Annotated in this window: 50 protein-coding genes (2 of these 50 running past the window's edge); 14 read left to right on the forward strand and 36 right to left on the reverse strand. The window is 72.8% G+C overall.

Going from position 1 to position 57,671, the window contains the following annotated elements:
• From glmM to H9624_RS04510, 5 genes are all read right to left on the reverse strand, one after another.
• Positions 1-732: the 5' portion of a phosphoglucosamine mutase gene (glmM, locus tag H9624_RS04490; protein ID WP_251838676.1), read on the reverse strand. The gene continues 621 nt to the left of window position 1, outside the view; the window shows 732 of its 1,353 coding nt (coding positions 1-732); it begins with the start codon at positions 730-732; its stop codon lies beyond the left edge, outside the window.
• 161 nt (positions 733-893) lie between these two features.
• A complete protein-coding gene (gene rpsI / locus H9624_RS04495) occupies positions 894-1,385 on the reverse strand; it encodes a 30S ribosomal protein S9 (RefSeq protein WP_251838677.1) in 492 nt (163 codons plus the stop codon).
• A gap of 44 nt (positions 1,386-1,429) precedes the next feature.
• The gene (rplM, locus tag H9624_RS04500; RefSeq protein WP_251304001.1) at positions 1,430-1,873 is read right to left on the reverse strand and encodes a 50S ribosomal protein L13; all 444 of its coding nucleotides are present in this window, start codon (positions 1,871-1,873) and stop codon (positions 1,430-1,432) included.
• Positions 1,874-2,097: 224 nt separating this feature from the next.
• Positions 2,098-2,562: a DUF5709 domain-containing protein gene (locus tag H9624_RS04505; protein WP_251838678.1), complete on the reverse strand. Its 465-nt coding sequence runs from the start codon at positions 2,560-2,562 to the stop codon at positions 2,098-2,100.
• A 50-nt stretch (positions 2,563-2,612) separates the two neighbouring features.
• Positions 2,613-3,512 carry a tRNA pseudouridine synthase A gene (locus tag H9624_RS04510; RefSeq protein ID WP_504740241.1) on the reverse strand — a complete coding sequence of 300 codons (900 nt, stop codon included), beginning with the start codon at positions 3,510-3,512 and terminating at the stop codon, positions 2,613-2,615.
• Between the two features lie 18 nt (positions 3,513-3,530).
• Between H9624_RS04510 and H9624_RS04515 the strand changes: the two genes are divergently transcribed.
• Positions 3,531-4,328, forward strand: coding sequence for an ROK family protein (locus tag H9624_RS04515; protein ID WP_251838680.1), 798 nt, complete (start codon positions 3,531-3,533; stop codon positions 4,326-4,328).
• Here H9624_RS04515 and H9624_RS04520 read toward each other — a convergent pair.
• On the reverse strand, positions 4,306-5,043 hold the full coding sequence (locus tag H9624_RS04520; protein ID WP_251838681.1) for an alpha/beta fold hydrolase: 738 nt from the start codon (positions 5,041-5,043) through the stop codon (positions 4,306-4,308). The genes H9624_RS04515 and H9624_RS04520 overlap by 23 nt on opposite strands.
• A 175-nt stretch (positions 5,044-5,218) precedes the next feature.
• Here H9624_RS04520 and H9624_RS04525 point away from each other — a divergent pair, with 175 nt between their 5' ends.
• The gene (locus tag H9624_RS04525) at positions 5,219-5,383 is read left to right on the forward strand and encodes a hypothetical protein (RefSeq protein WP_251838682.1); all 165 of its coding nucleotides are present in this window, start codon (positions 5,219-5,221) and stop codon (positions 5,381-5,383) included.
• A gap of 12 nt (positions 5,384-5,395) precedes the next feature.
• Here H9624_RS04525 and H9624_RS04530 read toward each other — a convergent pair whose 3' ends face one another.
• Positions 5,396-6,535, reverse strand: coding sequence for a nucleotidyltransferase domain-containing protein (locus tag H9624_RS04530; RefSeq protein ID WP_251838683.1), 1,140 nt, complete (start codon positions 6,533-6,535; stop codon positions 5,396-5,398).
• A 289-nt stretch (positions 6,536-6,824) separates the two neighbouring features.
• Between H9624_RS04530 and H9624_RS04535 the strand changes: the two genes are divergently transcribed.
• The 4 genes from H9624_RS04535 (at position 6,825) to H9624_RS04550 (ending at position 9,637) form a co-directional block, all read left to right on the forward strand.
• A complete protein-coding gene (locus H9624_RS04535; protein ID WP_251838684.1) occupies positions 6,825-6,977 on the forward strand; it encodes a lasso RiPP family leader peptide-containing protein in 153 nt (50 codons plus the stop codon).
• Positions 6,978-7,059: 82 nt separating this feature from the next.
• On the forward strand, positions 7,060-8,238 hold the full coding sequence (locus H9624_RS04540) for an asparagine synthase-related protein (protein ID WP_251838685.1): 1,179 nt from the start codon (positions 7,060-7,062) through the stop codon (positions 8,236-8,238).
• Positions 8,235-8,684, forward strand: coding sequence for a lasso peptide biosynthesis B2 protein (locus tag H9624_RS04545; RefSeq protein WP_251838686.1), 450 nt, complete (start codon positions 8,235-8,237; stop codon positions 8,682-8,684). Before H9624_RS04540 ends, H9624_RS04545 begins: the two co-directional genes overlap by 4 nt.
• Positions 8,681-9,637: a phosphoenolpyruvate carboxykinase (ATP) gene (locus H9624_RS04550; protein WP_251838687.1), complete on the forward strand. Its 957-nt coding sequence runs from the start codon at positions 8,681-8,683 to the stop codon at positions 9,635-9,637. The genes H9624_RS04545 and H9624_RS04550 overlap by 4 nt, the downstream gene beginning before the upstream one ends.
• Here the strand turns inward: H9624_RS04550 and H9624_RS04555 are convergent.
• From H9624_RS04555 to H9624_RS04625, 15 genes are all read right to left on the reverse strand, one after another.
• Positions 9,625-11,499, reverse strand: a complete 1,875-nt coding sequence (locus H9624_RS04555) for an ABC transporter ATP-binding protein (protein ID WP_251838688.1) — start codon at positions 11,497-11,499, stop codon at positions 9,625-9,627. The genes H9624_RS04550 and H9624_RS04555 overlap by 13 nt on opposite strands.
• Before the next feature lie 19 nt (positions 11,500-11,518).
• A complete protein-coding gene (locus H9624_RS04560; RefSeq protein WP_251838689.1) occupies positions 11,519-11,770 on the reverse strand; it encodes a PqqD family peptide modification chaperone in 252 nt (83 codons plus the stop codon).
• Between the two features lie 240 nt (positions 11,771-12,010).
• Positions 12,011-12,628 (reverse strand): 50S ribosomal protein L17, encoded by a 618-nt coding sequence (gene rplQ / locus H9624_RS04565; RefSeq protein WP_251838690.1) that lies wholly within the window; start codon positions 12,626-12,628, stop codon positions 12,011-12,013.
• 30 nt (positions 12,629-12,658) lie between these two features.
• Positions 12,659-13,675, reverse strand: a complete 1,017-nt coding sequence (locus H9624_RS04570) for a DNA-directed RNA polymerase subunit alpha (RefSeq protein WP_251838691.1) — start codon at positions 13,673-13,675, stop codon at positions 12,659-12,661.
• Between the two features lie 141 nt (positions 13,676-13,816).
• Positions 13,817-14,224, reverse strand: coding sequence for a 30S ribosomal protein S11 (gene rpsK, locus H9624_RS04575; RefSeq protein WP_251304015.1), 408 nt, complete (start codon positions 14,222-14,224; stop codon positions 13,817-13,819).
• A gap of 73 nt (positions 14,225-14,297) precedes the next feature.
• Complete coding sequence (gene rpsM, locus H9624_RS04580) at positions 14,298-14,672, reverse strand: 30S ribosomal protein S13 (RefSeq protein ID WP_110851946.1); 375 nt, start codon at positions 14,670-14,672, stop codon at positions 14,298-14,300.
• Positions 14,673-14,809: 137 nt separating this feature from the next.
• Entirely contained in the window at positions 14,810-14,923 is a 114-nt protein-coding gene (gene rpmJ / locus H9624_RS04585; protein WP_110851912.1) for a 50S ribosomal protein L36, read from the reverse strand.
• 58 nt (positions 14,924-14,981) lie between these two features.
• On the reverse strand, positions 14,982-15,203 hold the full coding sequence (gene infA, locus H9624_RS04590; protein ID WP_110851913.1) for a translation initiation factor IF-1: 222 nt from the start codon (positions 15,201-15,203) through the stop codon (positions 14,982-14,984).
• Positions 15,204-15,533: 330 nt separating this feature from the next.
• On the reverse strand, positions 15,534-16,298 hold the full coding sequence (locus H9624_RS04595) for a hypothetical protein (RefSeq protein ID WP_251838692.1): 765 nt from the start codon (positions 16,296-16,298) through the stop codon (positions 15,534-15,536).
• Entirely contained in the window at positions 16,295-16,996 is a 702-nt protein-coding gene (locus H9624_RS04600; protein ID WP_251838693.1) for a hypothetical protein, read from the reverse strand. Before H9624_RS04600 ends, H9624_RS04595 begins: the two co-directional genes overlap by 4 nt.
• Positions 16,993-17,610 (reverse strand): alternate-type signal peptide domain-containing protein, encoded by a 618-nt coding sequence (locus tag H9624_RS04605; RefSeq protein WP_251838694.1) that lies wholly within the window; start codon positions 17,608-17,610, stop codon positions 16,993-16,995. The genes H9624_RS04600 and H9624_RS04605 overlap by 4 nt, the downstream gene beginning before the upstream one ends.
• Entirely contained in the window at positions 17,607-18,194 is a 588-nt protein-coding gene (locus H9624_RS04610) for a signal peptidase I (protein WP_251838695.1), read from the reverse strand. The genes H9624_RS04605 and H9624_RS04610 overlap by 4 nt, the downstream gene beginning before the upstream one ends.
• A 77-nt stretch (positions 18,195-18,271) precedes the next feature.
• A complete protein-coding gene (locus H9624_RS04615) occupies positions 18,272-18,907 on the reverse strand; it encodes an alternate-type signal peptide domain-containing protein (protein ID WP_251838696.1) in 636 nt (211 codons plus the stop codon).
• Positions 18,908-18,997: 90 nt separating this feature from the next.
• Positions 18,998-21,223: a vWA domain-containing protein gene (locus tag H9624_RS04620; RefSeq protein ID WP_251838697.1), complete on the reverse strand. Its 2,226-nt coding sequence runs from the start codon at positions 21,221-21,223 to the stop codon at positions 18,998-19,000.
• Positions 21,224-21,745: 522 nt separating this feature from the next.
• Entirely contained in the window at positions 21,746-27,196 is a 5,451-nt protein-coding gene (locus H9624_RS04625; RefSeq protein ID WP_251838698.1) for a DUF7927 domain-containing protein, read from the reverse strand.
• 239 nt (positions 27,197-27,435) lie between these two features.
• Here H9624_RS04625 and H9624_RS04630 point away from each other — a divergent pair, with 239 nt between their 5' ends.
• Positions 27,436-28,356 carry a glycosyltransferase family 2 protein gene (locus H9624_RS04630; protein ID WP_251838699.1) on the forward strand — a complete coding sequence of 307 codons (921 nt, stop codon included), beginning with the start codon at positions 27,436-27,438 and terminating at the stop codon, positions 28,354-28,356.
• Positions 28,357-28,378: 22 nt separating this feature from the next.
• Here the strand turns inward: H9624_RS04630 and H9624_RS04635 are convergent, their stop codons facing one another.
• From H9624_RS04635 to H9624_RS04645, 3 genes are all read right to left on the reverse strand, one after another.
• On the reverse strand, positions 28,379-29,284 hold the full coding sequence (locus tag H9624_RS04635; protein ID WP_251838700.1) for a glycosyltransferase family 4 protein: 906 nt from the start codon (positions 29,282-29,284) through the stop codon (positions 28,379-28,381).
• Positions 29,285-29,556: 272 nt separating this feature from the next.
• Positions 29,557-30,762, reverse strand: coding sequence for an O-antigen ligase family protein (locus H9624_RS04640; protein ID WP_251838701.1), 1,206 nt, complete (start codon positions 30,760-30,762; stop codon positions 29,557-29,559).
• Positions 30,763-31,052: 290 nt separating this feature from the next.
• Positions 31,053-31,763 (reverse strand): hypothetical protein, encoded by a 711-nt coding sequence (locus H9624_RS04645; RefSeq protein ID WP_251838702.1) that lies wholly within the window; start codon positions 31,761-31,763, stop codon positions 31,053-31,055.
• A 618-nt stretch (positions 31,764-32,381) separates the two neighbouring features.
• On the opposite strand from H9624_RS04645, the gene H9624_RS04650 reads away from it, so the two are divergent.
• The 7 genes from H9624_RS04650 to H9624_RS04680 are packed head-to-tail and all read left to right on the forward strand — an operon-like array spanning position 32,382 to position 44,280.
• Positions 32,382-33,848 carry a sugar transferase gene (locus H9624_RS04650; protein ID WP_251838703.1) on the forward strand — a complete coding sequence of 489 codons (1,467 nt, stop codon included), beginning with the start codon at positions 32,382-32,384 and terminating at the stop codon, positions 33,846-33,848.
• On the forward strand, positions 33,838-34,788 hold the full coding sequence (locus H9624_RS04655; RefSeq protein WP_251838704.1) for a glycosyltransferase family 2 protein: 951 nt from the start codon (positions 33,838-33,840) through the stop codon (positions 34,786-34,788). The genes H9624_RS04650 and H9624_RS04655 overlap by 11 nt, the downstream gene beginning before the upstream one ends.
• Entirely contained in the window at positions 34,785-39,875 is a 5,091-nt protein-coding gene (locus tag H9624_RS04660; protein WP_251838705.1) for a Kelch repeat-containing protein, read from the forward strand. Before H9624_RS04655 ends, H9624_RS04660 begins: the two co-directional genes overlap by 4 nt.
• A gap of 52 nt (positions 39,876-39,927) precedes the next feature.
• The gene (locus H9624_RS04665; RefSeq protein WP_251838706.1) at positions 39,928-41,244 is read left to right on the forward strand and encodes a polysaccharide pyruvyl transferase family protein; all 1,317 of its coding nucleotides are present in this window, start codon (positions 39,928-39,930) and stop codon (positions 41,242-41,244) included.
• On the forward strand, positions 41,241-42,479 hold the full coding sequence (locus H9624_RS04670; RefSeq protein ID WP_251838707.1) for a Coenzyme F420 hydrogenase/dehydrogenase, beta subunit C-terminal domain: 1,239 nt from the start codon (positions 41,241-41,243) through the stop codon (positions 42,477-42,479). The genes H9624_RS04665 and H9624_RS04670 overlap by 4 nt, the downstream gene beginning before the upstream one ends.
• Positions 42,476-43,321, forward strand: coding sequence for a glycosyltransferase family 2 protein (locus H9624_RS04675; protein WP_251838708.1), 846 nt, complete (start codon positions 42,476-42,478; stop codon positions 43,319-43,321). The genes H9624_RS04670 and H9624_RS04675 overlap by 4 nt, the downstream gene beginning before the upstream one ends.
• On the forward strand, positions 43,318-44,280 hold the full coding sequence (locus H9624_RS04680) for a glycosyltransferase (protein WP_251838709.1): 963 nt from the start codon (positions 43,318-43,320) through the stop codon (positions 44,278-44,280). Before H9624_RS04675 ends, H9624_RS04680 begins: the two co-directional genes overlap by 4 nt.
• 30 nt (positions 44,281-44,310) lie before the next feature.
• Here the strand turns inward: H9624_RS04680 and H9624_RS04685 are convergent, their stop codons facing one another.
• The 11 genes from H9624_RS04685 to rpsE form a co-directional block, all read right to left on the reverse strand.
• Positions 44,311-45,744, reverse strand: coding sequence for a lipopolysaccharide biosynthesis protein (locus tag H9624_RS04685; RefSeq protein WP_251838710.1), 1,434 nt, complete (start codon positions 45,742-45,744; stop codon positions 44,311-44,313).
• Positions 45,745-46,039: 295 nt separating this feature from the next.
• A complete protein-coding gene (locus H9624_RS04690; RefSeq protein WP_251838711.1) occupies positions 46,040-47,374 on the reverse strand; it encodes a right-handed parallel beta-helix repeat-containing protein in 1,335 nt (444 codons plus the stop codon).
• A 187-nt stretch (positions 47,375-47,561) separates the two neighbouring features.
• Positions 47,562-48,575 carry a glycosyltransferase gene (locus tag H9624_RS16840; protein ID WP_251838712.1) on the reverse strand — a complete coding sequence of 338 codons (1,014 nt, stop codon included), beginning with the start codon at positions 48,573-48,575 and terminating at the stop codon, positions 47,562-47,564.
• Between the two features lie 125 nt (positions 48,576-48,700).
• Complete coding sequence (locus H9624_RS16845; protein WP_307784926.1) at positions 48,701-51,214, reverse strand: LuxR C-terminal-related transcriptional regulator; 2,514 nt, start codon at positions 51,212-51,214, stop codon at positions 48,701-48,703.
• 2 nt (positions 51,215-51,216) lie between these two features.
• The gene (locus tag H9624_RS04705; protein WP_251838713.1) at positions 51,217-53,589 is read right to left on the reverse strand and encodes a helix-turn-helix transcriptional regulator; all 2,373 of its coding nucleotides are present in this window, start codon (positions 53,587-53,589) and stop codon (positions 51,217-51,219) included.
• Between the two features lie 109 nt (positions 53,590-53,698).
• Complete coding sequence (gene map / locus H9624_RS04710) at positions 53,699-54,526, reverse strand: type I methionyl aminopeptidase (RefSeq protein WP_251838714.1); 828 nt, start codon at positions 54,524-54,526, stop codon at positions 53,699-53,701.
• Positions 54,526-55,098 carry an adenylate kinase gene (locus H9624_RS04715; protein ID WP_251838715.1) on the reverse strand — a complete coding sequence of 191 codons (573 nt, stop codon included), beginning with the start codon at positions 55,096-55,098 and terminating at the stop codon, positions 54,526-54,528. Before H9624_RS04715 ends, map begins: the two co-directional genes overlap by 1 nt.
• Entirely contained in the window at positions 55,095-56,399 is a 1,305-nt protein-coding gene (gene secY / locus H9624_RS04720; RefSeq protein WP_251838716.1) for a preprotein translocase subunit SecY, read from the reverse strand. Before secY ends, H9624_RS04715 begins: the two co-directional genes overlap by 4 nt.
• Positions 56,400-56,553: 154 nt before the next feature.
• Positions 56,554-57,030: a 50S ribosomal protein L15 gene (gene rplO / locus H9624_RS04725; protein ID WP_251838717.1), complete on the reverse strand. Its 477-nt coding sequence runs from the start codon at positions 57,028-57,030 to the stop codon at positions 56,554-56,556.
• 2 nt (positions 57,031-57,032) lie between these two features.
• Positions 57,033-57,215, reverse strand: a complete 183-nt coding sequence (rpmD, locus tag H9624_RS04730; RefSeq protein WP_110852546.1) for a 50S ribosomal protein L30 — start codon at positions 57,213-57,215, stop codon at positions 57,033-57,035.
• Positions 57,215-57,671, reverse strand: partial view of a 30S ribosomal protein S5 gene (gene rpsE / locus H9624_RS04735; RefSeq protein ID WP_251838718.1) — the 3' portion only. It continues 221 nt past the right edge of the window; 457 of the gene's 678 nt are visible here — the last part of the coding sequence; its start codon lies beyond the right edge, outside the window; it ends in the stop codon at positions 57,215-57,217. The genes rpmD and rpsE overlap by 1 nt, the downstream gene beginning before the upstream one ends.

Consider the following 57,671-nt stretch of genomic DNA (forward strand, 5'->3'; position numbering starts at 1 on the left):
GTCGCCGTCGAAGGCGACACCGAAGGCAGCGCCGGAGGCGACCGTGACGGCCTGCAGCTGCTCGGGGTGGGTGGAGCCGCAGTCGTCGTTGATGTTGCGGCCGTCGGGCGAGGCGTTGATGACGACGACGTCGGCGCCTGCCTCCCGCAGCGCGAGCGGGGCGATGTCGCTGGCCGCGCCGTTGGCGCAGTCGATGGCGATCCGCAGCCCCTCGAGCGGCCGGCCGGTCGCGGCGACGAGGTGGTCGATGTAGGTGCGGTCCGCGGCCCGCGCGTCCTCCTCGATGCGGCCGACGCCGTCGGCGATCGGGCGGTCCCAGTCGGCGCCGAGGCTCGCCTCGATGGCGTCCTCGATGGCGTCCTCGAGCTTGAAGCCGCCGTGGGCGAAGAACTTGATGCCGTTGTCGGGCATCGGGTTGTGCGAGGCGGAGATGACGACGCCGAGGTCGACGTCGGTCGTCGCCGTCAGGTGGGCCACGCCCGGGGTGGGCAGGACGCCGACCTCGACGACGTCGACGCCCGCGCTCGTGAGCCCGGCGGCCAGGGCCGCGGAGAGGAAGTCCCCGGAGATGCGGGTGTCGCGGCCGATGACCGCGCGGGGGCGGCGTCCCTCCGCGCCGGCGGTGGCGGTGAGGACCCGTGCCGCTGCGGCTCCGAGGCCGAGGGCGAGCTCCGCGGAGATGTCGCGGTTGGCGAGCCCGCGCACGCCGTCGGTTCCGAACATTCTGGGCATGGGGCGTTCCTTCGTCTCGAGGCCAGGGAGCCCATCGGGCACCGACTCATGGTGCCAGAGGACCACACCTCCGCCACCCGCCCGCGGCGTGACGTGGGCGACGTCCCGGGAAACGCGGAACGGCCCCGCCTGACGACGGGGCCGTTCCTTCGAGCGCTGGATCAGCGCTTGGAGTACTGCGGGGCCTTACGGGCCTTCTTGAGGCCGGCCTTCTTGCGCTCGACCGCGCGGGCGTCGCGGGTGAGGAACCCGGCCTTCTTGAGCGCCGGGCGGTTCGACTCCTCGTCGATCAGGTTGAGGGCGCGCGCCACGCCGAGGCGCAGCGCACCGGCCTGGCCGGAGATGCCGCCGCCGTGGATGCGGGCGACGACGTCGAAGCGGCCCTCGATGTCGAGCAGCGAGAACGGCGAGCTCACGAGCTGCTGGTGGAGCTTGTTGGGGAAGTAGTCCTCGAGCGAGCGACCGTTGATGGTCCACTGACCCGACCCGGGGACGAGTCGGACGCGCGCAACCGCTTCCTTGCGGCGGCCGAGCGCCTGCCCGGGGGCGGTGAGGCTCTGACCGGCGCCCGCGGCGGGTGCGTCGGTCTCGGTGGTGTAGCTGCTGGGGACGTTCTCGTCGTCCAGCTCGATCTCGGGAGTGGTCTCAGCCACAGTTCTCCTCGTGTCCTGGTGAGAGGGTGCCGAGTCCTTGCGGACTACTGGGCAACCTGGGTGATCTCGAAGGCCTGCGGCTGCTGCGCGGCGTGGGGGTGCTCCGGGCCTGCGTAGACCTTGAGCTTCTTGAGCTGCTCGCGACCGAGGGTCGTCTTGGGAACCATGCCGCGGACGGCCTTCTCGATCGCGCGCTCCGGGAAGCGCTCGAGGAGCTGGGCATAGCTCGTGGCCTTGAGGCCGCCCGGGTAACCCGAGTGGCGGTAGGCCATCTTGTCGTCGAGCTTGCTGCCGGTGAGGGCGACCTTCTCCGCGTTGATGACGATGACGAAGTCACCGTTGTCGACGTGCGGTGCGAAGCTCGGCTTGTGCTTCCCACGGAGCAGGGTGGCGACGTGGGTCGCCAGTCGGCCGAGGACGACGTCGGTAGCGTCGATGACGTACCAGTTCTTCTCGACGTCGCCGGGCTTCGGTGTGTACGTGCGCACGGGCGTAGCCTTCGTTTCTCTGTCGTCGGGCGGCGTCGTGCGCGTTGGCGCATGGGCCGTCCATGGTCTGGTGGTGCTCGCTGCGCGCATCCGCGCCGCTGCGCCGGCGAGTGGGAGCACCGGGGAGCGCAAAGGGATGCACAACGACATCCAAGAGTACCGCCGGCCGCCGCGCTGGGTCAAACGGCGGCGGACGGCGATATGAGTGAGACGTGCCACCCGGGTCAGCCGGGCGTGCCGCCCTCACCGGTGAGCCCGATGGGGTCGTCCTCCTCGCGGATGCGCACGGCGGCCTCCTCGGCCGTGGCGGCACCGCCGGCGACGCCGACGTCCTGGGCCATCATGTCCTGCTCGCGCTCACCCAGCGGGCCGACGGCCTCCTCGGAGACGGCCTCGATGCGGCCGGCACGGTCCGGCTCACGGTGCGCCTCCGGCTGCTGCGGCTCCTCCCAGACCTCCGGCTCCTCCTGGTCGAGCCGCTCGGCGATCGTGTCGCCCTCGATCTGCTCCGCCTGGGTGAGGTTCTTGCCCCGGAGCGGGTCGCGGTCCAGCGGGACGTAGCCCTCGTCCATGACGTCGTCGACGCCTCGCTGCTCGAGGGTGTCCTCCTGGGGCAGCTTGTCCGTGTCGCCCTCACCGGGGAGGGACGGGTCTGGGCTGGTTGCTGGGGTGTCTCCTGGCTCGGTCATGCCTCCCAATCTGCCACCGGCCTCCCGGGCCCGCACGGGGAGAGGAACGCCTACCGGGTGGGGAGGGTGCGGACGTTGCGCGCCTGTGCAGCCCGGGTGGCGAGCTCCTCGTCGGCGGGGTAGCCGACCTCCTCGAGGGTGAGCCCGTGGGCCGCGACGACGGTGACCCCGGGGTCCCGGCGCCCGGCGGCGAGGACCGCGGCGGGCCAGTCGACGGGCCGGCGTCCCTCCCCCACCGCGAGGCTCGCGCCGACGAGCGCCCGCACCATGGAGTGGCAGAAGGCGTCCGCGCGGACCGTCGCGACGACCAGCCCGTCGGCCCGCCGCTCCCAGCGCAGCTCCTCGAGGGTGCGGATCGTCGTGGCCCCCTCGCGGGGCTTGCAGTACGCGGCGAAGTCGTGCTCCCCGCGCAGCCACTGGGCGGCGACGTCCATGGCCGCGACGTCGAGCGGGCGCCCGTGCCACAGGACGTCACGGCGCCGCATCGGGTCGCGGGCCGCGGGGGTGTCCGCCACGCGGTAGGCGTAGCGGCGCCACACCGCGGAGAAGCGGGCGTCGAAGCCGGGCGGCGCGATCCGCACGCGGTGGACGACGACGTCACCCGCCCCGCGGGGGCGGGCGTCCCGGGCGAGGACGCCGGCGAGACGGGAGACGAGGGCCTCCTCGGGCGGGCGCTCGCTGCGCCCGGGCGCCGCCCGCCACGCGGCGAGGGGCACGTCGAGGTGGGCGACCTGGCCGCGCGCGTGGACCCCCGCGTCGGTGCGCCCGGCGACCGTCAGCCGCGCGGGCGCCGCCAGGCGCAGGACCGTGGTCAGTGCCTCCTCCAGGGTCCCCTGGACGGTCCGCAGGCCGGGCTGGGTGGCCCACCCGGCGAAGTCCGTGCCGTCGTAGCGGAGGTCCAGCCGCAGCCGGACCGTCTCGTCCTCGGGGGCAGCGCTCACGCCTTGCAGGCTAGTACCGTCCCCGGGGTGGACCCACTGAGCACCGCACGCCGCGGACCGACCACCCTCGCCGTCGACTGCGGGGGCGGCGGGATCAAGGCCTCGGTGCTCGACGCGGCCGGCACGATGCATGCCCAGCCGGTCCGGGCGGCCACGCCCTACCCCCTGCCGCCGCAGCGGCTCGTCGACACGATCCGGTCCCTGGCCGACCAGCTGCCGCCCGCCGAGCGCGCCACCGTGGGGATCCCGGGGATGATCCGGCACGGCGTGGTCGTCACGACCCCGCACTACGTCACGCGCGGCGGCCCCCGGACCAAGGTGCTGCCCGACCTCGTCGAGGCGTGGGAGAACCTGGACCTCCAGGAGGCGCTGAGCGCCGAGCTCGGCGTGCCCGTGCTCCTCCTCAACGACGCCGAGGTCCACGGCGCGGGCGTCGTCGCCGGGGCCGGGCTCGAGCTCGTCGTCACCCTCGGCACGGGCCTGGGCAACGCCCTGTTCGACGGCGGCCGGCTGGCCCCGCACCTCGAGCTCTCCCGGGCGCAGGCCCGGTGGGGCCTCACCTACGACGAGTACATCGGCGAGCACGAACGGCTGCGCCTGGGGGACGCGATGTGGTCGCGGCGGGTGCGGCAGGTCGTCGACTCCCTGCGTCCGGTCGTCCTGTGGGACCGGCTCTACCTCGGCGGCGGCAACTCGCGCCGCATCACCGGCCCGACCCTCGACCGGCTGGGCGACGACGTCGTCATCGTCCCCAACAGCGCGGGCATCGTCGGCGGGGTGCGGGCCTGGGAGCTGGGCGGGATCACGCCGAGCGGGCGGTCCTGACCGAGCCGGGTGCGACCTCCTCGACGAGGTCGAGCACGATCCGGCTGAACGCCTCGGGGCGCACGAGGGAGACGAGGTGGGTGGCCCCCGGCACGATCTCCAGGCGCCCGTCCCGGCAGGCGGCGAGGAAGCGCCGCTCCTGGGTGCGGAAGTGGTCCCAGCGGCCGTTGACGAGCCGCACGGGCGCGTCGATGGCGCGCAGGTCGGCGATCGGGTCGAGACCGCCGACGGCGGCGAGCGCCGCGTCCATCACCCCGAGCTCCATGCCGCCCTCGTGGAGGTCCGCGAGCGCCGCGGGCGGCAGCGCCACCCGTGCGAGGGTGTCGTTGAGCCACCGGCCGCCGTCGGGCAGGCGCGCGATGAGCGCGGCGACCCGCCGGTAGGCGGCCAGTCCGGGACCGCGCGGCCGCGTGGAGCACCCCGCCGCCACCACGCCCACCACCCGCTGCTGGGTCCGCGCCGCCCAGTCCAGGGTGAGGTAGCCGCCGAGCGAGAGGCCCACGACGACGACGGCGCCCCCGGCCGCGCGGGCCGCCTCCTCGACCGCCGCGCGCGCGCCGTCGACGGTGAAGGGCTCCCCCGCGCGCTCCCCGTGGCCGGGCAGGTCCGGGGCGAGGGCCGGCACGCCGGCCTCCTCGAGCGCGGCGAGCTGGGGGCGCCACATCGTGCGGGAGGCACGGATGCCGTGGACGAGGACGACCGAGACGCGGCTCACGGCCCCACCCTGCCACGCGCGGCGGGGGTGACGTTCGGCCGTCGGCGCGAATCACCCAGGGACCCCCCGCCCCGCCCCGCCCGCCAACCTTCGGGTGCCCGTAGCGTCCCCCTCACACCGGCGCCCGGGCCTCCACCCAGCCGGGCGTCACCCGTCACCCAGGAGAGGAGGACGCATGGCCTACACAGCACCTCGGCTCGACGAGGTCGGCACCGTCCACGGGCTCACGCTCGGTCGCCAGACACCGGGTCCGAAGAAGGACAACTCGGTCTGGTCCGGCTACGCCGGGCCGCCGGACAAGCCACCGGCCGGCCCGCACCCGCCGGTCGGCTCCCGCTGACGGACGGGGGCCTCACCGGGAGACCGGTGAGGCCCCCGTTCCTGCACTGTCCTCCACCGCCCGGAGGTAGATTTCCAGGGCCTCCTCCCCCGCCGTCACCCTCGCGACGGTGGCACCCTCGCGCGGCGCGAGCCGGTCGACGACCCCCTGGCCCGCGTTCCGCGCCACCTGGGCGACGGTGCGCAGCGCGCCGGGACGGACCGCGCGGGCCACGAGGCGCGAGGGCGAGGCGTCGCGGCGCTGCCGCTCCACCGGGACGAGCCGGTCGACGGCGTCGAGGACCACGCGCAGCGGCAGGGACGTCCCCAGCATCCGGTAGACGTCCGCCGGCACCGGGGTGCCGAGGGTCGCCGTGGCCCGCCGCAGCGCGAGCGCCAGCTGCGCCTGGGCGCCCCACTCGGTGGCGCGCGCCGCGACCACCCGCCAGCTGCCGACCTGACGGCTGAGCTGGTCGACGTCGACCATCCAGGCGAGCCGGTTGCCACCCGCGAGGGCGGCGTGCAGCGCGACGTGGACGAGGGCGTCCGCCTCGTCCAGCGCCCACGCCTGGCCCAGGCCGATGCGCACCCGGCGGCGCCGCGCGAGCAGCGCGTCGGTGTCGATCCGGAAGAGGCGGCGCCGCGAGCCCATGTTGATCATCGCCCAGTGGAGGTCGACCTGGATGCCCGCGGGGGTGAACCAGTGCATCTCGCCCGGGGTCTGGGGGTTGCGGAGCATGTCCTCGTAGTCGCCCACCTCCCACCCGGCCGCGAGCAGTGCGCGACTGACCGCTCGCAGGTCCTGCGGTGCGACGAGCAGGTCGAGGTCGCCGTAGGGCCGCACGCCGGGCACGGGGTGGGCGAGCTCGGACAGGACCGGCCCCTTGAAGACGACCCAGGGGACGTCGGCGAGCACCTCGGACACGTGGGCCAGGAGCATCCCGGCGCGGATGTGGAGCGACTTCGCGGCGTCCCGGTCCGCCCGCAGCGCCTCGGCCACCGCCGGGGCCGTCTCCCGCAGACGGACGTGGGCGAGCGGCGAGACCCGGTGGTGGCGGGCGGCCGCCACCACGGCATCGGCCGGCAGGGAGGCGGCGGCCGTGACGTCGCCGTCGTCGCGGCACACGGCGCGGAGGAGCTCGCCGACCGCCCGGTCGTGGTTCGTGCGCGTCATGCCGTTCCCGTCCTCGCCCGCCGTCGGTTCCGGCGCTACCGGGAGCGTAGCGACGGCACGGGTGCGGGACGGCGTGATTGCCGGACGCTCGCCGGGGCGCCCGGGGTGAGCGTCCGGGTGAGCGCGGCGCCCCGGGAGCGTCATCCGGGGGTCATCCACGTTCTCGCGCGACAACCGTCGTCAAGGACGGGGCCCGTCCCTAGGCTCGGTCCCAGTCGGCGGCACCCCCGTTCGCCGACCACACGGCCCCTCCGGGCGTCATGGCTCATCGCTCACGAAGGAGAAGGACATGAAGTACGACGCACCCCGTATGACCGAGGTCGGCAGCGTCCGCGACCTCACGCTCGGCAAGCTCGCCTCCGGTCCGAAGAAGGACAACAACATCTGGTGGGACATCTGGGGCGACCCGGCCGACCCGCACCCGCCCGTCGGCTCCCGCTGAGCAGGCCAGCTGCGGGTCGGACGGTCCACGTGGACCGTCCGGCCCGCAGCACGTCCCCCCGTCCCGAGGAGAGGTCCCCCGCGTGAGCGCACCGACGGCGCAGGCCACCTTCACCGGCCTCACCCGGGCCGAGACCCTCCTGGCACTGCCCGAGGCCACCACCGTGCCGGTGCCCGTCGAGCGCACCGGGCTCGGCGCGCGGGCCACCCTCGAGGCGATCCTGCTCGACGCCCTGTCCACGCCACCGTGCCGCGTCCTCTTCTCCGGGGGCCGGGACTCCTCCGCCCTCCTCGCCCTCGCTGCCCATGTGGCCCGGCGGCACGGCCTGCCCGCGCCCGTGCCGGTGACGGTCCGCCACCCGACGGCGCCTGAGGCGGACGAGACCGCCTGGCAGGAGCTCGTCCTCGACCATCTCGGTCTTCCCGACCACCTCGTGCTCGAGTTCGACGGCGAGCAGCGTCTCCTCGGCGAGGTCGCCACCGCGGCGCTGCACCGGCACGGCCCGGTGTGGCCCGAGGCCGTCCAGCTCCACGGGGCCGTCTACCGCCACCTCGACCCCGGCGTCGTCATCTCCGGGGAGGGGGGCGACGCCATCCTCGACGGGCAGCGGATGGGCGCGGTGCGCGACGCCCTGGCCCTCACCCGTCCCCGCCGGCGCCACCTGCGCCAGGGACTCCGGGCGGCCCGTCCGAACATCCTGCGCCGCCGCGACATCCGCGCCCAGGGTGCGTCGATCAGCCCTCCGTGGCTCCGCCCCGCCGCCGCGGACGAGTACCTCGGCCGCGTGACGACGCTGGCGCAGGAGCCGCTGCGCTGGGACCGCGCGACCCGGGAGGCCCTGCGCTCCCGCCCCATGGCCGTGGCCATGGCGAACTTCGACGCCGGGATCGCCGAGTACGGCTCCCGGCCGGTCAACCCCTTCGCCGACCTCCGGTTCGCCGACGCCCTCGCGGCGGAGGCCGGCCCGCTCGGCTGGGGGGACCGCACGGCGGTCTTCCGGCGTCTGTTCCACGACGTCCTGCCGGACCGCGTGCTCAGCCGCCGCTCCAAGGCCTCCTTCAACTCCACCCGGTGGGGCCCGGAGGAGCGCGCGTTCGCCCGGGCCTGGGACGGCACCGGCCTCGACCCCGACTGGGTCGACCCCGTCGCGCTGCGGTCCGCGTGGCTGGAGGAGGACCCTCACCCGGCGGCCGACTACCTCCTCCACGTCGCCTGGTGCCAGTCCCGGGGCATCCCGACGCCGCTCGAGGACGCGCCGTGAGCCGGCCCGTCCGCACGCTGCTGCGCCGCCACCCCCGCACCTGGGTCCGCGCGGTCCGGACGGCGGCCCTCGCGGCGGCCGTCGAGCTCGGCCTGCGCGTCCTGCCGCTGCCCCGGCTCGCCCGGCTGCTGCGGGTGCGGCTCGTCCTCGACGGCACCGCCGGCCGGCGGACCGACCCGCGGCTCATCCGGCTGACCGAGGACGAGCGTGAGCGGCTCGACGTCACGTGGCGGGTGCTGCGGCACCGCCCCTTCAACGGGACCTGCCTGCGCCGCGCCCTGCTCGGCGCGCACGCGCTGCGGTACCGCGACCACGCGGTCCGCATCGGCGTGCAGAAGGTCGCCGGCGAGGTCAAGGCGCACGCCTGGCTGGAGGTCGACGGGATCGTCGTCGACCCGGACGGCGTCGAGAGCTTCCGTACCCTCACGACCGGAGTCCCCGCATGAGCCCCGAACCGCCCCAGCGCCTCTACGGCCTCACCGTCGCGGCCGGCTTCGCCCTCCACCAGCACCGCCCCGCCCCCGCGGGGTCGCGGGTGGACGTCACGGTCGTCGACGGGGCGCCCATGGAGGAGGACCGGCGGACCCCCCCGGGCACCGTCCTCCTCGACTTCGGGACCGACCCCGACCGCTGGTACACGGTGACCCGCGACGACGACGGCTCGGTCCTCCTGCGCGTCCACGGCGTCTGCGACTTCGCCATCAGCCCCGACCTGTCCGAGGTCACCCTCCACCTCGTCCACGGGGCCGCGCCGGGCATGCGGGCGATCATGACGACCGGGACCCTGCTCGCCCTCCAGCTCTACCTGCGCGGCCACGCCGTCCTCCACGCGAGCGCCGTCGAGCGGGACGGGACCGCCGTCGCCTTCCTCGGGCACTCCGGGATGGGCAAGAGCACCCTCGCCGCACTCCTGTGCGCGCAGGGTGCCCGCGTCGTGAGCGACGACGTCGTGCCGGTGACGACGGGCGACGTCCCCCTCGTCCCCCTCGGGGCGACCGAGCTGCGGCTGCGCGCGGGCGCCGAGGCGGTGACGGCGGGACTGAGCGACCTCCGGTCACGGGTCAGCGCCGACGACCGGACCGTCGTGGGGCTGCCCTCGCCCGGCACCGACGCGGTCCCGCTCGGCGCCGTCGTCATCCCTCGGCCCAACCGGGAGGGGCGGCTCGAGCTGGAGCCCCTCGACGCGAAGTCGGCACTCTTCGCGCTCATGAGCTTCCCCCGGCTCATGGGCTGGCAGGACCCCACCGTCCTCGCCCAGGTGTTCACCCACGCGTCCTGGCTCGCCCGCAGCGTGCCCGTCCTCGTGGGGCACGTGCCGTGGGGGCCGCCGTTCCGCGAGGACATCGCGCCGGCGATCTGGGCGGCGGTCGACCGCCTGTCCCCCGCCTACCGCGCCTGAGGGACTCCCGGGTCGCCGAGGTAGGCGGCGGCCTGGAGACGGAACAGCTCGGCGTACATGCCCTCCCGGGCCATGAGCTCGTCGTGGGAGCCCGCCTCGACGACCTGTCCCTGGTCGAGGACGTAGATGACGTCGGCGGCACGCACCGAGGAGAAGCGGTGCGAGATGAACACGGCGGTTCGTCCGGCGAGCACGGAGCGCAGCGAGTCGTACAGGGCGCTCTCCGCGCGGGGGTCGAGGGCCGCGGTGGGCTCGTCGAGGATCATCAGCTGCGCGTCGCGGTAGAAGGCGCGGGCGATCGCCACCCGCTGCCACTGGCCGCCCGAGAGGTCGCGTCCGCCCTTGAACATCCGGGACAGGATGGTGTCGTAGCCGGCAGGGAGCGCCTCGAGGAAGTCGGCGGCGCCGGCGCGGCGCGCGGCCTCGTCCACGCGCCCGCCGTCGGGGTCGGCCGTGGCGCGGCCGAAGGCGATGTTCTCGCGGGCCGTGAAGGCGTACCGGACGAAGTCCTGGAAGATCACGGCGACGCGGTCGCGCACCGAGACCCGCGAGTACGCGCGGGTGTCGCGGCCGTCCCACCGCACGGCCCCGGCGCTGGGGTCGTACAGGCCGGCGAGGATCTTGGCGAGCGTCGTCTTGCCCGAGCCGTTCTCCCCCACGAGGGCGACGACCTGCCCGCGGCGGATGCGCAGGTCCACGCCCCGCAGTGCCTCGGTGGCGCTGCCCGGGTAGCTGAAGCGGACGTCCTCGACCGTGATCTCCCCGAAGGTCGGGGGCGCCGGGTCCCCCTCCTCCTCGTCGCGCGCCGTGGCCGCGAGGTCCATGAACTGGTCGACGTCGGAGAGGAAGAGCCCGGCCTCGAAGATCGACTGCATGCCGCGCAGCAGGGCCTGGACCTGTCCCTGGAGCATCCTGATCGCGACGATGGCGGCGCCGGCCTGGGCCACGGACACTGCGCCGCGGCCGATGAGCGTGACGAGCACGAGGAGGGTGCCGGTGAGGACAGCGGCGGACCCGAGGTTCCCGACGGTGCTCAGGGCCAGCCGTCGCCGCAGGTGACGCGCGAGGTCGGCGAGGTACCGGGCGTAGAGCTCGTCGAAGCGTGACCGGAACGGCCCGCCGAGGTCGAAGGCGCGGACCTCCTTGGCCTCGTCCCGCGTGGTGAGGAGGTAGCTGAGGTAGTAGCGCTGCCGCTGGCGCGGCGTCTGCGCGACCATGAACTGGAACTCGCGCCGGCTCTCGCGCCGGTTGGTGAGGATCATCGGCAGCCCGCCGAGCAGGAGCAGCGGCAGCAGCACCGGGTGGATGCCCGCGAGGACGGCGCCCACGCCGACCGTCGCGGCCAGGCCGCCGACGATCCCGAGCAGAGCCTGGGTCACCTGGAAGGGTCGGCTCGTCGCGCTCGCCTCGACCCGCTGTAGCCGGTCGTAGAAGGAGGCCGACTCGAAGTGGCGCAGGGAGACGGCGGTGGCCGCGTCCAGGACGTCCTGGTAGGTGCGCCGGGCCACGGACTCACCGAGGAAGCGGCTCATGCTCCCGCGCACCGAGTCGAGCAGCGCGGCCGCGGCCATGAGTCCCGCGAGGCCGAGCGTCGCGGCGACGAGCACGGTCGGCACGCCGCCGCCCGGACCCAGCTCGAGCACGGCCGAGAGGAAGGACTCGACGACGAGCACCTGGCCCGCCAGGACGAGCGCCGCGATCACCTGGACGACGAGGAGCCCGACGAACAGCAGCCGTCCGGAGCCCCAGACGAGGCGCGTCGAGCGGCGGACCAGCTGCCACAGGCGGCCGGCGGAGCGACGCTGGTTGCGGCTCTCGATCTGGAGGTCGAGGGGGTCGAGCGGCTCGGACTCCTCGGTCATCGCCCGGCCTCGCGGCTGGTCACCGCAGCAGCCCCTTGGCGGCGAGGTCGGCGGCGAAGGCCGCCGCGTCCGCCTCGGCCGTCGCACGGTCGATCCCGTACTCCGCGACGAGCGCGTCGGCGAGGTCCTCGACGGACCGCTCCTCGGTGAGCAGCTTGGCCAGGTGGGCGCCGGCCACGTTCGTCGTGAGGTAGACCGAGCGCGCGGTGTCGAGGATGACCAGCTCGTCGTCGATCTCCTGCCAGGTGATGCCCTCGCTGCGCAGCTGCACGTGCACTCCCTCTCGAGTCCTCCGGCCGCTGTCGCGCGCCCGGGACCGCGCGGGCGCGGCGACGCGGCCCGGCAGTCGTGGTGAGCGTACTGCCGGGGTCGGCCGCGTCACGGGGGCGGGGCGGACGATCGTGGGTGCACGCGAGGCCCCACACCCGGGTGAGGGTGAGGGGCCTCGCGACTCGTCGGGGTGACCTTGTGGGTTCCCCGAGCAGGTGGACCGGCTCGCGCCGGTCGTCAGTCAGCCGCGCGGGTTGGCGTGCCCCGTGGGGGACTCGTCGGCCCGCGCGTCGGTGGCGGCGTCGGTGGCAGCCTGGGCGGAGGACTCGGCGGCGGCCTGCTGGGCCTCCTGCGTCTCCTCGGCCTTGGCGTCCTCGACGGCGTCGGCGGCCTCGTCGGAGACCGTGGTCTCGGGGGCCTCGACGGCGGGCGTCGTGGCCTCCTTCGCGGCGCGCTCGACGGCCTTCTCGGCCTCACGGACGGTGGCCTGCTTGGGGCTCACCGGCTCCATGACGAGCTCGATGACGGCCATGGGGGCGTTGTCGCCCTTGCGGGGGGCCGTCTTGGTGATCCGGGTGTAGCCACCCTGACGCTCGGCCATGGCCGGCGCGATCTCCGCGAACAGGTCGTGCACGACGCCCTTGTCACGGATCGTGGCCATCACCTTGCGGCGGGCGTGCAGGTCGCCACGCTTGCCGAGGGTGATGAGCTTCTCGACGACCGGGCGCAGGCGCTTGGCGCGGTGCTCCGTCGTCGTGATCGAGCGGTGCTCGAGCAGCGCCGTGGCGAGGTTCGCAAGCATGTGACGCTCGTGGGCGGGGCTGCCACCAAGACGGGGGCCCTTAGCGGGAGTGGGCATGATCTCTCCTGTTGTGAATCGTTGGTGGCGTCAGTCGCGCGCGTCGTCGCTGAACTCGACGTCGCCCTCGTAGTCCGACTCGTCGTCGACCTGCGAGATGTCGAAGTCGACCGGGCTGTCCTTGAGACCGAGACCGAGAGCAGCAAGCTTCTCGCGGATCTCGCCGATCGACTTGGAACCGAAGTTACGGATGTCGAGCAGGTCGGCCTCGCTGCGGGCCACGAGCTCGCCCACCGAGTGGATGCCCTCGCGCTTGAGGCAGTTGTACGAGCGCGACTGCAGCCCGAGCTCCTCGATCGGGAGTGCGAGGTCCGCGGCCAGGGCGGCGTCGGTCGGCGAGGGGCCGATCTCGATGCCCTCGGCCTCGACGTTGAGCTCCCGGGCCAGGCCGAAGAGCTCGACGAGCGTCTTGCCGGCGGAGGCGAGCGCGTCGCGCGGGGTGATCGCGTTCTTCGTCTCGACGTCGACGACGAGGCGGTCGAAGTCGGTGCGCTGCTCCACACGGGTGGCCTCGACCTTGTAGGTCACCTTGAGGACCGGGGAGTAGATCGAGTCGACCGGCACGCGGCCGATCTCCGAGTCGAAGCTCTTGTTCTGGCTCGCCGAGACGTAGCCGCGGCCACGCTCGACGGTCAGCTCGACCTCGAGCTTGCCCTTGGCGTTGATGGTCGCCAGGTGCAGGTCGGGGTTGTGGACCTCGACGCCGGCCGGCGGGGTGATGTCACCGGCGGTGACGACGCCCGGGCCCTGCTTGCGCAGGTACATGACCACGGGCTCGTCGTGCTCCGAGGAGACGACGATGCCCTTGACGTTGAGGATGATCTCGGTGACGTCCTCCTTCACGCCCGGGACGGTCGTGAACTCGTGGAGGACACCATCGATCCGGATGCTCGTGACGGCAGCACCGGGGATCGAGGAGAGCAGGGTGCGACGCAGGGAGTTGCCGAGGGTGTAGCCGAAGCCGGGCTCGAGCGGCTCGATGGCGAACCGGGAGCGCTGAGGGCTGACGACCTCTTCGGTCAGGGTGGGGCGCTGTGCGATGAGCACGATGTGTTCCTTTCAGCAGGCATCCGCTATATGACGCCGTGCAGGGCACCCGCCGGGCATCGGTCCGGCCGGCGGGAGGGTGAGACGGAGCCTCACGTGCTGCCGCACGCCGCCCCGTGGGGGCGGCGTGCGGCGTGAGACTCAGACGCGGCGGCGCTTGGGCGGACGGCAGCCGTTGTGGGCCTGGGGGGTGACGTCCTGGATCGAGCCCACCTCGAGGCCGGCGGCCGTGAGGGAGCGGATCGCGGTCTCACGGCCGGAGCCGGGACCCTTGACGAAGACGTCGACCTTCTTCATGCCGTGCTCCTGGGCGCGGCGAGCCGCGGCCTCGGCAGCCATCTGGGCGGCGAAGGGCGTCGACTTGCGCGAGCCCTTGAAGCCGACCTGGCCCGAGGAGGCCCAGGCGATGACGGCGCCGTTGGGGTCGGTGAGCGTGACGATCGTGTTGTTGAACGTGCTCTTGATGTACGCGTGACCGTGCGTGACGTTCTTGCGCTGATTCCGGCGCGGCTTGCGGGCCGTGGACGCCGAGCGGGTCTTGGGGGGCATGCGGTGCTTCTCTCCTGGTCGTCGGACCGGTGGCAGTCGGCGCGGTGAGCGCCGGGACGTGCGACCGGACTACTTAGCGGGCCTTCTTCTTGCCGGCCACGGTGCGCTTGGGGCCCTTGCGGGTACGCGCGTTGGTCTTCGTGCGCTGGCCGCGGACGGGCAGTCCACGACGGTGACGCAGGCCCTGGTAGGAACCGATCTCCACCTTGCGGCGGATGTCGGCCTGGACCTCACGGCGCAGGTCTCCTTCGACCTTGAAGCTGCCCTCGATGTAGTCACGGAGAGCGACCAGGTCGCTGTCGGTCATGTCCTTGACGCGAAGGTCGGGGCTGACGCCCGTCGCCTCGAGCGCCTGCTTGGCGCGGGTGCGCCCGACGCCGTAGATGTAGGTGAGCGCGATCTCGAGCCGCTTTTCGCGGGGGAGGTCGACGCCGACGAGTCGTGCCAACTTGTGCTCCTTGTGCTGCTCGGAGGTCTCCCGCACCACCCTCCCGTCCGAGCTGGACGGGCCTCGGCCTCCGAGCCGAGGGTTGCTCCCGTGGGAGCTAGCGGTGCGTTTGGCGGCAGGACGCCGCCGTCGTCAGATCAGCCCTGACGCTGCTTGTGACGAAGGTTGGTGCAGATCACCATCACGCGGCCGTGACGACGGATGACCTTGCAGTTGTCGCAGATCTTCTTGACGCTGGGCTTGACCTTCATGGCATTCCTCCGCCGCCGCGCCGGCGCACTGGGCACCGCGACGGCGATTGTCGAGTGGTTACTTGTAGCGGTAGACGATGCGACCCCGGGTGAGGTCGTACGGGCTCAGCTCAACGACGACCCGGTCCTCAGGGAGGATCCGGATGTAGTTCTGACGCATCTTGCCCGAGATGTGTGCGAGCACCTTGTGGCCGTTGCTCAGCTCCACCCGGAACATCGCGTTGGGCAGCGCTTCGACAACGCTGCCCTCGATCTCGATGACGCCGTCCTTCTTCGCCATATCCTCCGCTAACTCTTCTCTCCTGCATGGCCGCCGACGTCTCGCGACGCCGGCGGGGCGTACCGTGGAACACGCCCGTCCCCCAAGTTCCAGGCAGGGAAGTGGCAGGCACGCTCGTCCAGCGCTCCATCATACGACATCGCGCCTGCACCCGCGTGCATGACCTCCCTCACAGGGGGTGCACGGGCGGGGCCGTCCGAGGACGGCCCCGCCCGGCTGGGGAGGTGTGTCGCGCGGCTCGCCCCCGGGACCGATCACAAGCACCGGGGATTCGCGCGACCCTGCCTCACCCTGGACCCCGGCCGGCCGGGCAGAGCCGGCCGGGGTGGTCTAGTGGCCGGGTGGCTGCCCGGCGGCTGCGGTCCGGCGGCGGGCGAGGAGCGCGAGGCCCGCACCGAGGGCGGCGGCGAGTCCGGCGAGGGCGACGATCCGCCCGACGTCGGCACCCGTGTCCTGCAGCCGCCCCGTGCTCGAGCCGGCCGCCGGCGGTACGTCGACCTCGGACAGGCCGTGGGTCTCGGTCGGGACCGGCAGCGGCTCCACCCCGGACTCCGGGGGGAGCTCGGCGCCGATCTCGAGGAGGACGTCGAAGGAGGCGCTGCGCGGGGCGACGTTGGCACGGTTCCCCGAGGTCGCCCCGACGGGCAGCTCGTAGCCCACCGTGAGGGGCACCTCCCGGCCCTTGGCCAGCTCGACCTCCAGGACGGGGGTCGTGCCGTTGGCGTCGAGCTCGGCGAAGGACGCCGAGCCGCCGGGCCAGCGCAGGACGAGGTCGTCGTAGAAGCTGCCCTCGTCCTCCCCGCTCGCGTGGTGCACGTCGGGCGCCGCGGGGTCGAGGACGTCGACGTTGACGATGCTGGCACGCAGCGTGCCCGTCGCCGGGCCGTCGTTGCGCACGAGCACGGTCCGGCTGGCGGAGTCGCCCGGCACCGTGACCGGCGTCCCGAGGAAGCTCTCGGTCGTCACGCCGGTGTACGTGGTGCCGTCCCACGACAGGTGGATGGACTCGTCGTAGGGCACGGCTGCGTGCGCGCTGCCCGCGCCGAGCCCGACGGCGACTGCTGCCGCGGCGACGGTGCTGAGTACTCGGCTCACGGCTGCTCCCCGGGACGGAAGGTGGTGGAGGTGAAGGTGATGGTGTGGACGGGCTCGGCGGCCGGGTCGTGCCGGGCGACGACGGTGGCGTCCCACGTGTCCTCCGCCCGGACCTCGGTACCTTCGGGCGCACGTGCCGTGACGCCGGCGGTGTTGGCGTACTCGCCGACCTCCGGGGCGCCGTCGTAGGCGGCGTACAGGCACCAGAACTCGGCAACCGGGTCGGTGCTCTCGGAGTACGTGCTCGGGACGGGGGTGGACTCGTAGCCGCTCGGCTCGGGGACGCTCTCCGGGGAGAGCACCTCGATGCGGCAGTCACCCGGCGAGTCGACGGCGAAGAGCGTCGGGCGCGCGGCGCCGAACACACCGCTCCCCCAGTCCGCCGGCGGGGTGACGACGTAGTGCAGGCCCTTGTTGCCCTGGCTGAGGGAGTCGACCTGGACGGCGACGGCGATCTCGCCGTCGCTGACGAGCCGGGCGGCCTCCTGCGGGCCGACCGAGTACACCGCGCTGCCGGTCGGCGCCGGCTCGGTGGCGCCGGGGGCCCCGACGGCGAAGGACTGGTAGCCGGCGGCGACGCTGCCGCCGAGCTCGGCCGAGTCGCTCCACAGGGCGAGGGAGACCCCGCCGATGCCGAGGCAGGCACCGGTGAGGCCGGCGACAGCGGCGGTGACCGTCGTGCGGCGTGTCGTGGTCATGAGGTGAAGCCCTCTCCGGTGCGGACCTGCTCGAGGTCGACGACGACGGTTCCCAGGTCCGTGAGCTGGGCGGCCGCGTCCGCCCCGACGCGGTCGCCCGTGCCCCGGCCCAGGGTGAGGGCGACCTCGACGGTGAGGACGCGACCGTCGTCGTCGAGGGTGACCAGCCGCTCCTCACCGAGCGGGACGCCCGAGACGAGGGGGTCGCCCGCCTCGTCCAGCACCGCGTAGGTGGCGGTGACGCCGTCGGGAAGGGCGGGTTCCCGCTCCCAGCCGACGGTGAGCCGGCCGCGCAGGTTGTCACCCTCGAGCTCGGTGCTGAGCTGCTGGCTCATGAGGAGCGAGTCACCGGGGCGGGCGAGGAAGGTGTCCGGGTCGACGCGCCGCGGCGTGCCGGGCACGTCCACCGAGGTCTCGTGCCACACCGTCCCACCGACCGTGTCGATGTGGAGGTTGCCGGCGGTGATGGTGCCCAGGGGCATGTCTGCGGCAGCGTGCCAGAGGGCGACGGTGCCGCCCGCGCCGGTGGCGCCCGCGAGGAGCGCGGCACCGGCGACGAGAGGAAGGGACCCGCGGCGCCGGCGAGCCCGGCGGGGGGTGGGACGAGTGGTCACGACTCTCCTGTGGTGATCTGCCCGGGGCCGCGACGGCGGCCGGCACGGGAGTCTGCGATGACGAGGTAGCTGCCGTACCCGATGAGGAGGCAGGCGACGGCGGTGACGACGATGCCGCGGTTGGGTCCGACCGCGTCGGAGAGGTGACCGACGTAGGGGACGTGGTAGACGACCCGTCCCATGACCTGCTCGGCCGCGACGGGGTCGTCGTCGGCACCGTTCGCGTCGCCGCGGGTGATGTAGGCGGTCTCGGCGCCCAGGCTGACGCCGACGACGCGGTGGGTGATCAGCGTGGGGTCCCCGGTGACGGGCTGGAAGGTGACGACGTCACCGACCTCGTACCGCTCCTGCGGGACCGACACGACCATGTCGCCCGGCGAGTAGGTCGGCTCCATGGAGCCGGTGAGCACCGTCAGCGCCGCACCGCCCAGCACGCGGGGGACGACGGCGACGGCGGCAGCGAGGAGGAGCAGTGCAACGAGCAGGACGGCGGTCGTCCCGGTGAGGACCGCCCGCCAGAAGGTGCCCGTGGGCGCCTCGGCAGGTGCCGGCGTCGTGCCGGGGGCTGCGACGGTCGTGGCCATGGTGCTCCTTCCTCTGCTGGTCGGGTGGGGGTGGGTGGGGGCCCGCCGGGGGGTGCGTGCCCCCACCCGGGGGGCGCTCAGAAGCCGCCGACGCCTCCGTCACGCACCTGCGTGAGGGTCACGTCGAAGGCCTCGAGCGCGGCCTGGGCCTCGACGAGGTCGCGCTCGGCGACGTCCTCGTCGAAGGTCACGCTGAGGACGACCTCGAGGTTCGGGGTGCCGGTGAGCGCGGCGGGCAGCGTGTGGAGCGGGGCCACGTTCTGCGAGTTGTCCGCGGAGGCGAAGCGCAGGGGCTGCGCCGCGGCGAGCGGGGTCGCGTCGACGATGGTCTCGCCGTCGAGACGGACCTCGTAGGTGGCGTGCTCGGCGAGCTCGGCGAGGAGCTCGCCGTCGCCGGTGACGCCGAGGCGGTCGAGGGAGAGCTCGGCGACGAGGTTGTCGCCCTGGAGCGCCGCGCTCAGGGGCAGGGTGCCCTCGACGGTGTCCCCGGGGACGATGCGGAAGGTGTCGAGGGTGATCTCGTGGTCGCCCTGGGTGCGGTCCGCCGAGACGTCCTTCCACGACACCTCGCCGGCCTCGACGTCGAGGTTGCCGGAGGTGATGACCCCGCCGGCGACCTCGGCGCTGTCGTTCCACAGCGCGAAGGTCGCGCCGCCCATGAGGAGGGCCGCGCCAGCGGCTCCGGCGACGAGGCCCGTGGTCTTCTTGTTCATGTTCGTGTCCTTAGCTGGTGTGATCGGTGACGGCGCGTGCGCGCCTCACCTGACCGAGCGGAGGGGCTCGGGCAGTCTTGGGGGTGAGGGTCAGGGGCGTGCGGTGACGGGCCCTGAGCCCGTGCAGACCATGTGGTCGCCGACGGCGAGGTCTGTTCGTGGGCACCGGACGTCCACGCCCTGGTCGTCGGTGACGACGACGTCGGAGAGGGCGGTCTGACCGGTGTTGCGGACCGTGTAGGTCCAGGTGATGGTCGAGCCGGTCGTCACGGCGGAGCCGGCGCTCAGCTCGCGGGCGCCGTCGAGCTGCGCGGCGGACGGGACGTCCCACGCCCGCTTGACGATCTCGACGCCGGGCTCACGGGTCTGGGTGTTGGTGAAGGTGCACGTGACGTCGTCGCCGACGGCGACGTCGAGCGTGAGGCCGTCGCCGTCACGGGCCACCGCGAGGGGCCGGCCGTTGGCGGTGCAGCTCAGCGTGGACAGCGCCCAGCCCTGGGACCGCTGCGTGGAGGTCATGCGCTCCTCGAGCCGCACCGTCGCCGCGGTCGCGTCGGGTCGGGTGAAGCGCACCGTGTAGCCGACGGAGCCGGACGCTCCGGTCACCTGCGTGCCGCTCGGGGCGAGGGTCCCGCTCCCTGCGGTCCGGGTGGCGGCGAAGGTCCACCCGGCGCCCGGGCGGGCGCTCGCGCCGTAGGGCTGCGCGACCTTGTCGACCGTGATCGTGGCCTGGCAGGTGGCGCCCTTGGCGAGGTTCTGCAGGAGGGGGGCGAGCTCGCGCCAGCCCGTCTGGAAGTAGTCGGCCGTGTTCGCGGAGGCGCCCGCGACGTACCTCGTGGGCCCGGAGACCGCGCGGAGGTTGGCGGCGTCGCCGCTCACGCCCTCCCCGACACCGACGGCGAGAACTCTCGTGCCCTCCGCCTTGAGCGCGTTCGCGGAGAAGATCGCCTGCTCGGTCTCGACGAAGCGGGTGAAGTTGCCCGGTCCGCTGACCGGGGAGCCGGAGTAGGTCGCCATGCCGTCGGTGACGACGATGGCGAGGTCGAAGGCCTGCCCGTCCGCAGCCACCTGGTGGATGCCGCGGTCCCAGTTGGTCCCGCCGGCGGCGGCGTAGGCGTTGATCCGCGAGCGGATCGTCGCCAGGTTGCCGTCGATCGGGAGGAGCTCGGGGTAGTTGCGTCCGCTCGCACTCGTGGTGCGGGGGGCGTTCTGCGCGAAGGTGAAGAGGGACAGGCGCGAGCCGGTGCCCTCGAGCGCCTCGGCGAAGGCGATGGCCGAGGCCTTGAGGTCGCCGACGGCGCCCGCGTCCGCCACGGAGCCGGACAGGTCGAGGACGAGCGCGACGTCGATGCCGGCGCCGCACGTCTGCGGCAGCTGCGGGTTGGCCCGCGAGCTCTGCCAGCGGCCGCCGGAGACCGTCCGGTCGGTGTTCCCTCCCGAGGTCGTCATGAAGTCGCGGCCGGCCGTGTAGGTGGCCCCGGCCCTCAGCTGGGTCCCGGTCCGGAAGCGGTAGGGCGTCGCCTGCTGGACGGTCCCGCCGCCCGTGACGAGCGCCGAGCTGGTGTACCAGCCCTCAGGGGCGGCCTCCTGCACCACCCAGAACTGGCGGTCCAGGTTGACGCCCGCGGGCGTGACGACGACCTGCTCGTACTCCGTGCACCACACCAGGAACCAGCTGATGCACTCGCCGGTGCGCGTGACGGCCTGCTGGGTGTCGGGCACGACGAAGCTGCAGTCGCCCTGCGCGTCGGACACGCACGTCGCCCAGCTGGCCGTGACGGGCGCGGTGGGGCCGGCGGCACCGCCGTCGTGGAGGCGCAGCCGGACGCCGGCGAGCGGGGCGACGGTGGACGCGGTGGCGCGGTCGCCACCCACCTTGACGGTGACGACGGCCGAGGTGCTGCTCGGGCTCGGCACGGCGAGGGGGGCGACGGCTCGCGTCGCGGCGCTCGGACGGCCGGTGGTGGGAGCGGCGACAGGCTCCGTCGCAGGCGCCGTCTCGGCGGCGGCCTCTCCGGCGGGGGACGGCTCCGCGGTGGGCGCCTCCGCCTCGACGGGGGACGGCTCCGCGGTGGGCGCCTCCGCCTCGACAGCGGGAGACGGCTCCACGGTGGGCACCTGCTCCGCGGTGGCGGCGTCCTGCTCGGGGAGCTCGACGGTCGCCGGCGTGGGTGCGGCCTGCTCGGCAGCGTCGCCCGGCTCGCCGCTCGCGACGGACCCCGTCCCGCCGACGACGAGTGCCAGGGTGACGAGGGCCGTCAGGCCGCGGCGCGAGGTGCGCCCGGCCCAGCTGCCCGTTGAGGCTCGGTGCTTCATGGTGTCGTGCTCCGCCCGTGATCGATGACGAGGGGAAGCACACCAGCCGGACGGGCCGCTGCGGGGGCCCGCAGCGAGTGACCGGGAGACGACTGCTCGGGCGCACGCGGGCTAGTCACGACGCGGCGCGCGACGGCGGGGGTGAGAGCGGGCGGGCCACGCTGACGGCGCCGCCCCACAGGACCCGCGGCATCCTGCTAAAGAAGGAGGGTGAGCCCTACTTTCGTAGGACTCACCCTCACCTCACCCGGCGCGTCGACGCACCCCCGTCGCGAGCATCGCGCACCGGCACCTCGGGCGGACCGGGGTCCACATGCTGAGAGATGCGCGGACGGGGCCGTCCTGAGGACGACCCCGTCCGCCGGCCACCGAGCCGGTGCGGGACTGACGCCTGGCGCCGATCACAAACGCCCTGCGGTCCCGGCGGCCGTGGGGGCCGCCCGCGTCCTCACCTGCCGGGCGGTGCTGATGAGGACACGGTGCGGGAGGTGGGGGCCGGGCGACCGGCCCCCACCAGCTCTGTCAGGCCTCCTTCCGGCGCCTGGTCGTGCCGAGGGCGAGACCGCCCGCGGTCAGCAGGGCCGCCAGCAGCGCCGCGCCGGCGACAGCAGCACCGGTCGGCGGCAGTCCGGGCGTCCGCGGCGGGGTGATGTGCGTCGTCGAGCACTCGATGCACACGGGCGGGGGCGTCCCCTCGCCGGTGACGACGTTGCGCAGCCGCACGTCCCAGGCGTCGTCGTCGACGACGACCCGGTAGGTGAGGGTGGCCGTCTCGCTCAGCCGCGGGATGTCCCACACGAGGTCCTCACCGTCCCAGTCGACGCTGCCCACGCTCGCCTCGATCGCGCCGGTGGTCCGGGCGTGCTCGAGGACGTCGGACAGGTCGTCGGTGACCGTGAGGTCCGTCGGGTCGACGTCGCCGGTCGGGGTGGCGGTCACCGTGTAGGTGATCGTGTCGCCCGGGTCGACGGTGCTGCCCGACACGGGGTCCGAGCTCTTCGTCAGCGTCCAGGACGGCTCCCCGATCGGACCACAGTCCTCGGCGGGGATCTCGTCGTTGCCGCTGCGCAGCACGGCCCGGTTGAAGAAGCCGCGCCCGGGGCCACCGTCGGGGTCGCAGACGAGGTTCTCGTCCGGGATGCCGGCGTCCACCTCGACGACGAAGGTGACCTCGTAGCGCTGGACCTGTCCGCCCTCGATGGCGACGAGGTCGAGGATCGGCCCCTCACCGTCCCAGTCGAGGTCCTGCGGGTCCGCGGGGTCGGTGACGTCCCAGGCCTCCTGGTCCAGGATCGTCACCCCCTCCGCGAAGCGCGGGGCGTCGACGAGCTGGTAGTAGGCCAGTGAGTCGCTCGCGGAGTTGTCGACGACGATCGTGTAGCCCACCGTCCACGTGCCGTCCTCCTGCTCGACCGCCGAGTCGAAGACCTTCTCGAGCTCGGGGTGGGCGGGCGGGAGGCAGTCACGGTCGGTGTCGTCCTCACCGTGCGCGGTGAGGGTTGCGGCGTTGAGGAAGCCGCCGCCGTCGGTCCCGTCCTCGCCGCTGCACTGCCCGGCCTCCCCGCCGGTGACGCCGGCGGCGACGGCGGCCGTGACGGTGACGACGTAGGTGTCGCTGTCACCACCGGCGAGCGGCCGGTCGTTGGCCAGGGTCGTCGTGAGCTCGTCGGGCAGGTCGCCCCACACCCCTGCGACGGCCGTGCCCTCGAGCGCCCACTCGGCGGTCAGCGGCGTGATGCCCTCGCTGTACTCGAGGGTGTCGCTGAGGTCGTAGACCCCGCCGACGCTCGAGTCGTTGGAGGCGACGACCTCGTAGACGACCTCCCAGGTGCCGTCGGGCAGCTGGTTCGCGGAGACGGCGGTCTTGTCGACCGACATGTCCGGGTCGGGGATCGGCACGCACGCGTCGTCGTCGTACTCGTCGTTGCCGGAGGTGATGGTGGCCAGGTTGAACAGGCCGTGCCCGGCGTCGGAGCCGTTGAGCCCGCACTCCCGCAGCCCGCCGTCGTCGGTCTCCACGACGTCGGAGAGGCTCACGGTCACGGTGACCGTGTAGGTGTGGGTGGTGGCGGCCGGCAGGAGGACGCCGGTGACGACCTCCGTCTCGGTCACGCCGTCCCAGTCCTCGTAGACCGTGCCGTCGCGCTCGATGCTCGCGTCGAGGATGTCGACACCCTCGACGAAGTCGAACTCGTCGGACAGGTCGTAGCTGACGGCCTGGTCGGCGTCGGGGTTGGCGACGTCGATGGTGTAGCTGACGTCCCAGGTGCCGTCGTCGCCTGCGACGAGCTCACCCGGCGTCTTCTCCACGGTCGGGGCCACCGGCTCGGCACAGGCGCGGACGGTCTCGTCCTCGTCGAGGACCGTGAGCGTGGCGGCGTTGAGGAACCCGCCGCCCTCGCTCAGCTCCTCGTCGTCGCACAGGCCCGCCTCGGTGCCGATGACGCCCTCGGCGACGTCGGCGGTGACGACGACGACGTAGGTGTCCGTCGCGCCTGCAGCGATCTCGACGTCGGTGGCGAGCACCGTCGTCGGGTTGTCGGCCACCGGCTCGGTCCACTCGCCGCCGGCGTCGGGCTCACCCGCCGGGAACCAGGCAGCCGCCGTCGGCGTGATCCCACCGCCGTACTCGAGCGTGTCGCTCAGGCTGTAGACGCCCGGGTAGTCCTCGGGGTTGACGACGTCGATCTCGTAGGTGACCAGCCAGTCGCCGCCGGGCAGCTGGTCGGCCGAGACGGCCCGCTTGATGACGTCGAGGTCGGGCACACAGACCTCGACGACCTCCTCCGCGGACTGCTGCGTCTGCACGATCCACGCCGTGTTCGTGTACTCGACGCAGGCCCCCGGCGTGCCCTCGAGCTCGAGGGAGTAGGTGAAGACGGTGGGCGTGCCCTCCGCGTTCCACGTGGCGGTGCCGAGCGGCACCGGGTTGGCGGGATCGGTCTGGTCGTCGATCACGTCGATCGACGCGTTGATCGGGGTCTGCGCCCAGTCACCCGGCTCGATGTCGGCGGTCCCGGTGGCCGTGGTGCTCGGGGTCGGCACGGTGTCCGCCCACGTGGCGGTCGCCGTGTTCGTGCCCGAGTAGGACGGCTGGGTGACGAAGGTGCACGTGTAGCTGAGGTCGACGGTCTCGCCGGCCGCGACGAGCACGTCCTCACCGCCGGCGACGGTGCAGACGGCCCCGCCCCCGACGTCGACGGTGTCGGTGACGTCGGCGGTGATGTCGAGCCACTCGTTGGGGTTGGCCACCGTGATGGCGCCCTGCATCGCCCAGCCGGCGTCACTGCTGCCCGTGGGGGTGGCGGTGACGGTGTAGTCGGCGGTCGCGGTCCCCGTGTCGGGGTCGACCGTCACCGTCGTCTCGTCGGCCTCCTTGTCGATCTCCCACAGGTAGGTGCGGTCGAAGGAGACGACGACGTTCTTCTCGACCTCGAGGTCGAGGCCGGCGCAGAGCGTGACGACCTCGGTGCTCGACTCGTTGACGACGAAGGGCGCGAAGAGCGGCTCGGGCGAGTTGACGATGGTCGCGGTGTTCTCGAACTCGACGCACTGGCCGGGCGTGCTCGGCCACTCGAGGTCGTAGGTGAGGACGGCCGGGCCGTCGGTGGCGTCGAAGGCGTTGCCACCGGGGTAGTCGGAGAGGTCGTACTCGGTGTCGGTGACGGTGACGTACCGGTCGGTCTCGACCACGGACGCCGCCGCGAAGTCGAAGTCCGCGGTCGCCGTGCTGCTGCCGTCGGTCCCGGGGTACGCGGCAGCGTCCCAGGTGACCGTGGCGGTGTTCGTCCCCGTCGTCGTCGGCGTCCCGCCGGTCAGGGAGCAGGAGTAGTTCACGGTGACCGAGTCGTTCGCGGGCACGGTGACGTCCGTGCCCCCCGGCACGGTGCACGTGGAGGCCGGCAGGGCGTCGATGACGTCGACCCCCGTGAAGGGCACGTCGTTCGGGTTGGTGAGCACGACCGTGCCGCTCACCGTGAAGCCGGAGTCGGTGGGCCCCTCGGGCGTGACCGTGACGTCGTAGGTGAAGGTCCCGTCCTCGCCGGCGGGCACCTCCAGGCGGTCCTCCTCAGCCACCTTGGTGATGTCCCAGTCCCAGTCCCGGGTGAAGCTCGGCACGGCCGTCTTCGTCACGACGAGGTCGTCGTAGTCCGGCGGGACGAGGGCGTTGCGGACCGTACAGCTGACGATCTCCTCGGCGGCGACGTCGACGGTGAAGCCGAGGGCTCCGCTGTCGGTCACCGGCAGCGTCTCACCGGTCCCGGTCACGACGCATCGCGCGTTGGCGCCGTCGACGGGGACGAGCTCGTAGCCCGCCTGCTGCGTCTCGGTGACCGTCACGCTGCGGCTCTGCACCGCCGCGGGGTAGTCGACCGCGAAGTTGACGGCGCTCGAGTCGTCGGTCGTCGCCGTCGCGGGCGTGACGTCCTCGGTCGTCGTGCCGAAGGTCCAGCCGGCCCCGCCCGGGACGACGTCACCCTCCGCGTCCACGACCTCCTTGACCACCGTGAGCGTCCCGGCACAGTCGGCGCTGGCGATCTCCTCGAGGGTCGCCGCGAGGTCCTCGAGGTCCGTGCGGTAGAAGTCCTGACCCTCGGTCGGGCCGGAGACGAGCGGGATGCGGATGCTCGCGCCGGGGAGGAAGGCCTCGGGACCGAAGCCGACGAGGACGACCTGGGCGCCGGTCGCCTTGACGGCGTTGGCGGAGAGGATCGCCTCGTTCACCTCGGCGATCGTCGAGACGTCACCGGGGCCCTGGCGGTCCCGGTGGAAGGTGGGCTGGCCGTCGGTGAGGAACAGGACGACGTCGTACTGCACCCCCGACTCGGCCACCTGGTGGAAGGCGCGGTCCCAGTTGGTCCCGCCACCGCCGCTCGGTGTCCGCTGGTAGCCGTTGATCCGGTTGATGATCTGCTGCGCGCTGCCCGGTGTCGCGACGCTCGTCAGCGGCAGTCCACCGTTGGTGGGCCCGGCCGCGGGAGCGGCGCTGCCGAAGGTGTAGAGCGCCACCTGCGACGGCGTGCCGGTGATGGCGTTGATGAAGTCGTTCGCGGCGGCCTTGTGCTCGTCGAGCAGCTCCTCGGTCTCGGTGACCGAGTTGGACAGGTCGAGAACCATCGCCATGTCGAGGCCGCACTGTGCCGGGGCCTCGTTGTTGGGGCGGACGCTGGCCCAGAACGGCTCGGTGACGGTGTCGCTGTACCCGAGGGGGAGCTCGATGATGCGATCGGCAACCGGGTCGTCCGCGGAGACGGGACCGGTGGCGAAGATGTAGTCGGTGTCCTGCGCCCACTGCGTGGGGGCGACCCAGTCGCCGGGGGCTCCGGTCTGGATCGCGTAGAAGGCGTCGACGCCCCCGAGGGATCCCACGAGCTCGGCGAAGATCCCGCACTCGCCCGTCTCGTCGGTGGTGCACTCCCCGACGAGGACGCCGTTGGGCGGACCCTCCGCCGGGATGTCGGTGATCCGGTAGAACTCGTAGTCGACGCCCTCGAGCGGGGTGGCCGTCGAGGTCTCGTCGCCCGTCCCGGTACGGTCCCCGCCGGACCGCACGATGAGCTTGACCTCGTCCTCACCCGGGTCACCCGGCGGCACGAAGAGCGGCGTGACCTCCAGGTCCGCCTCGTCGGCGGCCGGTTCCTCGACGGCGGGCTCCTCGACGGCCGGCTCCTCCACGGCCGGCTCCTCCACGGCCGGCTCCTCCACGGCCGGTTCCTCGACGGCGGGCTCCTCGGCCGCGGGCTCCTCGGCCGCCGGCTCCTCGGTCGCAGGCTCCTCGCCCTCGGCGTCGGCGGTCTCGAGCGTCGGCTCGGAGGTGAGCTCGCTCAGCAGCTCGGCCGCCTCGGGGTCGTCCTGCGGGGTGGCCAGCGAGGCGGTGCCGCTGAGGACGAGCGTCAGGCTGGTGAGGCCGACGAGGAGGCTGCGCGACCTGCGCCGCCAGGGGGATGGGGTGCTGCGGTGACGGCTGGGCATGGCGACGCTCCTTGTGATCGGTAGGGCGCTGCCAGCCCACCACCGGCGTCGCGCGCGCGGAGGAGTGCGCCGGGATGACCGTCGGCTGATTCTCCGAGCGTCCAGGGTGAGTGACACTCGTCACATACCGCTCGGATCCGCATCCTCCTGCGGATCCCCGCGGCCCTGTCCGGAGAGGCGGCGGGGATCGGCTCCGCGAACGTCTCCGGCGCACCCGCCGGGTGCTTCACACTGTGGGCGTGCACGCACAGCCGAAGGTGTCGGTGGTGGTCCCCGTCCGGGACGACCCCCGGCTGTCCTCCTGCCTGGACGCGCTGGGCCGGCAGAGCTACCCGGCCGAGCTCGTCGAGGTGATCGTCGCGGACAACGGCGACGACCCCGCCGTCCGGGCGCTCGTCGACGCGCGTCCCGGTGTCCGGTACGTCGCCGAGCCGGCAGGTGGCTCCTACACCGCCCGCAACGCGGCGGTGCTCGTGAGCACCGGTGACGTTCTCGCGTTCACCGACTCCGACTGCCTGCCGGAGCCAGGCTGGCTCGAGCAGGCCGTCCGCGGCCTGGCGGACGGCGCCGACATCGTCGCCGGGCACGTGGCCGTCTACGCCCGGGACGCCGCCCGTCCCCACCCGGTCGAGGCCTACGAGCTCGTCCACGCCTTCCCGCAGCAGACGTACGTGTCCCGCAGCGGCGCCTCGGTCACGGCCAACATGTGCACGACGCGCGCCGCTTTCGACGCCACCGGGCCGTTCCGCTCCGAGCTGCGCTCGGGCGCCGACATCGAGTGGGCCCAGCGGGCCAACCGCCTGGGGCTGCGGACGGTCTACTGCGCGGACGCCGTCGTCCACCACCCCGCCCGGGACTCCTACGCCGCCCTGCGCACCAAGCTGCGCCGGGTCATCGCCGGCCGCCACGAGCGCGACGTCCTCGACGGCCACGACTCCCCCGCCCCCTGGCCGGCCGCGCGCTCGCTCGTCCCGCCCCTCGGCGCGGTGCGCCGGGCGCGCCGCGCACCGCAGCTCGTCTCCACCCGCGCCCGTGCCGCCTTCCTCGTCGGCGAGGTGTACCACCGCTACGTCGCGGCCTGGGTCGCGGCCGATCTCGCGGCCAGGGACCGGCTCAGGCGCCGGCGGGCACGCGCAGCCGCTCCCGCAGGTTCGCGGTAGCGGCCCCGCCACGGTCGCGGCGTCAGACCCGCCGTGTCGCTGAGTGCTCGGAGTAGACCTCGAGGAGGCGTCGTCCGGCAGCCTCCCAGGTGACCCCCTGCGCCGTCCGCAGCGCATCCCCGCGCAGCCGGTCGAGCGTGCCGCGGTCGCGGGCCAGCCGCGTGAGGTGGTCCCTGAGCTGGCGGACGTCGCCCGCTCGGTGCACGAGCGCGTTCTCGTCGTGGCGACAGATCTCGGTGCACGCGTCCGAGACCACCGGCACGCTCCCGGACGCCATCGCCTCGATGCACACCAGACCGAAGCCCTCCTCCAGGCTCGGCAGCAGGGTGACGTCGGCGTCGGCCATGAGGTCGGGCAGGTCGTCACGGTGTCCCAGCACCCGCACGCTCGGGTGCGCGAGCTCCTTGCGGAGCACGGCGGCGTACTCGGGCATGATGCCGCCGGCGATCAGCAGCACGCCGTGCTCGGCGAGCGGGGAGCCGAGCCACGCCTCCAGGGCGAGGTGGAGCCCCTTCCGGACGGCGGCGTAGCCGGCGAAGAGCGCGGTGAAGGGACGCTCCGGCTCCCTCCGCGGCCGTGGGCCGAAGCGGTCGAGGTCGACCCCGTAGGTGTGCCGGACGAGCCTGGCGGGTGAGGTGCCCTCGTCCACGAAGGTCCGTGCGACGAAGTCGGACGGGCAGAGCAGCCAGTCGGCGAGCGCGAACTCCGCCTCCTCGACACGCAGGACATCGGCGTCGTAGGCGTGCTCGGAACCTTTGGGGAGGACGATCCCGAGTCGCTCGCTCTCCGCCGCCACCGTCTCGTACGCGAAACGCGTGTGCGCGTTCGGACGCTCGAGGAACGTGGGGATGCCCAGCGAACGCGCGACCGCGAGGGTGTGCCGAGCCCCCCGCGGCCACACGTGAATCACGTCGGGCTTCGTCGTCATTCGACGGAGCTGTCGCGCCACTAGGCGGTCGTGCCACTCGCACGCCCGCGTCATGCCCAGGACCCGGTAGGGGACACGCAACCTGCCGCGGCTCAACGTCGTCCGAACCGTGATGTCTGTGGGGAGTACCCGCGCGACCGACCCCGCGAGCACTGTGACCTCTGCGCCCGCGCCATGGAGCCCGAGCACCTGTTGCCATGCCGTGTAGCAGACCCGTCCAGCGCCCAGCCGCTGTGGAAAGCTGTACAGGACGCGGACCGGCTCAGTCCCGCTCATGTCGCCTCCTGCCGCATCACCGCTGCTCTCCGACGATGCTGCTCTCTCGCGCGGCGGATCCGTCCCTGGACGTCGGCGAACAAGGGCGCGGCCACGTACGTGCCGCCGCTGTCGACGACCGGGCTCCCTCGCCCGACCTGCTCCATCCTCCACAGCGCTCCTACCGCACCGATGCTCACGACGGTCGTCCCGACGAACGTCGCGAACCCGAATGAGTCGAACGTCCCGCTGGCGAGGAGACCCGCGGGAAAGATCACCGCGAGCGCTTGTCCGAGATGCCGCGCCTCCTCGGTGGCCGCACGGAGCCGGACACTGCGGGCCATGAAGTACGGAACGGCGAAGAGAGCCAGGAACGCCGCCAGCCCGACCACGCCCCCGCCCACCAGCGTTCCGAAGAGCTGGTTGTCGAGCAGGATGTACCGCTCGGGAATGACTGTTCCGGCCCCTCGCCCGAGCCACGGCCTCTCCTCGAACATCCGAGAGACGAAGGCCTGGTCGGCGATCCGGTTCTGCACGCTCGGGTCGTTGTCCATGTTGGTGAACATGGCTCGGATGGTCCCCAGGACTCCCCGGTTGACGAGGTGAAAGACAGCCGTCCCGACCAGCGCGATGGCAAGGACGTTGTACCGGCGCCGCCACGGCCACACGAGCCCGAGCATCACCATCGTCACCGCCACGGTGAGGATGGCGGAGCGGGAGATCGACAACGGGATCGCGGAGGCGATCAGGGCGACGCACACCCAGTTTCCCACTCGGGCACGGCCTGGTGGACTGAAGAAGCCGTAGTGCAGAGCGATCGGCAGGACGAGAGCCAGGACGACACCGAACTCGATGTAGTGGTTCGCTGTGCCCGCCACGCGAGCGAAGTCTCCGTCCCCGCGGGCGCCGACGCCGATGAGCTCTGAGTTGTGCCGCAGGCCGGGAATGCGGATGTACCGCGTGAGATCGACGATCCGGGCGAACTGAAGGATGCCGACGAACGCCATGGTGGCAGCCAGGGCCACGAGAGTGCGCAGCAGGGTGTCGAGCTGCCGCCGCGTGACAAGACCGTCCGTGACCGCGAGTGTCACCCCCACCATCGCGACGGTGAGGATCAGCCACCGGTCCGCGGCATTCGCCTCGACCTGCGGGAGGAGCCGGTCGTAGCCCACGGCGTAGCCGACGAGCTGGACGGCGAGGAAGCCGCCCAGCAGCCAACGCACGGGCTGACGGCCGGGGGGCAGCCGACGCGGTCGGCGCATCGAGACGCACCACAGGAAGGCGAGAAGGATCCCGACGGCGACCGACGGGCGTCCCACCGCCCCGAGACCACCGATGACGAGCCTCGCAGGGATGAGGAACTGGAGGACGAGGAAGGTGATGAGCAGGGCGAGTGCGCTGATCTGGCGGCGCCGTACCAGCACCGGCTGCCACTCCCCCACACGGGCAGGCCGGCGCAGCAGGACCGGCTCGAAGTCCTCGTGACGGCGCGTGCGCCGCTCCGTTCCCGTACTCACGCGTGGGCGTGGTCGCGGTCCCGACGCGGCTCGACAGCCGGTCCCGCGTCCTCGGGCCAGGCGGGCAGCCCGTCGGTGACGGGCTCGTCCGGCAGTGCGGCCGCCCCTCGCCGGCGGGCGCGACGGCGCCGGACGAGACCGACGATGTCGTCGAAGAGCACGGCGACGACGAGCGCGAGACTCGCGCCGAGCAGTCCGGTGATGGCCTGCACCTGGAGCTTGCCGTCATAGACGACGGCCTGGAGGGAGGGAGCCGCGAGGACGTCCAAGCCGTACTGGGCGGCCGGAGGGATCCCGGCGCTCGACTGGCGCTGCTCGAGCTCCTCGACAGCCAGCCCGAAGACGAAGTCGGCCGTCACCTCGGCCTGGTCTGCGTCACCACCGCGGACGCTCACGGTCATGATGGTGCTGCGCGACCGGCTCGCCACCTCGTAGGAGGGGAGCAACCCTTCGGCCTGGACGCGCGCACGCATCTCCGCGCTGTTGAGGACGATGGCGACCGCGGCGTTCGCCTGGTCCTCCCCGCCGTACGGGTTGGGCACGGGGGCCGGCGCGCTGCCGGGCGTGATGAGTGCCGTACCCGCCACCTCGTACTCCGGCGCCACCCCGGCGCCGACCACCTGGACCGCACCCGCCGTCAAGGCAAGGAGTGGCAGGAAGATGTACCACCGGCGCAGGGTCGCCACCGTGATCTGCCAGACGTCCACTGCGGCCTCCATGTGCGATGGGGGGGGTGGGGGGACGGGGGGGGGGGGGGGGGGGGACGGGTGGGGACTGTGTCCCCACCCGTCGGCCACCCGGTCGGGCCAGACGGCCCTGCCGATCACGGGCGTCGGTCCGTCGTCGACCCGTGGGCGGCCCTCAGCACGTCGCTGACCGGGCGGTGCCGGCGACGGGCCGAGCCATGCGGGCACCATCCACGTCGGGAGTGGTGCCCGTCACGTGACAAGGACAACATCCGGTCCGCCGCTCCCGCCGCGTACCGGCGGATGACGACGAGCTGATCGGGCGGCGGCGGGCGGGGTGAGCTGCGGGGTGAGCTCAGCGGGGCGCCTCCCGGACGCCGGTGAGTAGTCACCCCCGTCCAGCACCTCATCCCCGCGACGTCATCCGGTCGTCATCCTTAACGCCCCTCAGCCACCGTGCGATGTTGAGACGGCTGCTCGGGCGAGCCAACGTCGTCCCGTCCGACCGGCTCAGACTGCGACGAGCGATGGAGGGCGAACTTCTCACGTGAACATCCCTCGTGACGTCCGGCGGCCCGCCACCTCCACTCCTCCACCGGCCCAGCCGCTCCCTCCGTCCCTCCACGCGAGGTGGTCGACATGACCCTGCGCACCGACCGCTACCAGGACGACGACCAGGCGCTCCCGCCGACCGCCGTGACCGGTGAACGGCTGCGCGCGGCCCGCTCGGGCCTGCCGTGGCGCGCCGCGGTCACCCGGTACCTCGCCGCGCTCGCCGTGGCAGACCTGGGTCTCACCGCGCTCGCTGTCGCCCTGCTCGTCCGGCAGGAGCACGACCCCGTCATGGTCACGGCCCTGGCCGTCGCAGCCGGACTGGGTCTGGTCCTCGCCGTGGCGGCGTGCCGTGGCTACCGCACCGCCTGCGCGACCTCGACCGTCGAGGACCTCTCCAGCCTCGTGCGGGCGGCGGGTGTCCTCGCGCTCGCCTCGCTCGTCGTCCACTACCTCGGTCTCGCACAGGTCCCCCGGTCGCTGTTCTTCGAGGCACTGGCCCTGTCGCTGCTCCTCGCCGGCCTGGCCCGGCTCGTCGCCCGCCCCGTGCTGCGGCGGCTGCGCTCCCGGGGCACCTTCCTGCGCCGCACGCTCGTCGTCGGCCCCGTGGACGGCCTCGGTCACCTCTTCGACGTGCTCGACGAGGCGCAGTCCCGCGGGCTCGTCGTCGTCGGCGTGTGCACACCGACGACCGACGACATCGGCAGCCGCAGTCCCGTCCTCGGGCGGTACGCGGACATACCCGACCTCGTGCGCACCCTCGACATCGACGCCGTCGTCGTCTCGGGCGGGGCGATGGAGGCCGCCGACCTGCGCCGTCTCGGCTGGCAGCTGGCGCCGCTCTCCGCCGAGATGCTCGTCCTGCCCTCGATCACGGAGGTGGCGCCACGCCGGCTGCAGCTGGAGTCGCTGGGCGGGACCCCGCTGCTCGGCGTCACCCTCAGGCCCCCTCGTCCCTCCCTGTGGTCCAAGGCGGTCTTCGACCGGGTGCTGGGTGGCCTGCTCCTGCTCGCGGCGCTTGCCGTCATCGTGCCCGCAGCCGTCGCCGTGCGCCTCACCTCACCGGGTCCGGCCTTCTTCGTGCAGACCCGCGTCGGACTCGGTGGCCGCCCCTTCACCATGTACAAGCTCCGCTCGATGTACACCGACGCCGAGGCCCGCCTGGCCGAGCTGGCCGACCGCAACGAGGGCAACGGGATGCTCTTCAAGCTCCGCGAGGACCCTCGTGTGACGCGGGTCGGTCACGTGCTGCGGCGTCTGTCGATCGACGAGCTGCCCCAGCTGTGGAACGTCGTCCGGGGCGACATGTCCCTCGTCGGTCCACGGCCGGCGCTGCAGTCCGAGGTCGACCGCTTCACCGGTGACGTCCACCAGCGCCTGCGGGTGAAGCCAGGCCTCACCGGTCTGTGGCAGGTGAGCGGCCGCTCCAACCTCTCCATCGAGCAGTCGGTGCGCCTGGACCTCCGGTACGCCGACAACTGGTCGGTGCGCATGGACATCCACATCCTGTGGCGCACGGCCCATGCCGTGCTGAGTGGCAACGGTGCGTACTGACGCCTCCGGGACCACCCCCGCGGGCACGGGGGTGGCGGTGCTCGGGTCCGTCGTGGTCCCTGCCCACGACGAGGCGGCGGTCATCGGCCGCCTCCTCCTCGCGCTCCGCTCCGGCGGCCCCGACCTCGAGGTCGTCGTCGTCGCGAACGGCTGCACGGACGCCACTGCGGAGGTCGCCCGGGGCGTCCCGGGCGTCCGCGTCCTCGAGACGCCCGTGCCGTCGAAGATGCACGCGCTCGCCCTCGGGGACGGGCACGCCTCGCGGTTCCCCCGCTTCTACGTCGACGCCGACGTCGTCATCGGCGCCGACGGCATCGGCGAGCTCGCCGCTGCCCTGCAGGCACCCGGCGTCCACGCCGTCGGACCCGCCCGTCACCTCGACCTCGCCGCCTCGAGCTGGCTGGTACGGGCGTACTACTCGGTGTGGTGCCAGCTGCCCGGTGTCCAGCGGGAGCTGTACGGCCGCGGCGTCATCGGCGTGGACGAGGCGGGCCACCGACGGTTGGCCGGGTGGCGGGACACGATGGCGGACGACCTCCTCACCGCCATGAGCTTCGCCTCCGAGGAGCTGCGGGTCGTCCCCACCGCCGAGGTCGTCATCCGCGCCCCTCGGGAGTACGGGGACCTCCTGCGCCGACGGGTGCGGGCGATGACCGGCAACCGCCGGCTCGCCCGCGACCCTGCCGCTCCACCGCTGCGCGGTGCGGGCGGCGGCGTGCCGACCATGGCCGCCCTCATCCGGCGCGACGCCCGGCTCCTGCCGGCCGTCGCGGTCTTCCTCGGCACCGCGATCCTCGCCCGTGCCCGCGCCCGCTGGGCCCTGGCCCGCGGCAGCACCACCTGGCTGCGCGACGAGAGCAGCCGGCGGGTGGACCCACCCTCCGGCCCCGTCTCCCCCGCGACCGCCGCCTCCACCCTCCGAGCGGAGCGTTCCTCATGACCCGCACCACGGCCCGCAGCTGGGCCGCCGTCATCGCCCTCACCCTCCTCGCAAGCCTGCTCGGGACCCTGCCCGCAGCCTCGGCCGACGACCCGCAGATCTCCTTCAGTCTGGAGAAGAAGCGCAAGTCGCCCTCAGTGCTCGACGGCGCCACCGTCGACGGTGTCATCCACCCGTTCCTCACCGCTGACACCGGTGTCACCGCGGTCAGCTGGTGGCTCGACGACCCGGCAGCAGCCGGGCAGCCCGTGCGGACGGACACGACCTCACCCTTCGACTACGCGCCCGGCTCCACGTCACACGCCTCCGGTTCGTTCGACACCGCCGCGCTTCCCGACGGGGAGCACACGATCACGGCACACGTGACGACCGGCGCCGGGGTCGTGACGCGTCACGCCACCTTCACCACGGACAACGACGTCCCGGCTCTCTTCACGACGTCCCGCTCTGCCGTCACGCTCACGAGCGTGGAGGGCGGGCCAGCGGCGAGCACGACCGTCGACATCGGTACCTCCGACGGCACTCCACGCCCCTTCACGACCACCGACTCGGCCGACTGGCTGACAGTTGCCCCCTCGAGCGGGACCACGCCCGCGACGGTCTCGCTCACCGCGGCTCCCGGCCTCCCGGTCGGTACCCATACCGCCGAGGTCACCCTCGCGAGCCCGGACCTGCCGAGCACGGTCGTCACCGTGACGCTCACCGTGTCCGCCGCGCCACTGGAGGACTTCACGGTGGTGCACGGCAAGGACGCCAAGCGCTCCAGCCCCAGCCCGCTCGACGGCGCCGAGGTCTCCGGGAACATCTACCCGCTCCTCGCCCCGGAGACCGACGTCACCTCGACCTCGTGGTGGCTCGACGACCCGCTCATGGGCGGCGCGCCCGTCCGCACCGACGGTGCGGCCCCCTTCGACTTCGGTCCCGGTTCCGTGGCACACCGCGCGGCACCGCTCGACACGACGACGCTGGCCGACGGCGAGCACACGATCACCGTGCGCGTGACGACGACGGACGGCGCCCAGCACGTCTCGACGGCCACCTTCACCACCAGCAACGGCTCGAACGCCCTGGCGTGGGAGCAGGACTCGCTTGTCGTCGAGGCCGGCGACGGGCCCCAGGTGCACACCCTCACCCTCTCCGCCGGCGAGGCGGGCACCGTCGCCTCCCTGTCCAGCGACGCGCCGTGGCTCTCGGTCACGTCACCGACCGTGTCCCTGCCGGGCACGGTCGAGGTCCGCGTCGACCCGTCCGGCCTTGCCGGCGGTACCCACACGGGGCGCCTCACCGCGACCGCCGACGGCGCCGTCTCCGCCGTGCTCACCGTCTCGTTCCTCGTCGAGGCCGCGCCTGGTCTGGTCGTCGACCCGGGCGCCCTGTCCGTCACGGCACTCGTGGACGGGGCACCGGTGGAGGCGTCGCTGGTGGCGTCCGCGAGCGACGGCTCGGCCCTGCCTCTCACGGTCTCGGGCTCGGTCCCGTGGCTGGCCGCCGACCCGTCCACGACGGCAACCCCCGCCCAGCTCACGGTCTCCGCCGACCCGACGGGCCTCTCCGCGGGCACGCACACCGGCGAGCTCGTCCTGTCCTCGCCCGACCTGCCGGACGTCACCGTCCCAGTGACGCTCACTGTCCAGGACGGCTCCCCGTTCCAGGTGGTGACGGGCGTCGACGCGAAACGACGCTCGCCCGCACCGCTCGCCGGACGCACGGTCAGCGGAAACATCTACGCCTTCCTCGCGCAGACCGAGGGCGTGTCCTCGACGTCGTGGTGGGTCGACGACCCCGAGCGGACAGGGGCACCGCTCCGCACGGACTCAGCTGCCCCCTTCGACCTCGCCCCCGGCTCCGTCGCCCATGCGGCCGCCCCCTTCGACACCTCGCTCGTGCCCGACGGCGAGCACACGGTGACGGTCGCGGTCCTCACCTCCGACGGCACGACCCGCGTCGTCCACACCGCCTTCACCACCGTCAACGACACGAACTCACTCACGTGGGCCCCGGTGACCCTCGAGGTGCCTGCCACCGAGGGCGGGCAGGTGCAGGAGCGCCAGGTCGCGCTCACCGCCACGGCGCCCGGGACCACGGCCCAGATCGAGAGCACGGCCCCCTGGCTCAGCGCCACGACGAGCCAGGAGACCACCCCGGCGACCGTGGACGTCCTCGTCAACCCGGCGGGCCTGTCCGCCGGTGTCTGGCACGGCGAGCTCGTCGCCACCTCGGCCGGTGCGTTCACCGCCGTCCTGCCTGTCACGCTCGTCGTCGGTGACCCGGGCGGCTGCGCCCCGGTGTCCTGCGAGCTCATCAAGGTCGACACGCCCTACAACCTCGGCTTCCGGTACGAGGCGAAGGGGATCATCGACGTCGACGGCGTCGGCACCGGCTTCACCACTCTCCTGCCGCGGCCGGACGACACGGAGTACGTACGCGAGCGTCTCGAGGTCGACCTCGGCGAGGGCACCCTCGACATCACCGGCAGTGCCGGCTCGGTCAAGGAGAACACCCTCGACAACGCCCTCGGCGTGGGCTTCGACGGCCCGACGGCCACCACGGTCCTCACCGCCACCATCGCCGGCCCGCCGACGACGACGGGGAAGTACGAGCAGGCGGGGATCTGGTTCGGCTACGACCAGGACCACGTCGACCGTGTCGCGCTCGTCAGCACCCCGCAGGGCTGGCGGGTCGAGCACGTCCTCGAGGTGGACGGCACCGAGGTCGCCAGGCGCAACTCCCCCTACCTCACCATCCCCAGCGACGTCCCGGTCGAGCTGTCGATCCGCGTCGACCCCGGCACCCGACAGGCGACGGGCTACTACCGGGTGGGGGATGGTGGTCAGTCCGCCGTTCGCAGCTTCGACGTGCCCGGTGAGTTCTTCAGCTTCGACGCCGCAGGTATCGACCCGCTCATCGGCACCCGCAGCTTCGGCGGCGTCTTCGCGAGCAGCCGCAGCGCCACGAAGCCGGCCGAGTTCCGCTTCTCCCAGTTCTCTGTCACCGGCGAGCACGACCCCGCGGACGTCGCAGACTTCCCCTTCGACCGGTACTCCGTGCCCGTCCCGTTCCCCACGTCGATGGCCTACGGCCCGGACGGCAAGCTCTACGTCCAGTCGATGTTCGGCAAGATCTACATCCTGTCCTTCGCGCCGGACGGCACCGTGAGCAGCACCCAGGTGGTGTCCACGCTCGGGACACGTCTTGCGCTCGGCCTGGCCGTCGACCCTGCCTCCACCCCGAGCAACGTCATCGTGTGGGCCGGCCACTCCTCCCCCTCCGCCGACGACGGCGAGGCGGACTCGAGCATCGTCTCGCGCCTGTCCGGGCCAGGGCTCAGCTATCGCAGCGACGTCGTCACCGGCCTGCCCCGGTCGATCGCCAACCACGGCACCAACGCCATCCACTTCGGCAGCGACGGACGTCTCTACATCGCCCAGGGCGGCAACACCGGCGCGGGCGCTCCGAACACGGCCAACACCGAGTTCGGCGAACGCGCCGAGCAGCCGCTGTCCGCGGCTCTCCTCGTCGCCGACGTCAAGGCCCCCGGCTTCGACGGCGACTGCGCCGACCCGAACGACATCTACCTGTCCGGGGACTGCGACGTCACCGTCTTCGCCTCGGGCCTGCGCAACACCTATGACTTCGTCGAGCACTCCAACGGTCATCTCTACGGGCCGAACAACGGCCTGGGCGTCGTGGGCAGCTACCCACCTTCACCCCAGGCCCCCTGCACCGGCTTCGGCGACACGCGCCCGTGGACGCAGGGCGGGCACAACCCCGGCAACCAGAACGACGTCCTCAACCTCATCGAGGAGGGCCGCTACTACGGCCACCCCAACCCCGCGCGCGGGGAGTGCGTCTTCAAGGACGGCAGCTACCAGAGCACCCAGCCGTCGCCCACCTACACCCCGCCCATCGGGGACCTGGGGGCCAACCGCTCGGCGAACGGCATCATCGAGTTCGGCGGTGACGCCTTCTGCGGGGCGCTCGACCAGCACCTCCTCATCACCAACTACTCCGTGGGCGACGACATCACCGCGGTGACGCTCTCCGCGGACGGACGGTCCGTGGTGCGCACGCAGAGCATCGTGGGCGGCTTCACCGACCCGCTGCCGATCACGCAGGCTCCCGACGGCCGAATCGTGGTCGGGGAGTTCGCCGGATCGGGCGGCCAGATCACCTTCCTCACCCCGCGCGACATCGGCTGCTGGGCGCAGGAGGCACCTCTGCCCGTCGCGGTTCTCGACGCCGGTGGGGTCGCGATCAGCGACGCCCTCTACGTCGTCGGCGGGAAGGGGCCGGACGGCCACTCCACCCGCGCCTACCGGTACGACGTTCCCGAGGGCACATGGACGAGGGTGGCCGACCTGCCCGGGCCCGGGGTGGAGAACCCGGCAGTCACCACGGACGGCACCCGCCTCCTCGTGCTCGGCGGCTCCACCGCCCCGTTCTCCGGCGCCGTCGCCACGGCCTGGTCATACGACCCCGCGACCGACACGTGGTCACCACTGCCGTCCATGCCCACCGCCCGTGGCGGGGCCACCGCCCAGGTGGTCGACGGCCAGGTGTACGTCGCCGGTGGGATGACCGCCGACGGGGCGTCCACCGCCGTCGTCGAGCGGCTCGACCTCGCGGGCGGGACCTGGCACACCGCCCCGGCGCTCGCGACGGCGAGGGACAACCCCGGTTCCGCCGTGGCCGACGGCGTCCTCTACGTCTTCGGCGGCCGCACCCGCCTGGCCAACGGGCAGACACCGGCGGGCACGCTGGGGTCCATGGAGGCACTGCACCCCGCCGCCGGTGGAGGGTGGTCGCCGCGGGCGCCCATGCCGACCGCACGACGGACGATGGCGAGCGGTGTCATCGACGGACGGATCGTCGCCGTCGGCGGCGAGGCACGGCCCGACGGCCTGCCCTTCGACGCGACCGAGGTGTACGACCCGGCGACCGACACGTGGACGACACTGCGCCGTCAGCCCACCGCCCGGCACGGCGCCGCAGCGGGCGTCGTCGACGGACGCCTGCACACCGTGGGTGGCGCCCAGTTCGCCGGCGCGGCCGCGAGCAACGTGCACGAGGTCCTCACCCTGCCCTGACCCACGATCCCGGGCGGCCTCAGGGCAGCCACAGACGCACGGAAGGCAACGCATGACCACCAACAGCACGACGTCCACCACCTCCCAGCTGTCCGCGAGGGGTGCTCGGTTCGTCGTCGCGGGAGCTCCTCTCGACAACGACAACCGAGGGGTCGAGGCACTCGGCAGCTCCGTCGTCGCCCACCTGGCCTCCGCGGAGTCGGTCGACACCGTGAGTGTCCTCGGCGACGGCTGGGGCGTGCGCGCCGATGGCTCGTGGCCGGGACACGCACGGGTGGACAGACTCGGCGTGCGTAACTCACGCCGCTGGCACCGGCGCGAGAGCTGGACCCGCATCCGGTTCGACCAGGCGCTCGGCGGCCTCGGGAACCCGGTGGCCACCCGGCTCGCGACAGCGGACGCCGTCCTGGACCTCAGCGGGGGTGACAGCTTCACGGACCTCTACGGCGCTCGGCGACTCACGACCGTCTGCGCCCCCAAGGAGGCCGCGCTACGGGCGGGCCGGCCACTCGTTCTCCTGCCGCAGACGTTCGGACCTTTCACGACGGAGGAGGGCCGTCGCCGCGCGGAGTACCTCGTCCGCAGCTCGGCCCTTGCCTACGCGCGGGACGCGTGGAGCTACGAGCAGCTGCGCAGCCTCGCCGGCCCGTCCGCGGACCCCAGCAGGCTGCGGCAGGGCGTGGACGTGGCGTTCGCACTCCGTGCTCGCACGCCGGACGGCTCGATCGTCGACGAGCTCGCCGGGGTCGACGGCGAGGTGCTCGTCGGGGTGAACGTCAGCGGACTCCTGCGTGAGGAGTCGGCGGTCGAGCGGTTCGGCCTCGCGGGGCCGTACCTCCCCACCATGGTCTCGATGGTGAGAGCCCTCATCGGGGCGGGGGCGGTCGTCTTCCTCGTGTCGCACGTGCACGGGGCCGGTCCGACCGAGAACGACGCGACTGCCATCGAGGCGGTCGAGGAAGCCCTGAGCCCCCGCGAGCGCACGCGCGTCCGACGCCTGTCGCCGCACCTGAGGGCCGCCGAGCTCAAGTGGTGCATCAGTCACTTCGACTGGTTCACCGGTTCACGCATGCACGCGACGATCGCCGCACTGGGATCGACGGTCCCGGCCTTCGGCTACGCCTACAGCGACAAGGCCCGCGGGGTGTTCGGCACCTGCGGGGTCGCCGACGAGGTTGTCGACGCTCGGGCGGTAGCCGGGCAGGAGGCCGTCGAGCTGGCCCTCGCCTCCTTCGCTGCCAGGGACGCGACGCGAGAGGTGCTCCGCCGTCGTGTGCCCGAGGTCGTGACCCAGTCCAGGAACCAGCTCGAGGAGGTACTCACCGCCGCCCTGTCGTGGCGCACGCAGCCTCCCGGGGCGGTCACATGATCGGCCAGCTGCCCCGGTCCATCCCGGAGGTCGTCGCCTCGCACCTGTGCACCGGCTGCGGGGCGTGCGCGTACGTCGCCGGTGACGCCCTCACGATGCACGACGTCCGGACCGTCGGGCGCCGCCCACTGCCCATCGCCGCTGTCAACGGCTCACTCACCGGCGACGCACTCGCCGTGTGCCCCGGGCGGCAGCTCGAGCACCGCCCTGAGGCGCTCGACGGCGCCCCCTTGCGCGGGGAGTGGGGGCCGGTGCTCGCCCTGTACGAGTGCTGGTCCACCGACCCGGACGTGCGTCACCGCGGCTCCTCGGGAGGGGTGGCTACCGCGCTCGCCGCCCACGCCGTGACGAGTGGCCGCGCGACCGGCGCCCTCCAGGTCCAGGCCGACCCCGACGACCCCCTGCGCAACGTCACCGTCCGCAACACCACGTACGAGTCGATCACAGCGGCCACCGGCTCGCGGTACGCGCCTGCCAGTCCCTGCGAGCGCCTCGACCTCGTCGAGCAGGCCGAGGGCCGTACCCTCTTCGTGGGCAAGCCCTGCGACGTCGCGGCCGTGCGGAACGTCGCCGCCATCCGGCCTGCTCTTGCGGAGCGGCTCGACGTCACCGTGGCGATCTTCTGCGCGGGGACACCCTCCACGGCGGCGACGGAGGACCTCGTCCGATCTCTCGGCACCGACATCGAGGACGTCGTGTCCGTCGACTACCGCGGCGAGGGGTGGCCAGGGAACTTCCGGGTGCAGTCCGGTTCCGGCGAGGTCCGGAGCATGACCTACGCCGAGGCCTGGAACGGCACGCTGACGAAGAACCGCCAGTGGCGCTGCCTCATCTGCCCGGACCACACCGGGGAGTTCGCCGACCTGTCCGTCGGGGACCCGTGGTACCGCGAGATCGGTCCCGACGAGCCGGGCCGGTCACTCGTCGTCGTGCGGACCGAGGCCGGGCGCGCGGCGCTGCTCGCGGCTCTGTCGGACGGCGCTCTCGACGGCGACCTGATCCCGCTGGAACGTCTCGAGCAGAGCCAGCCGAGCCTGGCCGCCACCCGCGGGGCGGTGTGGGGCCGGGTCCTCACCATGGGCCTCATGGGCCTGCGGGTGCCGCGCTACCGGAACGTGCCGGCGTTGCGGCTGTGGCTTCGGCTGCCGCTGCGCGGCAAGGTCACCTCGATCGCCGGCACCTACCGCCGCGCACGCCTGCGCGGCCTGAACCGACCGGAAGTGAGCGCCCCGTGACACGCCGCGCCGACATCCTCATGATCACCTACCGCAGCGCCGGGTACCTCCACCTGAGCCTGCCCCGGCTGCTCGAGACCCTCGGCGAGCGCGACCGCGTGTGGCTCTGGCACAACGGTGACGACGAGGCGACCCTCGAGGCGCTGCGTCCCTACCGGGAGGATCCCCGGGTGCACCGTTTCCACCACAGCCGGGAGAACGTCCGGCTGCGTGAGCCCACCAACTGGCTCTGGCAGGAGTCGTCGGCCACGTACGTCTCCAAGGTCGACGACGACTGCCGGGTGAGCCCCGGCTGGCTGGACACGTTCGCGGCGGCGCACGAGGCCAACCCCCAGCTCGGTGTCGTGGGCAGCTGGCGCCACCCCGAGGAGGACTTCCTCCCGGACCTCGCCGCACGCAAGACCGTCGACCTCGCCGGCGGTCACCGGCTCATGCGCAACCTGTGGGTCCAGGGCAGCGGCTACCTGCTGCCGCGGGCACTGACCGAGCGCCACGGTGGCATCCGAGAGGACGAGGCGTTCACGCGGTACTGCATCCGGTTGGCGCGGGGCGGTGCCCTCAACGGCTTCTACTTCCCCTTCGTGGCGGAGGACCACATGGACGACCCCCGCTCCCCCCACACGCTCATCAGGACGGATGCCGACCTCCTCGAGCGCATGCCTCTGTCGGCGAGCGCCAACGGGGTGAGAACGGTGGCCGACTGGACGGCTCAGCTGGAACGCAGCGCTCGCGTGCTCCAGACGGCGTCGCTCGACGTGCGTGCCTACGGGGGCTGGCGCCGCAGGGTCACCTCCGTCCGCCGGCGGGCACGGCGGCTCGTCGGACAGCCGGCCACGTGGTGACGGCCGTACCGGCGCCCGTGCTCCCCGGGCAGGGCGAGCAGCCGGACGTGCTCGTCGCCGTCGTCACCTACAACAGCGCCGAGATCCTCGCACCCTTCCTCCACGCGCTGCCGGCTGCCCTCGCAGGCGCCGGCACGGCCACCGTCGTCGTGGTCGACAACGACTCCGCCGACGGCACGGCCGCTCTGGCCAGGGAGCTGGCGCCATGGGCGACCGTGCTCGAGGCGGGGGGCAACTTCGGCTACGCCGCCGGCATCAACCAGGCTCTGGACGTGACGCCCGCACGCCGCGGCACCTACGTCCTCAACCCGGATGCCGTCCCGTCGCCGGGCAGCGTCGACGTGCTCGCTCGAGCAGCCGAGCTCGATCCCGGCATCGGGATCACCGTGCCACGGATCATCGCCGAGGACGGTTCGCTCAAACCCTCGCTGCGCCGCGAGCCCACGGTCGGGCGGGCGCTCGGCGAGGCCGTGCTCGGCGGGCGACGCGCCTCTCGCTTCACCGCACTCGGGGAGATGGTCACCGACGTCCGGTCCTACACCGACGGCGCGGAGGCCGACTGGGCCACCGGAGCGGCGATGTTCCTCACGCCTCGCGCTCTGGCCGCGGCCGGCCGTTGGCGCGAGGACTACTTCCTCTACTCGGAGGAGACGGACTACGCGCTGCGTGTGCGCGACGCAGGGCTCTCACTCCGACTCGTGACCGGTGCCGAGGTCGTCCACCCCGGTGGCGACATGGCGGTCTCGCCCCAGCTCTGGAGCCTCGCCACCGTGAACCGTACGAGGCTGTACCGCTCGAGGCACGGCCGCACCCGGAGCGCGGCGTTCTGGCTCGCTGTTCTCCTCAACGAGGGTGTCCGTGCACTGCTCGGGCGCCCGACCCACCGCGAGGCAGCGCGAGCACTCGTGCTGGGGCTCCGGCCGCACCCGAGCTGGCCGACGAGCGTCACGACGGGCTGACCCTGCCGCCCAGGCGCGGCGCGCCGGCGTCTACGCCTTCGCGTCTCCCCGACGCCTCGTCCGGACGGACTCGACAAGGCCCGACAGCTCCCGCCTCGCCGACGGCCACACCATCATGGCGGCCGCCCACACGACCAGGGCAGCGGCCACCACGGCGGCGAGAGTGAGGAAGACCGAGTCCTCCCGGGCGACGACCGAGCGGACCACGACCGAGACCGCGAGCACGCCTCCCGCGATGACGGCGGGCCGCGCCATGGCCCGGAAAGGGTCCGAGAGCCTCACGGGGCTGTTCCGACAGGCGAGGACGAAGCCGGGCACGAAGAGCGCAACCTGGCTGATGGCGTACGAGGCCGCCACGCCCTCCACACCCCACCGGACACCCACGAGGAAACCTCCCACCGTCACGATCCCTCCGACCACGGCCCACACGACGTACGGCCGGCCGCGACCGGTGCTCGTGTAGATCCACCCGGTCGTCGTGGAGACGAGCTGGACAAAGCTCGCGACGGCGAGCAGCTGGAAGATGCGCGCAGCCGCCAACCACTGCTCCCCCAGTGCCACCAGGATGACCTCGTCCGCTGCGACAGCGAGGACCACGACGAGCGGCAGGCCGGCGTGGCAGAGGCCGCTGATCGCCGTCCGGTAGGCCTTCCTGTACCGCGCGGGCTCGCCCTGCAACGCTGCCAGGGTCGGCACCATGACGGCTTGCACCGGCGTCTTGAGCTGCTTGAGCGGGAGCATGAGCAGGCTGTACGCCCGCGTGTACAACCCCAGTGCGCCCGCGTCGAGGAACCTGCCGATGATGACGTTGTCCCCCTCTCGCGAGGCGGTGTGGAAGAGGCTCGCGACCGACACGTGGGCACCGAACCGCAGGAGCGGTACGGCGTCACCGAGGCGGCGGGGCCTGCCTGGTCGCCACGGGACGGCCCACCAGTTCAGCACAGTGGCAAGGAGGAGGGCACTGACGTTCTGGATGACCAGCGACCAGACCCCCATCCCAAGGAGCGCGGCCACGACCGCCGTCGCGCTCGCGAGGAGTCCGGCGGTGGCGTTGCGCAGTGCGATACGGCGGAACTGCATCGCCCGGTTCAGAAGAGCACCGTGCTGCACGGAGACGCCTGAGACGACGAAGCCTGCCCCGAGCGCGGCACAGATGGGGACGAGGGACGGCTCGTCGTAGAACGCGGCGAGCGGGAAGCCGGAGACGGCGACCACACCGGCGAGGACGATCCCGGCAGCTGTGTTGACCCAGAAGAGCGAGTTGACCTGGTTCCAGGTGAGGTCAGGTCGTTGGACCACGGCTTGGCTCAGGCCGAGCTGGCGGAACTGGGTGACGACGACCGTGAGGGTCAGGGCCATCGCCATGAGTCCGAAGTCGGCCGGTGTGAGGAGCCGTGCGAGGACCATCGTGGTGGCGACCTGGACCGCCGCCCCCGTCCAGCTGCCGAGAAGAGTCCAGCCCATCCCCCGAGCCGCTGAGCGTCCCAGGTCGCCGTGCCGGACGGAACGGTGGAGCCACTCGTCGAGCTCAGGCACCCCGCGGGCAGGCACACGGGATGCGTTTCGCCGGAGACGCACGTACAGACCTCCTCGCCCCCGGTCATCGACGCTCTCCAGCGTAGTGACCGACACCCCGGCGCCCAGGTCGACCGAGAGGTGACCGTGACCGGCTCTCGGGGTGAGGAGTCCGCGGACTGTGGTCACAACGCAGCACGCCGCCCCGACACGTGGTCGAGGCGGCGTGCTGGAGGGACGTCGGTCAGCGCACGGGCTTGCCCGTGTCGTGCCACACGTTGGTGTCGTCCCACGCGCTGGCCTCGTTCATGTTCCCGACGGCGCCGTAGCGGAAGTCACGGCCGAAGTGGTTGCCGCTGTAGCGGGCGCTGTCGACCGCGCCGCCACTTCCACCGTTGATGGTGTAGTTGCCGCCGTTGAAGAGGTTGTCCTCGACCACGAGGTTGCTGATCGGGTCGTCCCCGAGGAGCGAGCCGATCTGGATCGCGGCGTTCATCGGGTCGTCGGTGTCCGCACGGTAAGCCTGGAAGTTGTTGCCGCGGAGGGTGATGTCGTCACCCTTGCGGATCTGCAGGCTGTCGTGGTGGCCGCCCTTCATCCGGTGCAGGCTGTGGATGAAGGTGTCCTCGACGGTGACGTCGTCTGCCTCGATACGGATCCCGTCCTCGGCAGAGTGGATGTTCGCTCCGCGGACCGTGCCGGCACCCTTGAAGAAGATCCCGATTCCGGTGCTGTTGAGGTTGTCGACCTCGACGTTCTCGATGAGAGCGCCGGTGACGCCCTTGTCGACCTTGATCGGGTACCCGTCGGTGGCGACCTCGACGATCGAGTTGCGGATGGTGACGTCGTCAGCCGCGATCGTGACGGTGCCGCGGATGTGCTTGGCCTCGACGACGGTCCCCGGCTCGGTGATCGTCATCCCCTCGGACCGGGTGAGCTGGACGCCCTTGGGAACCCCGGTCGTCTTGGCGCTCGGGAACTCCGCGCTCGGCGCAGGCTCGGGCTTCGGGTCCGGCTTCGGAGTCGGCTCCGGCTTCGGGTCCGGCGTGGGAACCGGCTCCGGCTTCGGGGTCGGCTTCGGGGTCGGCTCAGGCGCCGGAGACGCGTCCGGTCGCTCGTCGGCGTTGAGGCTGAAGGCCTCACCATCGATCGTGCTGTCGACGACGATCGCCGGCTTGCCCTTCTGCGACATGAAGTCGTTGCGGCAGCCCTCGAGGGCCACGCGCTCGGCGTAGTAGTTGCCGAAGGTGATGCCGTTCGTCTTCTTCGGGTTCTCGCACTCGACGGTCGTGTCGATGATGCGGGCGTTCCTCACGTCGGATCCGACGCGGATGCTGTGGTTGCCCCCGTAGGAGACCTTCGTGTTCTTGATGGTGACGTCGTCCGCGAGGACGTGGATCATACCGTCGACGTGGAGCCCGTCGACGACGGTGCCGGGCTCGGTGATCGTCAGGCTTCCGGACGGGACCAGCTCGGTGTCGTCGGGGACCCCGACGGTCGCGGCTGCTGCCGTGCCGGTCACGAGACCGACGCCGCCCAGCGCGACGGCCAGGCTCATGAACGCGTGTGAAACTCGCATGTAGTAGCTCTTTCTCGGTTGCGGAACAGCGGCGCGAAGGCGCCGGCCATTGGGGAAAATCCGCCCGAGTCCTCCCCCATGGACCCCACCACCGTAACCGAACCGTTACCAGAACGGTGTGGACATGGCAGTGCGGGTGCCCTGACTGGGGGCATACGTCCTGGTCAGTGCGGTGTCGTGGACCTCCTCACACCGCGTCCAGGAGGAAGGTCCGAGGGGGCACGGCCGCCCGCACGCGCCGCGCCATCGCGGCTCGCAGGTCCTGTGCCGTGAGCTCGGCGGGGAGTCGGCGCACGGCCAGGCCGCGGCGGTCCAGCTCGTGCGCGATGAGCTCCTGGTGGTCGTCGACGTGCTCACCGTGCTGCTGCCGTCGCGGCAGCACGACGGGGCAGCGCCCGGCGTCGAGCGTGGTGAGGCACGAGCCGATGCCGGCGTGGGCGATGACGAGGTCCGCCTCCGCGATCGCGGCGTGCAGCTCCGCGGCGGGCACGTCGGCCCGGCCCTCGACGGGGAGGCCGGAGTCGTCGGTGACCCCGACCTGCCAGAGCACCTCGGCGTCCGGTGCCAGGACATCGGGAAGCACCCGGCAGACGGCCTCGAGGGCGCGGCGGAAGCCGTAGGTCTTCATGGTGCCGAGCGTGACGACCACGCGGGCGGCCGCCCGGACCGGACGCTCCTCGGCGACGTCGTAGCCGTCGAAGAGCGAGCCGCGGTACTGCCAGCGCTCGTCCGCCCAGCGCGCGTACTGGCTGTAGGTCTGCGTGCCGGGCACCCGCGAGACGATCCTCCCGGTGAGGCTCGGCCCCTCCGCCCGGGCGGCGCTCTCGATGTAGTGCGTCCGGATCCCCAGCGCCCGCGCGACCGGCAGGAAGGCGAGCGCGATGCCCGAACCGGTGCTCACGACCCGGTCGAAGCGCCCGGTGCGCAGGATCCGGCGGGCCTCGGGCATCACGCGGACGACCTCGCCGTACCCGCGCGGCGGGATGTAGGGGACGTGGTGGACCACCTCCCCGGCCAGGAGCGAGCGCGACTGCGCCTCGTCGAAGGTCGCCCACTCGACGTCGCTCAGCACCGGCCGCAGCCTGCTGCGCAGGCGCCACAGCTGCTCGAGGTGACCACCGGTGGACGCGACGAGCAGCGTCCTGCCCGGTGACTCGAGGCCGGTCGGCCCGGAACCACGCGCTGGACTGGTGAACGTCACGACGACCTCCCTGGTGGGTGCTCCACCAAGCCCACCACTCGCGGCCCGCCCCACGGCCCGGGAAATCGGGTGATCCGGACCCGAACCCCGCGTCGGTGCGGGATGAGCGGCGGGGTGACGCGCCGTCAGTCGTCGAGCAGGGACAGCTCTCGGGCCCGCTCGAGCGCGTGCGTCCTGTCGGAGACGCCGAGCTTGCGGTAGATGCGCCGCACGTGGGTCTTGACGGTCGACTCCGACAGGTACAGACGCCGCCCGATGTGGGCGAGCGGCACGTCGGCGCGCAGCTCGCGCAGCACCCGCAGCTCGGCGACGCTGAGCTGGCCGGCCCGCAGCGGCTCGGGGAACACGGTGTCGGTGTGGACCAGACGCGGCTCGTCGAGGAACTGGCGCGCCCAGGACCCCTCCGGGGCGATCGCCTCGAGGTCGGTCCGCGGCACGGTGAGGAACGGCAGCAGCACCTCGGTGTCGGCCGCCAGCCCCACGGCGGTCGCGAGGTCGTCGACCGCCATGTCGCGCTGCCCGGTGCGCCAGGCCGCGCACGCGTGGAGCAGCAGCAGCTCCAGTCCCACGCGCGGACGCGTGCCCGCGAAGGTGGCGGCGTTATCGGTGAGACGCATGGTCTCGGCGTAGGCACCGACGTAGAAGGCGTGCCGCGCCCGGCTCGCGTGCGTCCACGCGCCGCCGTCCTGCGCGCCAGCGAGGAGGGCGCCGGCCCGGTCGAGCCGTCCCTCGGCGAGCGCGAGGTCCACCCGGAGCGCCATCACCGAGGCCCGGACGACCTCCGCCTGGTCCTGGCCGTGGTCGGTGGCGTAGCGCTGGAGCACGACGCGAGCGTGCTCGAAGCGGCCGTGCAGGATGTCGGCGAAGGCCGCCGCGACCCGCGTGAGCTCGAGGAGCGGGGCCAGCCCGTGCTCCCCCGCGAGCTCCGGAACGGTCGGCCACGTGCTGCGCGCCAGGCGCATCCCCGCCAGCACGGTGCGGGAGAGCGGCCGGGCCACGGCCTCCAGCCTGGTGGGGGTGGCGGCGAAACCGTCGGCGTAGGTGCCCCAGGCGTCGGCGCTCCGGGTGTGGCCGAGGAGCGCCATCGCGAGCGCCGTGCCGTGCGCCGCCTCCCGAGCCGCCGCGGAGTCGCCCAGCCGGACCGCCTCGTAGCAGGCGAGCGCGAAGCCGTAGGCGGCCCTCACGCCGTCGTTGGCGTGGAGCATCGACAGCGCCCACTGGGTGAGCAGCTCGGGGATGGCCCGCTCGACGTCGGGGTCGTGCTGCGCGTCCCCGCCGTCGGCCAGCGAGCTGTCCAGCCGGCCCAGGAGGATCTCCGCGGCCCCGAAGCTGGGCGTCCCGTCGAAACGCAGGGCCAGCCGCTGCGTCGTGGTGAGCGAGCGCACCGGCAGCGGGCTGCCCGGAGTGAGCAGGCCGCCGCGGAGGGCCGCCTCCGCCTGGTGCGCCGTGTCCCGGTCGAGCACGTAGTCACGGGCGACGACGAGCCGGGCGCTGGAGGCCACGAGCTCGCGGGGCATCGCGCGTACGGCGGCCTGGACGGCGTCGGGGTTCCGGACGAGCAGCTCGGCCCAGTGGTCCTCGAGGATGCCGAGGACGAGAGGCCACGCCTCGGCGCGCAGGGCGTAGGTGAGGGCCTCCCCCGCCAGCCGCTGCTCGCGCCGGCGCCTGCCGAGGCGGCGGTTGAGCTCCCGGAAGCGCTCGGGGCTGTCCGCCCGCAGGTTCTCCAGCAGGGCCTGGCGCAGTCCGTGCGGGTAGGAGGAGGTGCCGTCGTCGCGGGAGTCCGTGTAGGAGCTCTGCATGATGACGTCGGCGAGCGGCAGCTGCGCGGGGTCGTCGACGAGCACGTCGAGGTCGCCGGGGTGCATCGGGTAGGGAACGGCCAGCGCCGTGAGCACGTCCCGCCACTCGGCCCGCTCCTGGTCGGCGACGATGAGCGCGGTGTAGCGGGCGATGGCGGCGGCGTCGGTGACGAGCCGGCCGTCGCTCGTCCGTCGGGTCTCGAGGAGCGCCGCCCGGACCAGGGCCGGCCAGCCCGCGTACTCGCGGATGACCCGGTCGATCTCCTCCGGCGAGAGGACCAGGCCCAGCCGCCCGGCGAGGAGTGTCGTCTCCTCGGCCGCGAGGCGCAGCTCGGGGACGTCGAGGACGGTGGCGTCCACCGTTGCGGGGCCGATGCTCACGATCGGCCTCTCGAGCCGCGTGGTGACGACGAGGTGGAGGAGCTCGTGCACCTGGGCGAGCTCGACGAGCTCGGGGTCCACGCCCACGTCCGCCACCTGGTGCAGCCCGTCGATGACGAGCACGAGCCGGCGGGTGAGCCGCCGCAGCGCCTCGTCGACGGCGTCGAGGTCCGGCACGGAGGCGGGGGACGCGACGCCCGCACCGACGAGCGCGTCGTGGACGGCGGCCCACAGGGTGTCGCCGCCCGTGCCGTCCGGCACGGTGAGCCAGGCGACGGACCTGTCGTCGAGCGCGCCGCTGCGCAGCCAGTACGCGACCGTGCTCGTCTTGCCGTACCCGCGCGGCGCGCGCAGCACGACGAGCGCGGGGAGGTGGCGGATGACCGCCTCGGCGGCGGGCGTGGGGCAGAAGACGCTGGGGACACGAGGCAGCCGTGTGCGGTGAGCCCGCTCCGGCACGGCTACCGACGCTCCCCGCCGAGACCGCGGCTGAGCACGAGGGCCTCGTCCCTGCTGGAGGCACCGAGCTTGCGGTAGACGTGGCGCAGGTGGGTCTTGGCGGTGTTGACCGACATCCCCAGCGCGGCGGCCACGCCGGCGGGCCCGGCGCTGTCCTGCAGGGCGGCGAGCACCTGCAGCTCGCGGGCGCTGAGCTCGCTCGGCACCGCGGGCGCTGAGGGGAGGGGCTGCGTCCGCTGCGCCTCGGTGGTGGACGGCAGGGGCCGCAGGGCGAGCAGCTCGGGGTCGTTGCCCGCGAGCGCGCCGAAGATCTCGGGGCTGATGAGGGCGAAGGGACGGCGCTGCCCGGTCTCGTACGCGATCCGCACCCCCCGCGCGAAGCGGCGGCGCGCGGCAGTCCCCTGTCCGAGCCGGAAGAGCGCCGCGGCGATGATGAGCTCGTTGATGAGGCGGCTGCGGGCCGTCATCCGCCTGTCCCCGAGGTCGCGGGCGGCGACGTCGATGGCCTCCTGCTCCCGCCCCTGGGCGTGGAGGAGGTAGGCGCGGGTGGAGCTGGAGACGAAGCCGTCGACGAGCCGGTCGAGCACCTGCTCGGCGACGTCCACCATCCCGCCGGCCACGAGCAGCTCGACCAGCTGGGTCCCGATCGTCGACTCCGCGATGCCGCCCGGCTCGAGGTGCCGCAGCGCGGCGCGCAGCTGCCCGACCGCCCGCGCCTGGTCCTCCGGGGTCCCGTACACCGAGGCGTACAGGCCACGGGCGTGGATCGCCAGGGCCCAGAGCTCGTCCCGGCGTCCCGGCTCCACGATGTCCGCCACGGCCTCGTGCACCTCGGGGCGCATCCCGTCGATCGTGGCGATCGCGCGCATGATCCGCCCGCCCACCCGCACGAGCCTGCTCACCTCGTCGTCGTCACCGCCCGCGATGACGTCGGCGAGCTCCTCGTCCTCCAGGAGCCGCAGCGCGAGGTCGGTCTCCCCGTGGAAGGTCTTGGCGGTGAGCATACCGCCGATGCCCAGCAGCCGGGCGGTGCGGTCGTCGTGGCGCACGCCGTGGTCCCGGACCCGCTCGAAGGCGTAGGCGGCGGCCTCCTGCTCGCCCGCGAAGACGGCGGCGAGTCCGGACTGGATGAGGATGTGGACCTCGTCGGTGGTCTCCTGCATCTCCTGCCAGCGCTGCCTCACGGCCGCGTCGACGAAGTGGGCACCGGTGGGTGTCCACTCGCTGACCTCCGTCTCGGCCGAGGGCGCCATCCGCGGGAGGTGGCGGCGTATCACCTGCAGCCGGGGGTCGCCGTCGGCGATCTCCCGGGGGAAGGCGCCGGCGAGCTCGATGAGCCGGTGGGGGTGCTGGGTGAGGAGCGTGGACCACTCCTCCTCGATGATCCGCAGCGCGGTGTCCCACTCCTGGGCGCGGACGGCGTGACGCAGCACCCCGACGGGCCCCTCCTCCTGTGCCGCGAGGGCCATGAGAGCGATGTGCACCTCCCGCTCCAGGTGCGGGTGGAGCTCGAGCGACACGCGACGCAGCGCGTCGCGGATCGCGGGCGGGTAGGCGTAGCGCAGGCCGTCGACCGTCTCCCGCTCGCGCAGCAGCCCGCCCACGCGCAGGTTGCGCAGCTCCCGCAGCGCCGTCCCGTCCGGGACGATGGCGCGCGCAGCAGCCGCCGAGAACTCGTCCGGGATCGCGGTGCGCATGAGGAACTCGCGCAGCGCCGTCGAGCGCACGTCCGCCAGGAGGGCCTCGATGAAGCCGTCGACGGTGCCGGGGTCCACGGCGGCCTGGTGCCCTCCGACGACGGCGGCCGCGACGCAGGTCCGGACCGCGGCGGGCCAGCCGCCGAGCTCCATCGCGAGCTCCGCGGCCTCGTCCACCGTCATCGTCACGCCGTGCCGCTGGGCGAGGGCGAGGACGTCCTCGGCCTGCATGGCGAGGTCCGCGGGACGCACGACGGTGAGGTCGACCGAGAGGGCGCCCGTGGTCTCCAGCGCCCGCAGCGAGCGGGTGGAGACGACGAGCTCGAGGGCGGCACTGGAGCGCACGAGCTCGAGGAGCTCGTCGTCGATCTCGCTGCGGCCGTCCAGGTGACCGGCCTCGTGGTAGTTGTCGACGATGAGCCGCAGCGGCTCCTCGTGCCGCAGCAGCGCCCCGAGCACCGCGGCGCGGTCCGCGTCGTCCTCCGCCTCGCGCGAGTCGTACCCGTCGAGGTCGGCGGCGGTCAGTGCCGCGCGCAGCGTGGCCCAGAACCCGGGGGCCAGGCGCGAGCCCTCGTCGAGGGGGACGTAGACGGTGGGGACGCCGTCGTCCTCGCCCGTGAGCCACTCGACGAGCGCGGTCGTCTTCCCGAAGCCGCGCGGGCCGCGCAGGACGGTCAAGGGCGCGCGGGAGCCCAACGCGTCCAGGACACGCGGCGCCACGAAGGCGGCGCGACTGGCGCGAGGGAGGGGTCCGTGAACCCGCCGCCCCAGGCGATTCATGCCCGTATCATGACAGAGGGGCGACCGGCACGTTCCGTGTTTGGAGCTCGGCCGCTCCACCGTCCGCCGCGGTGAGCACCCAGATGCCGTCCTCGGTGAGCGCCACGGAGTGCTCCCAGTGGGCCGCCCGGGCGCCGTCGGCGGTCACGACGGTCCAGTCGTCGGCCAGGACGCGCGTCTCGATGGTGCCGCGGGTGAGCATCGGCTCGATCGCCAGGCACATCCCCGGGCGCAGCTTCGGCCCGCGCCCGGAGGCGCGGTAGTTGAGGACGTCCGGCGGCTGGTGCATGGCGCTGCCGATGCCGTGGCCCACGTAGTCCTCGATGATGCCGAGGGGCTCGTGGCCTGCGGCCACGTGCGCGGCGACGGCGTCCTCGACGGCCTCCCCGACGACGTCGAGCCGGCCCCCGCCCGCCAGGGCCGCGATGGCGTCCCACATGGCGGTGCGGGTCGCCTCGCTCAGTGCGTGGTCACGCGGGTCACCCTCACCGAGGACGACGGTGAAGGCGGCGTCACCGTGCCAGCCGTCGACGACGGCGCCGCAGTCGAAGGAGACGACGTCGCCGTCGGCGAGGACGCGCTCCCCCGGGATGCCGTGGACGACCTCGTCGTTGACGGAGATGCACACGTGCGCCGGGTAGCCGTGGTAGCCGAGGAAGTTCGACCGCGCACCGGCGCGGTCGAGGACCTGCCGGGCGACGTCGTCGAGCTCGGCGGTGGTCCGCCCGGGTGCCGCGGCCTCCCGGAGCGCCGCGTGGATGTCGGCGACGACGAGGCCCGCGCGGCGCATGACCCGGATCTGCTCCGGGGTCTTGTACTCGATGCGTTCGCGCATCAGCTCGCGTTCAGCGCAGCGAGCAGACGCTCGGTGACCTCCTCGACGGCACCGATCCCGTCGACCCGCACGAGCAGCCCGCGCTCGGCGTAGTGGTCGGCCAGGGGTGCGGTCTGGTCGTGGTAGACCTCGAGGCGGCGACGGATGACGACGTCGGTGTCGTCGGCGCGGTTCTGCTCGGCCGCGCGGCCGAGGAGACGCTGCACGACGACCTCGTCGTCCGCGGTGAGCTCGACGACGGCGTCCAGGGACGTCCCGCTCGCCTCGAGCATCGCGTCGAGCTCGCGGACCTGGTCCAGGGTGCGGGGGTAGCCGTCGAGCAGGAAGCCGTCAGCGGCGTCCTCCTGGGCCAGGCGGTCCCGGACCATGTCGTTGGTGATCTCGTCGGGCACGTACTCCCCGGCGTCCATGTACCGCTGCGCACGCTGCCCGAGCTCGGTGCGCCCGGCGACGTTGCTGCGGAAGATGTCGCCGGTGGAGATCGCCGGGATGCCGAGCGTGGAGCTCAGCCGGGTGGCCTGGGTGCCCTTGCCCGCTCCGGGCGGGCCGAGGAGGACGAGGCGGCGGCTCATCGGAGGAACCCCTCGTAGTGACGCTGCTGGAGCTGGGAGTCGATCTCCTTGACGGTCTGGAGACCGACGCCCACGACGATGAGGATCGAGGTGCCGCCCAGGGCGAAGCCGACCGTGTCGGGCAGGTTGAGGGCCGCGAACACGATGACCGGGAAGATCGCGATGAGCGCGAGGTACAGCGCGCCCGCGGTCGTGATCCGGGTGATGACGTACTGGAGGTACTCCGCCGTCGGGCGCCCCGCGCGGATGCCCGGGATGAAGCCGCCGTAGCGCTTCATGTTGTCCGCGACGTCGTCGGGGTTGAAGGTGATCGACGTGTAGAAGAACGCGAAGAACAGGACGAGGACGAAGTAGATCGCCATGTAGAGCGGCGCCGTGGGCGACAGGAGGTTGAGACTGACCCACTGCACCCAGCCCTCGCTCTGGTCGCCGAACTGGGAGAACAGGCCGGGCAGCGCGAGGAGCGAGGAGGCGAAGATGACCGGGATGACACCGGCCATGTTGATCTTGATCGGGATGTAGGTGCTCGACCCGCCGTACATGCGCCGGCCCACCATGCGCTTGGCGTACTGGACGGGCACGCGACGCTGGGACTGCTCGACGAAGACGACGAGCAGGGTGATGACGAGGAGCAGCGCGATCACGATCGTCACGTTCGCGACGCCGTTCGCGGCGCCGCCGACCGACCACAGCGCCGACGGGAAGCCGGCCGCGATCGAGGTGAAGATGAGCAGCGACATGCCGTTGCCGACACCGCGCTCGGTGATGAGCTCGCCCAGCCACATGATGAGGCCCGTGCCCGCGGTCATGACGATGATCATGATGACGATCGTCATGATCGAGTCGTTGGGGATGAGCGGGACGGAGCAGCCGGGGATGAGGTTGCCGCTGCGGGCCATCGTGATCATCGTCGTCGACTGGAGGACGGCGAGGAAGATCGTGAGGTACCGGGTGTACTGCGTGAGCTTGGCCTGCCCCTGCTGGCCCTCCTTCTGCAGCGCCTCGAAGCGCGGGATGACCACGCGCAGCAGCTGGGTGATGATGCTCGCGGTGATGTAGGGCATGATGCCCAGCGCGAAGATCGACAGCTGCAGCAGGGCGCCGCCGGAGAAGAGGTTGACGAGGCCGAGGAGGTCGTTCGTGCTGCCGACGGCCTCGAGACACTGCTGCACGTTCGGGTAGGAGACCCCCGGGGTGGGGATGACGGACCCGAGGCGGAAGATCGCCATGATCCCCAGCGTGAAGAGCAGCTTGCGCCGCAGGTCCGGCGTACGGAACGCCTGGGCGAATGCGCTGAGCAATCTTCCTCCTGCAATGGTGACGACGGCGGGCGACATAGCCCGCGTCGGCGGTCTGGACCGCAACGTACTGTACCTGTTCCGCGACGTGGCCTGTGCCACGTCCCGGGAGCACGAACGGGCGGCCCGGTGTCCGGACCGCCCGTTCGTCGGCGACTCAGGCCTGGGTCAGGGACCCGCCTGCTGCCTCGATCTTCTCCTGCGCCGAGACCGACCACGCGTTGGCCACGATGTCGAGCTTGACGGTGATCTCACCGCTGCCCAGCACCTTGACCAGCTGGCCGGAGCGCACGGCGCCCTTGGCGACGAGGTCGTCGACCGTCACGGAGCCACCCTCGGGGAAGAGAGCGGACAGACGGTCCAGGTTGACGACCTGGTACTCGACGCGGAAGGGGTTCTTGAAGCCGCGGAGCTTGGGCAGCCGCATGTGCAGCGGCATCTGCCCACCCTCGAAGCCGGCCGGCACCTGGTAGCGGGCCTTGGTGCCCTTGGTGCCGCGACCCGCGGTCTTGCCGCGCTTGCCGCCCTCACCGCGTCCGACGCGGATCTTGGCGCTCTTGGCGCCGGGGGCGGGACGCAGGTGGTGCACCTTGAGGGTGCGTGCCTGCTCGGGAGTCTGCTTGGACTCTGCCATGGTTACTTGACCTCCTCGACGGAGACCAGGTGGGCCACCGTCGTGATCATGCCGCGGACCTCGGGGCGGTCCTCACGCACGACGCTCCGGCCGATCCGGCCCAGACCGAGCGTGCGCAGGGTCTGGCGCTGGTTCTCCTTGCCGCCGATCGCGGACTTCGTCTGCGTGACCTTGAGCTGTGCCATCACGCACCGACCTTCCCGGCAGCCTCAGCCTGCTTCTCCTCGCGCGCCTGCGCCTCGCCTGCTGCGCGGTTGCGCAGCATGACGGCGGGGGCGACACGCTCGAGCGGCAGACCACGGCGGGCCGCGACGGACTCGGGCTGCTCGAGGTTGCGCAGCGCCTGAGCGGTGGCGTGCACGATGTTGATCGCGTTCTCCGAGCCGAGCGACTTGCTCAGCACGTCGTGGATCCCGGCGCAGTCGAGGACGGCGCGGACCGGACCGCCGGCGATGACGCCGGTACCCGGGGCTGCGGGGCGCAGGAAGACCACGCCTGCCGCGGCCTCGCCGGTGACGGCGTGCGGGATCGTCTTCTGGATCATCGGGACGCGGAAGAAGTTCTTCTTCGCCTCCTCGACGCCCTTCGCGATCGCGGCCGGCACCTCCTTGGCCTTGCCGTAGCCGACGCCGACCGTCCCG

It is taken from the genome of Oceanitalea stevensii, from assembly GCF_014837105.1.
Classification (GTDB): domain Bacteria; phylum Actinomycetota; class Actinomycetes; order Actinomycetales; family Actinomycetaceae; genus Oceanitalea; species Oceanitalea stevensii.

What these genes read in the sequence shown, in the direction of transcription:
- H9624_RS04505 (WP_251838678.1), bottom strand. Translation starts at nt 2,562, where the DNA reads ATGACCGAGCCAGGAGACACCCCAGCAACCAGCCCAGACCCGTCCCTC.
- H9624_RS04525 (WP_251838682.1), top strand. Translation starts at nt 5,219, where the DNA reads ATGGCCTACACAGCACCTCGGCTCGACGAGGTCGGCACCGTCCACGGG.
- H9624_RS04530 (WP_251838683.1), bottom strand. Translation starts at nt 6,535, where the DNA reads ATGACGCGCACGAACCACGACCGGGCGGTCGGCGAGCTCCTCCGCGCC.
- H9624_RS04535 (WP_251838684.1), top strand. Translation starts at nt 6,825, where the DNA reads ATGAAGTACGACGCACCCCGTATGACCGAGGTCGGCAGCGTCCGCGAC.
- H9624_RS04550 (WP_251838687.1), top strand. Translation starts at nt 8,681, where the DNA reads ATGAGCCCCGAACCGCCCCAGCGCCTCTACGGCCTCACCGTCGCGGCC.
- H9624_RS04555 (WP_251838688.1), bottom strand. Translation starts at nt 11,499, where the DNA reads ATGACCGAGGAGTCCGAGCCGCTCGACCCCCTCGACCTCCAGATCGAG.
- rplQ (WP_251838690.1), bottom strand. Translation starts at nt 12,628, where the DNA reads ATGCCCACTCCCGCTAAGGGCCCCCGTCTTGGTGGCAGCCCCGCCCAC.
- rpsK (WP_251304015.1), bottom strand. Translation starts at nt 14,224, where the DNA reads ATGCCCCCCAAGACCCGCTCGGCGTCCACGGCCCGCAAGCCGCGCCGG.
- rpmJ (WP_110851912.1), bottom strand. Translation starts at nt 14,923, where the DNA reads ATGAAGGTCAAGCCCAGCGTCAAGAAGATCTGCGACAACTGCAAGGTC.
- infA (WP_110851913.1), bottom strand. Translation starts at nt 15,203, where the DNA reads ATGGCGAAGAAGGACGGCGTCATCGAGATCGAGGGCAGCGTTGTCGAA.
- H9624_RS04600 (WP_251838693.1), bottom strand. Translation starts at nt 16,996, where the DNA reads ATGACCACGACACGCCGCACGACGGTCACCGCCGCTGTCGCCGGCCTC.
- H9624_RS04610 (WP_251838695.1), bottom strand. Translation starts at nt 18,194, where the DNA reads ATGGCCACGACCGTCGCAGCCCCCGGCACGACGCCGGCACCTGCCGAG.
- H9624_RS04615 (WP_251838696.1), bottom strand. Translation starts at nt 18,907, where the DNA reads ATGAACAAGAAGACCACGGGCCTCGTCGCCGGAGCCGCTGGCGCGGCC.
- H9624_RS04620 (WP_251838697.1), bottom strand. Translation starts at nt 21,223, where the DNA reads ATGAAGCACCGAGCCTCAACGGGCAGCTGGGCCGGGCGCACCTCGCGC.
- H9624_RS04625 (WP_251838698.1), bottom strand. Translation starts at nt 27,196, where the DNA reads ATGCCCAGCCGTCACCGCAGCACCCCATCCCCCTGGCGGCGCAGGTCG.
- H9624_RS04635 (WP_251838700.1), bottom strand. Translation starts at nt 29,284, where the DNA reads ATGACGACGAAGCCCGACGTGATTCACGTGTGGCCGCGGGGGGCTCGG.
- H9624_RS04650 (WP_251838703.1), top strand. Translation starts at nt 32,382, where the DNA reads ATGACCCTGCGCACCGACCGCTACCAGGACGACGACCAGGCGCTCCCG.
- H9624_RS04660 (WP_251838705.1), top strand. Translation starts at nt 34,785, where the DNA reads ATGACCCGCACCACGGCCCGCAGCTGGGCCGCCGTCATCGCCCTCACC.
- H9624_RS04665 (WP_251838706.1), top strand. Translation starts at nt 39,928, where the DNA reads ATGACCACCAACAGCACGACGTCCACCACCTCCCAGCTGTCCGCGAGG.
- H9624_RS04670 (WP_251838707.1), top strand. Translation starts at nt 41,241, where the DNA reads ATGATCGGCCAGCTGCCCCGGTCCATCCCGGAGGTCGTCGCCTCGCAC.
- H9624_RS04685 (WP_251838710.1), bottom strand. Translation starts at nt 45,744, where the DNA reads ATGGGCTGGACTCTTCTCGGCAGCTGGACGGGGGCGGCGGTCCAGGTC.
- H9624_RS04690 (WP_251838711.1), bottom strand. Translation starts at nt 47,374, where the DNA reads ATGCGAGTTTCACACGCGTTCATGAGCCTGGCCGTCGCGCTGGGCGGC.
- map (WP_251838714.1), bottom strand. Translation starts at nt 54,526, where the DNA reads ATGCGCGAACGCATCGAGTACAAGACCCCGGAGCAGATCCGGGTCATG.
- H9624_RS04715 (WP_251838715.1), bottom strand. Translation starts at nt 55,098, where the DNA reads ATGAGCCGCCGCCTCGTCCTCCTCGGCCCGCCCGGAGCGGGCAAGGGC.
- rplO (WP_251838717.1), bottom strand. Translation starts at nt 57,030, where the DNA reads ATGGCAGAGTCCAAGCAGACTCCCGAGCAGGCACGCACCCTCAAGGTG.
- rpmD (WP_110852546.1), bottom strand. Translation starts at nt 57,215, where the DNA reads ATGGCACAGCTCAAGGTCACGCAGACGAAGTCCGCGATCGGCGGCAAG.